Origin of the sequence: Pseudomonas sp. TMW 2.1634 (genome assembly GCF_001703595.1) — a bacterium.
GTDB classification, from domain to species: domain Bacteria; phylum Pseudomonadota; class Gammaproteobacteria; order Pseudomonadales; family Pseudomonadaceae; genus Aquipseudomonas; species Aquipseudomonas fragi.
Genome location: NZ_CP016849.1, coordinates 5,414,131 through 5,471,801, shown reverse-complemented (window position 1 = coordinate 5,471,801; position 57,671 = coordinate 5,414,131). Strand labels below are relative to the sequence as shown.

Below are 57,671 nucleotides of genomic sequence, written 5' to 3'. Positions count from 1 at the left end.
ACGGCACCGCCGCCGTGACCTCGGGGTTTTTCATCGCGGCCTCGGCCACCGGGCGCCAGTCATCGATGGGCTTGACGCCAACGATGGTCGCGTGGGGCACCATGCCGAGGATGCGGTTACTCATTTCACGCTGGAAACCGTTCATCACCGACAACACCACGATCATTGCCAGTACGCCCAGGGCGAGGCCGATCATCGAGGTCATGGAGATAAACGAAACAAAGCGATTGCGGCGCTTGGCGCGGGTATAGCGCGTGCCGATAAAAATCGATAACGGTCTGAACATTCGCGGGCACCGTATAAAAATTGAAGACCCGACGCCCGCTTGCAGGCGTCGGGTTGCGGCCGGTCAGATCGCGGTCAGGCGACCTTCCTGAAGGTGCAATACACGATCCATCTGGCGGGCCAGGCTCATGTCATGGGTCACCACCAGGAACGCCGTGCGCATCGAGGTGCTGAGTTCCAGCATCAAATCCTGGATGCCTTGTGCGGTGTGGGAATCGAGGTTGCCCGTAGGCTCGTCGAGCATCACCAGCCCCGGCTTGTTGACCAGCGCCCGGGCAATGGCCACGCGCTGGCGCTCGCCACCCGACAGCTCCGCCGGTTTGTGCTCCAGGCGATGGCCCAGGCCGACACGGGTCAACAGCGCCGTGGCCCGCTCACGGGCCTCGGGGATCGCGGTCTTGCCGATCAGCAGCGGCATGCAGACGTTTTCCAGGGCAGTGAACTCGGGCAGCAAGTGGTGAAACTGGTAGACGAAGCCCAGCGAGCGATTACGCAACAGGCCACGGGCCTTTTCGCCCAGGGCCGACAACTCTTCACCCGCCAGCCACACACTGCCGCTGGTCGGGGTATCGAGGCCGCCGAGCAGGTTGAGCAAGGTACTTTTGCCCGACCCCGAAGTGCCGACGATCGCTACCCGCTCACCGGGGTGTAATTCAAGCTGCAGGCCCGACAGCACCACCACCGATTCCGGGCCTTCCTCGTAGGATTTGCCCAGGTCGCGGCAACTCAACACTGCTTGTTCTTTCATGCCCAACTCACTCATAACGAAGCGCCTGCGCAGGCTGGGTGCGCGCAGCACGCCAGGCCGGGTACAAGGTCGCGAGGAAACTCAGAACCAATGCCGCACCGCACACCATCAACACGTCCTGGGCCTGCAGTTGCGAGGGCAGGTAGTCGATGAAATACACGTCGGCATTGAGAAACTTGTGCCCGATCAGGCCTTCGAGGGCCGAGATCGCGGCGCTGACATTGAGCGCGGCCAGCATCCCGACCACCGCGCCGATGGCGGTACCCACCACACCGATAACGGTGCCCTGCACCATAAAGGTGGCCATGATGGTGCCTGGCGTCGCGCCCAGGGTGCGCAGGATCGCGATATCGCCCTTCTTGTCATTGACCACCATCACCAGCGTGGAAATGATGTTGAATGCGGCCACGGCCACAATCAGCAAGAGCAGCAGGCCGATCATGGCTTTTTCCATGCGGATGGCCTGGTACAGGTTGCCGTGGGTACGGGTCCAGTCGCGGGCGTAATACTGGCTTTCACCCAGCTGCTGGGCGATTTCCCACGCGGTGCGCGGCGCGGCGAACAGGTCGTCGAACTTCAGCCGCAGGCCCTGCACCTGATCAGGCTTCCAGCGCTGCAAGCGCGCCAGGTCCTGCAGGTTGGTGATCCCCAGGTAACCGTCGATTTCACCGGCGCCAACATGGAAAATGCCCTGCACGGTAAAGCGCTTCATGCGCGGGAACATCCCCGCCGGGGTCACGGTGACTTCCGGTGCAACGAAGGTCAGCTTGTCGCCGACGCTTACGCCGAGCTTTTTCGCCGCCTTGTCGCCGATGATGATGCCGAAGCTGCCAGGGGTCAGCGAGTCGAGCTGGCCCTGCTGCATAAACCGGTCAATGATCGAGACATTGCGCTCCTGCGCCGGGTCGATGGCATTGAGCAGGACTTTCTGCACATTGCCATCATTGGTCAGCAAACCCTGCATCTGGGTAAACGGCGCAACCGCCTCCACCTTGGGGTTCTGCTTGACCTTCGCAGCCAGGCTTTGCCAGTCGCTGATCGGTTGATCGCCGACGATGGTCGCGTGGGGCACCATGCCCAGCACGCGGGTGCGCATTTCATGATCGAAGCCGTTCATCACCGACAGCACCACAATCATCACGACCACGCCAAGGGCGAGCCCGATCATCGAGGTCAGGGAAATAAACGACACAAAATGATTGCGACGCTTTGCACGGGTATAACGCGTGCCAATAAATAACGAGAGAGGTCTGAACATGTCGGGGCTTGTTCGAGGGAAAAGAAGACGTCCTTGTGGCGGGGCCTGATAAGCAGCTTTACACTCAGACCACAGCCGCCATCATGGGTTCGCCATGTCGACATTAGATGAAGCAGATCGCCGCGAATACTACCGTATCGAGGATATGATCGCACTGGAAATAACCCCGCTGGCAGCCACCGAAGCCGCGAGCGGCGAAGTGTTGCAGGATGCGTCGCCGCTGTTCAATTTGCTCAGTGAACTGCACCTGAGTGAATTCGAGTCCCAGCACCTGCTGCGCCAGATCAGCGAACGCGACCGCACCCTTTCCAGCTACCTCAAGACCCTGAACAAACGGGTCGAACTGTTGAGCCAGATCGTTGCCCAGACCGTATTGGGCAAGATCGGCGAATTGCAGCCGGTGCAGCTTTCCGAAGGCGGCATCGAGTTTGAGCACCCGCAGCCCTGCGCGACAGGCAGCCATCTGTCGATCAAACTGGTACTGATGCCCCAGGCCCTGGGCTTGCTGCTGCGCGCCCGCGTCGTCGATTGCCAGGCACAGGCTGGCGGTTACCGGATCAACACTGAATTCGAGTCCCTCACCGATACCCAGCGTCAGCTTCTGGCGCGCTACATTCTGCAAAAGCAGGCCCAGGCACGCCGCCTGGCCCGCGAGCAACAAGAGTCCGCGGGCGAGTAACCCGGAACCGGCGACCACTAGGTACAAGGAGCAAATGTGACCCTGATTTATGGCCATCGCGGCGCCAAAGGCGAAGCACCGGAAAACACCCTTGCCAGCTTTGAGCAATGCCTCAAGCATGGCGTGCGTCGCTGTGAACTCGACCTGCACCTGTCAAAGGACGGTGAGTTGATGGTCATCCACGACCCGACCCTCAAGCGCACCACGGACCGGCGCGGCAAGGTCATCGAGCACACCGCCGCCGACCTGGTGACCTATGACGCACGCAAGGGCGGCCCGGGCTGGCTGCAGCCGTGCCCGATCCCGCGCCTGGAAGAGCTGTTTGAAAAGTGCGACTTCGAGCACTGGCAGCTGGAAGTCAAAAGCGCCTCGCGCACCCGCGCGGCAACCACCGTACTGGCAATTCGTGAGATGGCAGTGCGCCACGGCCTGATGGACAAGGTCACGGTGACGTCAAGTTCGCGGGAAGTGCTCAAGGCCGCCGTGGAATTGACCCCCGACCTGTCGCGCGGGCTGGTGGCCGAATACGCCTGGCTCGACCCGATCAAGGTCGCCCAGAGCTATGGCTGTGACATGCTGGCGTTGAACTGGACACTGTGTACCCCCGAGCGCCTGGAGAAGGCCCAGCGTCAGGGTTTGCATGTGTCGGTATGGACAGTCAACGAACCTGCGCTGATGCGCAGGCTCGCCGACTTCGGCGTAGATAGCCTGATTACAGACTTTCCCGGTTTGGCCACTGCCACCCTTGGGAATGGCTGAAATCGGTCTCCCCGGCCGGCTCAGGCCACCGGCCGGAGCCGCTCAAAAAAGCCGGTTGAGACCATCGTAAGCAGCTACCCGATAGGCTTCGGCCATGGTCGGGTAGTTGAACGTGGTGTTGACGAAGTATTTCAGGGTATTGAGTTCGCCCGGCTGGTTCATGATCGCCTGGCCGATGTGAACGATCTCCGACGCCTGATAACCGAAGCAGTGAACGCCCAGCACTTCCAGGGTTTCACGGTGGAACAGGATTTTCAGCATGCCCTGGGGCTCGCCGGCAATCTGCGCACGCGCCATGCTCTTGAAGAACGCCTTGCCCACTTCATACGGCACCTTGGCCTGGGTCAGCTCCTGCTCGTTCTTGCCGATCGAGCTGATCTCGGGAATGGTGTAGATGCCGGTCGGCACGTCATTGACGAAGCGCCAGCTGCCGTTATCCACAATGCTGCCCGCTGCCGAGCGACCCTGGTCGTGGGCGGCACTGGCCAGGCTTGGCCAGCCGATCACATCGCCGGCGGCGTAGATGTTCGGCACCGTGGTGCGATAGTTCTCGTCAACCGTGATCTGGCCACGGCCATTGGCCTTGATGCCGATGTTTTCCAGGCCCAGCAGGTCGGTGTTGCCGGTACGGCCATTGCACCAGAGCAAGGCGTCGGCCTTGATCTTCTTGCCCGATTTCAGATGCAGGATCACGCCATTTTCGACGCCTTCAACCCGCTCGTACTCTTCGTTGTGGCGCACGGTGATGTTGTTGTTGCTGAAGTGGTAGCTCAGCGCCTGGGAGATCTCGGAATCGAGGAAGCTCAGCAGTTGCTCGCGGTTGTCCACCAGCTCGACCAGCACACCCAGGCCACTGAAGATCGATGCATATTCGCAACCGATCACGCCAGCGCCGTACACGATCAGCTTGCGCGGGGTGTGACCCAGGCTGAGGATGGTGTCGCTATCGTAGATGCGCGAGTGGGTGAAATCGATATCGGCCGGGCGATAAGGGCGCGAGCCGGTGGCCACGATGATTTGCTTGGCCATCAGGGTTTCAACCACGCCATTGGCGCAGACCACTTCGATGGTTTGCTCGTCGGTGAAGCTGCCGGTGCCGAAGAACAGGTCTACGCGGTTGCGGGCGTAGTAGCCGGTACGCGAAGCGACCTGCTTGGAGATGACTTTTTCAGCGCTCTTGAGCACGTCCGGGAACGAGAACCAGCGTGGCTCACCAATGGCCCGGAACATCGGGTTGGTGTTGAACTGCATGATCTGGCGAACCGAGTGACGCAGGGCTTTGGACGGGATGGTGCCCAAGTGCGTGCAGTTGCCACCGACCTGGCGCCGGCTGTCGACCATCGCGACCTTGCGCCCTGCTTTTGCGGCGTTCATTGCCGCACCTTCTCCTGCCGGGCCGGAACCCAGTACCACTACGTCGTAGTTGTAGACAGCCATGCGTACTCCTCAGAACAGGCCGTGGCACCGCTTTGGGCACCTACGGCTAAATCATGTCGCGGCCAGCGCCATGAAGGATCAAAACGTGGGGCACAGTCTATAGAAGCCTGAACGCCGCGAACATTAACCCTTGGTCTGGTCGTTGGCTATTTTTGTGTTCACTACATCTACATAGAGCGCAAAAGCCTGCGTAGCAGCTGCCGCAGGCTGCGTTCGGCGGCGAAGCCGTCGTAAATACGGGCACCGCGAGAAGTCAGCTAAGATTGGTTCTCTGGTTTTACGATCGCTGCGCAATCGAACGCAGCCTGCGGCAGCTGCTACGGTATGGCCAAGCCGCATACTTGGCAAACCTCTAACAACCCATCGATCAGAGCCCATCCACCATGCGCCAGTTGTTGATCGTATTGTTGCTGCTCTACTCCACCACCAGCCTGGCCGACGAGTCAGCGCGATTAAAAGAAGCCAACTTCCCGCCCCAATGGCGCGACGGTAATCAGGTCATGGAGCGCAAAGGCCAGATCGTACTGACCTACCTGTGGGCCGATATCTATGCCGCAGCCCTGTTCACCCCGCCCGGCATCAGCGCGCAACAGGCGTTCAACGATCAGAGCGACCTGCGCCTTGAGCTGTTCTATCTGCGCGATCTGGATCACAGCGATATCACCCAGGCATCTGCCACCATCCTGAAACGCCAACACCCCGCCACCACCCTGGCCAGACTCGACGCCCCGTTAAAAAAACTGCAAGCCAGCTTCGGCAACATCAAGCGCGGCGATCGCTATGCCCTGGACTACACCCCCCAACGCGGGCTGAACGTCGAGCGTAATGGCGCCGTTATTTTCAATAGCCAGAATCAGGAACTGGCCAAGGTCTATCTGGGAATCTGGCTCGCACCTCAAGGCCTGCCCGACACACTGCGCCTTAACCTGCTTGCACAAAGGCCCTAGCCCGCCTGTGTAGCGCCAACAAATGTTGCCTACATACTTTGTTACACATATGGTTACAAAACTGTTTTGCACGATGGCGCAGGCCAATGCCTTGCAGTGTGGACGAGTAAAAACACGGATTACGCATAAAAACAGATAATAGCGGGTGATTTCTGATGGCCTCCAGTACGGGCAAAGGCAAGGCGATTTTTCGCGTTGTCAGCGGTAACTTCCTAGAGATGTTCGACTTTATGGTCTTTGGCTTCTACGCCACGGCCATTGCCAAAACCTTCTTTCCAAGCGATAGCGCTTTTGCCTCACTGATGCTCGCCCTGGCCACCTTCGGTGCCGGCTTTCTTGCGCGCCCGCTGGGTGCGATTTTTCTCGGTGCCTATATCGACCGGCATGGCCGCCGCAAAGGCCTGATCATTACCCTGGCCCTGATGGCAATGGGCACCGTGCTGATTGCCTGCGTGCCGGGCTACGCCACCCTGGGCGTGGCCGCCCCCCTGCTGGTACTGCTCGGCCGTTTACTGCAAGGCTTCTCGGCGGGCGTGGAGCTGGGCGGCGTATCGGTGTACCTGGCGGAAATCGCCACACCGGGGCGCAAGGGTTTCTTCGTCAGCTGGCAATCGGCTAGCCAGCAGGCTGCCGTGGTGTTTGCCGGCTTGCTGGGGGTTGGCCTCAACCACTGGCTAAGCCCTGAAGAAATGGGTGAATGGGGCTGGCGCATTCCGTTTCTGCTGGGCTGCATGATCGTGCCGGTCATCTTTGTGATCCGCCGCTCGATGGAAGAAACCCCTGAATTCGAAGCGCGTAAACATCACCCTACCCTGCGCGAAATTGTGCGCTCCATCGGCCAGAACTTTGGCCTGGTACTGGGTGGCATGGCGCTGGTGGTAATGACCACCGTGTCGTTCTACCTGATCACCGCCTATACCCCGACCTTCGGCAAGGCCGAGCTGCACCTGTCGGATTTCGATGCGCTGCTGGTCACCGTGTGCATTGGCCTGTCGAACTTTTTCTGGCTGCCGGTCATGGGCTCGCTGTCGGACAAGATCGGGCGCAAACCGCTGCTGCTGGGGGCGACCATCCTGGCGATCCTGACCGCTTACCCGGCGCTGTCATGGCTGGTGGCCAACCCGAGCTTCAGCCATCTGCTGATTGTCGAGCTGTGGCTGTCGTTCCTGTACGGTTCGTACAACGGCGCGATGGTGGTTGCCCTGACCGAAATCATGCCGGTTGAAGTGCGTACTACCGGTTTCTCCCTGGCCTACAGCCTGGCGACCGCGACCTTTGGTGGCTTTACCCCGGCGGCCTGCACCTACCTGATCCATGCCCTGGACAACAAGGCCGCTCCCGGCTTGTGGCTGACCGGCGCGGCGGTACTGGGCCTGATCGCCACCGTGGTGTTGTTCCGCGGCAACAAACACCAGTTGCGCACAGCGCAATCGGCGGTGGCGGGTAACGCCTGACACCTGTGGGAGCGGGCTTGCTCGCGATGCCAGCGACGCGGTCTGACTGAACAACCGCGCTGATCCCATCGCGAGCAAGCCCGCTCCCACAGGTTTCCCGCACACACAAAAACGCCCCGACAAGTCGGGGCGTTTTCAGTTGCAGCGGTTGCTTAGCGCGGGAACGCTGGCGGGTTAACCCCGGCCATGTCTTCCATCACGCGTACGACCTGGCAGCTGTAACCGAATTCGTTGTCGTACCACACGTACAGAACAACGCGGTTGTCATTGCAGATAGTCGCTTCAGCATCCACCACACCAGCGTGACGCGAACCCACGAAGTCAGTGGACACCACTTCCTGGGAGCTCACGAAGTCGATTTGCTTGTGCAGATCGGAGTGCAGCGCCATGTGACGCAGGTACTCGTTCATTTCTTCACGGGTAGCCGGCTTCTCAAGGTTCAGGTTGAGGATGGCCATCGACACGTTTGGCGTCGGAACGCGGATCGCGTTACCGGTCAGCTTGCCGGCCAGCTCAGGCAATGCCTTGGCAGCAGCGGTAGCAGCACCGGTCTCGGTGATCACCATGTTCAGCGCGGCGCTGCGGCCACGGCGGTCGCCCTTGTGGAAGTTGTCGATCAGGTTCTGGTCGTTGGTGTACGAGTGAACCGTTTCAACGTGACCGTTGACGATGCCGAACTTGTCGTTGACAGCCTTGAGCACCGGCACGATGGCGTTGGTGGTGCAGGATGCCGCCGATACGATCTTGTCGTCTGCGGTGATTTCGCCGTGGTTGATGCCGTGAACGATGTTCTTCAGCTTGCCCTTGCCCGGAGCGGTCAGGACCACGCGGTCGATACCAGGGCACTGCAAGTGCTGGCCCAGGCCGTCGGCGTCACGCCATACACCGGTGTTGTCCACCAGCAGGGCGTTCTGGATACCGTACTGGGTGTAATCCACCTCGGTCGGGTTCTTCGCGTAGATCACCTGGATCAGGTTGCCGTTGGCGGTGATGGTGTTGTTGGCTTCATCGACCACGATGGTGCCATCGAACGGACCGTGTACCGAGTCACGACGCAGCAGGCTGGCACGCTTGACCAGATCGTTGTCGGCGCCTTTGCGCACAACGATGGCACGCAGGCGCAGGCCGTCGCCACCACCGGTTTTTTCGATCAGGATGCGCGCCAGCAGGCGGCCGATACGACCGAAGCCGTACAGCACGACATCGGTGCCTTTACGTGCAGAAGCGTTTTGCTGACCCACGACATCGGCCAGTTCTTCGCGCACGAACTGCTCAGCCGTACGGCCGTTGCCTTCAGCCTTGAACTTTACGGCCAGCTTGCCTAGGTCTACCGAAGCAGCGCCGAGCTTGAGCTCGCTCATTGCCTTGAGCAGCGGGAAAGTTTCGTGCACGGACAATTCGATGTCATCGGACTGGCGATGGCGAGCAAAGCGGTGAGCCTTGAGAATCGCAATGACTGAACGGTTGATCAGGCTGCGGCCATAGATCGAGCTAACCACATTGTTATTGCGGTAAAGCTGACCGATAAGCGGAATCATCGCTTCTGCGAGTGCTTCACGGTCGATCCATTCACCAAGACACTGGTCGGGCTTCTGAGTCACGGGAACCTTCCACATGTAGGGGCTGAAAAAAGGGGCTACATTATGCCGCTGCGCCCATGCAGGGGCAATGCACGCCTGTCACACGCCATTACTGAAACGATTAAGCATCAATAAATATAGGCGAATATTTTTTTAACACTGGCCTTTTTACCGGCCTGCAAGCCTTGCACAGCGCCTCTGGCACCTCCATGTTGAGTACCACGCGATGTTTTGCGCAGCGGTTACAGACTGCAACTGACAGCCAACCCCTTGGCCCGTTACAATTGCCGACTTTGTCGCAACGCTTGGAGCTCAACCTTCCGTGCCCGTCCTGCGTCTACCGAAACTCCCTGCCACGGCAGGTAAACAGCACTGGAGCAATTTGCCCGGTGCCGCCCTGAGCCTCGCGATTGCCGAGGCCGCCAGCGCCGCCAGGCGCTTCACCCTGCTCCTGACCGCCGACAGCCAAAGTGCCGAACGCCTTGAGCAAGAGCTGAGGTTCTTTGCGCCCGAGTTGCCGGTGCTGCATTTCCCCGACTGGGAAACCCTGCCCTACGACCTGTTCTCGCCGCACCAGGACATCATCTCCCAGCGTATCGCCAGCCTTTACCGGTTGCCGGAGCTGAGTCATGGCGTTTTGGTAGTGCCGGTGACCACCGCCCTACATCGCCTGGCCCCGACCAAGTTCCTGCTCGGCAGCAGCCTGGTGCTGGATATCGGCCAGAAGCTGGACGTGGAGCAAATGCGCACCCGGCTTGAGGCCAGTGGCTATCGATGCGTCGATACGGTGTATGAACATGGCGAGTTCGCCGTGCGCGGCGCGCTGATCGACCTGTTCCCGATGGGCAGCAAACTGCCTTACCGGATCGACCTGTTCGACGACGAAATCGAGACCCTGCGCACCTTCGACCCCGAGACCCAGCGCTCGATCGACAAGGTTGAATCGGTGCGCCTGCTGCCGGCGCGTGAGTTCCCGCTGCAAAAAGACGCGGTAACCCGCTTCAAGGCGCGCTTTCGCGAGCGTTTTGATGTCGACTTCCGCCGCTGCCCGATCTTTCAGGACTTGAGCAGCGGTATTACTCCCGCAGGTATCGAGTACTACCTGCCGCTGTTTTTCGATGAAACCTCGACCCTGTTCGACTATTTGCCGGCTGACACGCAAGTGTTCTCGCTGCCAGGCATTGAACAGGCCGCCGAGAACTTCTGGTCTGACGTGCGCAACCGCTACGAAGAGCGCCGCATCGATCCGTCACGGCCACTGCTACCCCCTGCCGAGTTGTTCCTGCCGGTTGAAGACTGCTTCGCCCGCCTCAAAAACTGGCCGCGGGTAGTTGCCAGCCAGGATGACGTGGACACCGGCAGCAGCCGTGAACGCTTCCCGGCGCAACCGCTGCCCAACCTGGCCATCGAAGCCAAGGCCAACCAGCCATTGGCGGCCTTGTCCGGTTTCCTCGAACAGTTTGATGGCCGCGTGCTGTTTACCGCCGAATCGGCCGGGCGCCGCGAAGTGCTGCTCGAACTGCTGGAACGCTTGAAGCTGCGGCCTAAAACAGTCGACAGCTGGCCCGACTTCGTGGCCAGCAAACATCGCCTGGCGATCACCATCGCCCCGCTGGATGAAGGCCTGCTGCTGGACGACCCGGCGCTGGCACTGATTGCCGAAAGCCCGCTGTTCGGTCAGCGCGTGATGCAGCGCCGGCGCCGGGAAAAACGCGCCGACGCCAATAACGATGCGGTGATCAAGAACCTCACCGAGCTGCGCGAAGGCGCCCCCGTGGTGCATATCGACCACGGCGTGGGCCGTTATCAGGGCCTGGCGACCCTGGAAGTGGACAATCAGGTGGCCGAGTTCCTGACCCTGGAATACGCCGAAGGCGCCAAGCTCTATGTGCCCGTAGCCAACCTGCACCTGATCGCCCGCTACACCGGCAGCGATGATGAGCTGGCGCCGCTGCACCGCCTGGGCTCGGAAACCTGGCAAAAAGCCAAGCGCAAGGCCGCCGAGCAAGTGCGCGACGTGGCTGCCGAGCTGCTGGACATCTACGCCCGCCGTGCCGCCCGCGAAGGCTATGCCTTTGCCGACCCGAAAGCCGATTACGCCACGTTCAGCGCCGGCTTCCCGTTCGAAGAAACCCCGGACCAGCAGACCACCATCGAGGCCGTGCGCGCCGACATGCTGTCGCCCAAGCCGATGGACCGCCTGGTGTGCGGTGACGTCGGCTTCGGCAAGACCGAAGTGGCCATGCGCGCGGCCTTTATCGCCGTCCACGGTGGCCGTCAGGTGGCCATTCTGGTGCCCACCACCCTGCTCGCCCAACAGCACTACAACAGCTTCCGCGATCGCTTTGCCGACTGGCCGGTACGGGTTGAAGTGATGAGCCGCTTCAAGTCGGCCAAAGAGATCAACCAGGCGGTGGCCGACCTGGCCGAAGGCAAGATCGATATCGTCATCGGCACCCACAAGCTGCTGCAGGACGACGTCAAGATCAAAAACCTGGGCCTGGTGATCATCGACGAGGAACACCGCTTCGGCGTGCGCCAGAAAGAACAGCTCAAGGCCTTGCGCAGTGAAGTCGACATCCTGACCCTCACCGCCACGCCTATCCCGCGCACGCTGAACATGGCCGTGTCGGGCATGCGCGACCTGTCGATCATTGCCACGCCACCGGCCCGCCGGCTGTCGGTGCGCACGTTCGTCATGGAACAGAACAAAAGTACCGTCAAAGAGGCGCTGCTGCGTGAGTTGCTGCGCGGCGGGCAGGTGTACTACCTGCACAACGACGTTAAAACTATCGAGAAATGCGCCGCCGAACTGGCCGAGCTGGTACCTGAAGCACGGATCGGCATCGGCCACGGGCAAATGCGCGAACGCGAACTCGAACAGGTGATGAGCGACTTCTATCACAAGCGCTTCAACGTGCTGATCGCCTCGACCATCATCGAGACCGGGATCGACGTGCCCAGCGCCAACACCATCATCATCGAGCGCGCCGACAAGTTCGGCCTGGCGCAACTGCACCAGTTGCGCGGCCGCGTCGGGCGCAGCCACCACCAGGCCTATGCTTACCTGCTGACGCCGCCGCGCCAGCAGATTACCGGCGACGCGCAAAAGCGCCTGGAGGCCATCGCCAATACCCAGGACCTGGGTGCCGGTTTTGTCCTGGCCACCAATGACCTGGAAATCCGTGGTGCTGGCGAATTGCTGGGGGATGGTCAAAGCGGCCAGATCCAGGCGGTCGGCTTTACCCTGTACATGGAAATGCTCGAACGTGCGGTCAAGTCGATCCGCAAGGGCGAGCAGCCCAACCTCGACCAGCCGCTGGGCGGTGGCCCGGAAATCAACCTGCGCGTACCTGCGCTGATTCCCGAGTCGTACCTGCCAGATGTGCATGCGCGGCTGATCCTCTACAAGCGCATCGCGTCGGCCACCGATGAAGAGGGCCTCAAGGACTTGCAGGTGGAGATGATCGACCGCTTTGGCCTGCTCCCCGAGCCGACCAAGAACCTGGTGCGCATCACTCTGCTCAAGCTGCAGGCCGAGCAACTGGGCATCAAGAAAGTCGACGCCGGCCCGCAAGGCGGACGCATCGAGTTTGCCGCCGATACCCCGGTCGACCCGATGGTGCTGATCAAATTGATCCAGGGCCAGCCCAACCGCTACAAGTTCGAGGGCGCAACCCTGTTCAAGTTCATGGTGCCGATGGAGCGCCCGGAAGAACGCTTCAATACCATTGAGGCGCTGTTCGAGCGTCTGACGCCGAAGTCTTCCTGAATGAAAAACCCATGCCCCTGAGCCCCACTGCCCGACTGACCAAGCCGCTTGCCGCGACTTGGGTCAGTCGCTTCAAGGAACAAAGCCTTGAGCGTGGCCGACGCTACGCCAAGGAAAATCGGGTCAGGATCGTCCAGATCGGCGACAGACTGATTACTGCCAGCTGCCAGGGCTCGGGTGAAAACACCTACCGCCAAACCATTGAACTGCGCGAATCGGCCAAAGGCACCTTGCTGCTGGTCAGCGCTCACTGCACCTGCCCTGTGCGGGTCAATTGCAAGCACACCGCTGCTGTCTTACTGAAGATTGAAGAAACCTTGAACTACCCCGCCGCTGCTCAGGATGCCGAGCTTCTGGAAAAGCTCCAGGCCGTACTCGACTCACGTCGCCCCAACAACCTGCCCGAGCAACTGGTCGACGACGTGCAACCCGTGCCGCGGCTGTGGCTGGCCAGTGCCGAATTCAGCGCCTTCGAGCCGCGCAACGGCAGGATGCAGCGCTATATCCAGCACCGTGCCGCCCTGTCGTTCAACTACCTGGACCAGTACGTCAGCGGGCAAAAGAACGCTGACATCCTGCTGCGCCAGGAACAGCAAACCCTGCGCATCAAGCGCAAGCCCGAGGTCGAAAACCGCTACCGCGAGCAACTGCGCAGCCTGGGTTTCAAAATCGCCACGCGCCAGAGCAAGGCCCTGCCCGAAAGCGCTGGCGAACTGTTTGAGCTGGTCAATGACAGCGCCTGGCTGAATTTCACCCTCAACCAGCTGCAAAGCCTGAGCGATCAGGGTTGGGAGTTACAGATCGATGAAGATTTCGGCTTTGACCTGACCCCGGTCGAAGACTGGTATGCCACTGTCGATGAAGCCCCGGAACGCGACTGGTTCGACCTGGAGCTGGGCATCATCGTCAATGGCCAGCACCTGAGCCTGCTGCCGATCCTGCTCAACCTGATGCGCTCCCACAGCGACCTGCTCAACCGCGAAAAACTGGCCCGGCGCAAGGATGACGAACTGATCCTGGTCAATATCCCGGCCAACCCGGCCAGCGGCCTTGGTCCGCTGCAGGTTGCGCTGCCGTATGGGCGACTCAAACCAGTACTGGCCACTCTGGACGAGTTTTATCTGGGCGAGCCGGACGCCACTTCGCTGCGGATCAAAAGTGCCGATGCACCGCGCCTCAACGCGCTGGATGCCCTGCCCTTGCGTTGGGAAGGCGGCGAGCAGATTCGCGGCTTCGCCCAGCGCCTGCGTGACATCAAGGATTTCAGCGTCGAAGCCCCCGAAGGGCTGAATGCCAATTTGCGCCCCTATCAGCTCGAAGGCCTGAGCTGGATGCAGTCCTTGCGCCAGTTGGAGGTGGGCGGCGTGCTGGCCGATGACATGGGCCTGGGCAAGACCCTGCAAACATTGGCGCATATTCTGTGCGAAAAGAACGCTGGCCGCCTGGATCGCCCGGCGATGGTGGTGATGCCCACCAGCCTGATCCCCAACTGGCTCGACGAAGCCGCGCATTTCACCCCGCAACTCAAGGTGCTGGCGCTGTATGGCGCCACGCGCAAAAAGCACTTTGCGCACCTCAACGACTACGACGTGATCCTGACCACCTACGCTTTGCTGCCCAAGGACATTGAGCACCTGGCAAAACTGCCGCTGCACCTGCTGGTGCTGGACGAGGCGCAGTACATCAAGAACCCCGGCAGCAAGGCCACCGAGGCGGCCTGCGAGCTGGTTGCACGCCAGCGCCTGTGCCTGAGCGGCACCCCGCTGGAAAACCACCTCGGCGAGCTGTGGTCGCTGTTCCACTTCCTGCTGCCGGGCTGGCTGGGCGACGTCAAGACCTTCAACCGCGACTACCGGGTACCTATTGAACGCCAGGGCAGCGACGAGCGCCTGCAGCACCTGAATGCGCGGATCAAGCCGTTCTTGCTGCGCCGCACCAAGGAGCAGGTCGCCACCGAACTGCCGCCCAAGACCGAAATCATCCACTGGGTCGACCTCAACGAGGCCCAGCGTGACGTATACGAAACCATGCGCCTGGCGATGGATAAAAAAGTACGCGACGAAATCACCCGCAAGGGCGTGGGGCGCAGCCAGATCATCATTCTTGAAGCACTGCTCAAGCTGCGCCAGGTGTGTTGCGACCTGCGCCTGGTCAGCGACACCCCGCCGAAAAAAGGCAGCACCTCAGGCAAGCTCGACAGCCTGATGCTGATGCTCGAAGAACTGTTTGCCGAAGACCGACGCATCCTGCTGTTTTCGCAATTCACCTCGATGCTGGGGCTGATCGAGGCCGAGCTGAAAAAACGCAAGGTGCCCTACGCCATCCTCACCGGGCAAACCCGCGACCGGCGCACGCCGGTCAAGGACTTCCAGAGCGGCAAGCTGCAGATCTTCCTGATCAGCCTCAAGGCGGGTGGCGTTGGCTTGAACCTGACCAAAGCCGACACAGTGATTCACTACGACCCGTGGTGGAACCCGGCGGCAGAAAACCAGGCCACCGACCGTGCCTACCGCATTGGCCAGGAAAAACCGGTGTTTGTGTACAAGATGATTGCCCGCGGCACCGTTGAAGAGAAAATCCAGCACTTGCAGCAGGAAAAATCGGATTTGGCGGCAGGAGTACTGGACGGGCGAATAGCCGGGGACTGGAAACTGCAGGATGACGACATCGACGCACTGTTTGCGCCGCTGCCGCCTAAAACTGAAAAGCGCTGAAATTTGTCCAACCCACTTGTGGGAGCGGGCTTGCTCGCGATCCAGGCGCCTCGGCCTGTCTGAAACACCGAGGCGATACCATCGCGAGCAAGCCCGCTCCCACAATTCATCGGCAAGTCTTAGCCCGCCAGCACCCGCGCCAAGGTCGCTTTTACCTTGCCCATGCCGTCATGCAGCGCCTGCTCGATTTCAGCCATGGTGATAATCGCCGTCGACTTGCCCGCCGCCGGGTTGACCACCAGCGCCAGGCACGCGTAATCCAGTTCCAGCTCACGGGCCAGGGCCGCTTCCGGCATGCCGGTCATGCCCACAATGTCGCAACCGTCACGCTCAAGACGAGCAATCTCGGCAACCGTCTCAAGACGCGGCCCCTGGGTCGCGGCATAAACGCCGTGGCTGCTGTAGGAGCAACCCTCGGCTGCCAGCGCGCCAATCAACTGTTCACGCAACGACTCGGTGTAGGGGTAGCTGAAGTCGATATGGGTCACATGCTCCAGATCACCCGCGAAATAGGTATGTTCGCGACCGCTGGTGTAGTCGATCAACTGGTGCGGCACGCAAAAATGCCCGGTGCCCATCGCCATGTGGATACCACCCACCGCATTGACCGCCAGAATCGCCTCGGCGCCGGCCTGCTTCAACGCCCACAGGTTGGCGCGGTAGTTGACCTGATGCGGCGGCACCCGGTGCGGGTGGCCGTGACGGGCCAGGAACAACACTTCGCGCCCGCCAAACTCACCGATCTGGATATCGGCCGAGGTCGGCCCGTAAGGCGTGTCCAGCGCCAGGGAGCGGCTGATGGTCAGCCCTTCCAGCTGGGTAAGCCCCGTGCCGCCGATAATTGCATAAACCGTCATTGAGGCAGATCCCTTAATCAATTAATTGAGCATCTTTGAGTGCGCCCATCGCTACCCGCCAGCGCGGGCTCTGGCGATAATCGGTGCTGGCCCAGGCCTGACCGCGCATGCGCGCAATACGCGGCGACGGCGTGACCTTCAGGCGCTGGGCCGCAGTGAGCGCCAGCTCTGCCGCTGCACGGTCGTTGCACACCAGCCCCATGTCGCAACCGGCCGTCAGGGCCGCCTCGATACGGCTGGCAGCATCACCGACAACATGGGCACCTGCCATCGACAGGTCGTCACTGAAAATCACCCCGTCAAACTGCAGCTCGCCGCGCAAGATATCCTGCAGCCAGCGGCGGGAGAAGCCTGCTGGCTGGCTGTCGACTTGCGGATAGATCACATGGGCCGGCATGACGGCTGCCAGTTGTTTGCTCAAGCGGGCAAAGGGCACCAGGTCATGGGCACGGATCTGCTCCAGGCTGCGCTCATCTGTAGGGATGGCTACATGAGAATCAGCTTCAGCCCACCCGTGCCCCGGAAAATGCTTACCGGTGGCAGCCATGCCCGCGTCGTTCATCCCGCGAATAAATGCCCCGGCCAAAACAGCGGCGCGCTCGGGGTCGCCCTCGAACGAACGGCTGCCCACCACCGCACTGCGCTGGTAGTCCAGGTCCAGGACCGGGGCAAAGCTCAAGTCCAGCCCCACGGCCAGTACTTCAGTGGCCATGATCCAGCCACATTGCTCGGCCAGGTATTCGGCATTGGGGTTGTCGGCAATCGCGCGCATGGCGGGCAGGCGCACAAAGCCCTGGCGCAGGCGCTGCACCCGGCCGCCTTCCTGATCCACCGCCAGCAGCAGGTCCGGGCGCACGGCGCGAATGGAGGCGCTCAACTCACGCACCTGGCGCGGGTGTTCGATATTGCGTGCAAAGATAATCAACCCGCCCACTTCAGGCTGGCGCAGCAATTGCCGGTCTTCAGCCGTCAGCCAGGTACCGGCGACGTCCACCATCAAGGAGCCTTGCAAGGCAGAACTCATGGGAAATCCTTAAGAAAGAGAGCGCTTGTTGCCCGGTCCGGATGCGCGGGCACAGGCCTGCGCGCCGCACTCCAGAGAGGCAGCGTCGAATCGACAGACGGGAACAAGACAGGGCTGGGCATGGCAGCTAGCTTAGCGGAACAAAGCTGCCGCGCCCACCCGCAGCAGGTCAAACCTTGGCGCTGACCGGTGCGGTTTTACTGCGCGGGCGAAGCTGGGCACTGGCCATTGCCGGATCCGTGACGCCGCTCTCGGCGCGCATGCCGGCCGCCAGGAACGGCACCATCAGGCGCATCACCTGCTCGATCGAGGTGTTGACGCCAAAATCGGTCTCGGCAATGGCACGCAACGCCTTGATCCCCGACATGCTGAAGGCCGCGGCGCCGAGCATGAAATGCACGCGCCAGAACAGCTCGATGGGCGGGATCTGCGGGGCCGCTTCGTTGACCAGCAACATGTAGCGACGGAACACCTTGCCGTACATGTCTTCAAGGTAGCGGCGCAAGTGGCCCTGGCTCTGGCTGAAGGCCAGCCCCAGCAAACGCATGAAGATCGACAGGTCGTTGCCGCTGCGTGGCTGGATCACCAGCGCCTGCTCGACCAGCATCTCCAGCAACTCCTCAAGCGTCGGACGATTCTCCGGCTTGCCCTGACGGCGCTCCAGCTCACGGTCCAGGTTGGCACAGAAAGGCCCTAGGAAGCGTGAGAACACCGCCTGGATCAGCGCTTTCTTTGAACCAAAATGGTAATTGACCGCCGCCAGATTGACCCCGGCCTTGCTGGTAATCAGCCGCAATGAGGTTTCAGCAAACCCTTTTTCCGCGAACAGCTGCTCGGCAGCATCAAGGATACGTTCAACGGTTTCCGACTGGGCCATGACTACTCCGCCTGACAAACATTTAAACACTTGTTTGAAACATACGTTTCAGCTTGTGAAAAGTCAAGATGACGTATTCGTTTTGCGACCGGGCGGTTTCGCATTTAACCACAGCCTCGGCCAGCCAGGCCCCACCTGATAAAGTGCGGGCCACGCGACCTGGCAATGACCGTCCAGCGGACTGCCGGAAATGGATGATTGCCAATACGCCTTCACTGTATATAATCCCAGTCACTGTATAAAAAGACAGAGCGATCATCATGTTAAAACTGACGCCACGCCAAGCTGAGATCCTGGCTTTCATCAAGCGATGCCTGGATGACAACGGATACCCGCCCACCCGTGCCGAGATCGCACAGGAACTGGGTTTCAAGTCCCCCAACGCTGCCGAAGAACATCTCAAGGCCCTGGCCCGCAAGGGCGCCATCGAGATGACTCCAGGCGCCTCACGGGGCATTCGCATCCCCGGCTTTGAAGCCAAGGCTGACGAATCCACCCTGCCCATCATCGGACGTGTCGCTGCCGGCGCGCCGATCCTGGCGCAGGAACATGTCGAAGAGTCCTGCAACATCAACCCGACCTTCTTCCATCCGCGGGCCGATTACCTGCTGCGCGTACAAGGCATGAGCATGAAGGACGTCGGCATCTTCGACGGTGACCTGCTGGCTGTACACACCTGCCGCGAAGCGCGCAACGGCCAGATTGTGGTAGCCCGCATCGACGACGAAGTGACCGTAAAACGCTTCAAGCGTGAAGGCAGCAAAGTCTGGCTTATCGCTGAAAACCCGGATTTTGCCCCTATTGAAGTCAATCTCAAGGAGCAGGAACTGGTTATTGAAGGCCTGAGCGTCGGCGTTATTCGCCGCTAATAGGAGGCGTCATGCAGTTTCCCCACACACCGCTGCCAGCACAACTCACCCTGTTCGAGGCGTTTATGGCACAACCCATGACACCGGCGATCCAGGGCGTGCTCGACTCACCCTGGAGCGCCGAACCTGAAGTCTTCAGTGAACTGTCGCTACGCGGTGCCGCCGGAAACTGCCTGAACCTGCTTGCTCCCATGCTGCGCGAACTGAGCGAGCAACAAAATGCCCGCTGGCTGACCCTGATCGCACCGCCTGCAAGCCTGACCCAAAGCTGGCTGCGCGACGCCGGGCTGAACCGCGAGCGTATCCTGCTGCTGCAGCCCAACGGCAATAAAAGCGCCTTGCAGCTCACCTGCGAAGCACTGCGCCTGGGCCGCAGCCACACAGTGGTCAGCTGGATCAACCCGCTGGCCAGTGCTGCGCGCCAACAGTTGATCAGCGCTGCGCGTACCGGCAACGGGCAAAGCCTGAATATTCGTTTGGGCTAAACAACCGACGCCGCCACAGGGCCAGTGCAGAACGCACTTGCCTGACTGTGGCACCGGATCCGGGAGCGCTTAATGAAGAATGCGCGGCCCATCGTCTTTTTCAAGCTCGCCTTCGGCCAGCCGACCCGCCATTTGTACACCGACGCTCAGCATGGCTTTAGCCACCTCAACGTGCTGCCCCTGAAGAAAAGCCTTGGCATCTTCAGAAAAATTCAGCGTGACCAAAGACCCTTCGTCTTCAGCACGGCGCAACTCGATGCGGCCGTCTGGCAACTCGACAATTTCTAGAAAGGACGTTGGCATATAAATCTGTTCTCCACGAAAGCGTGGGAGTATATCAGCCATCCTGCTGAAAATTCCCAGGATCTGTAGTGCTTAGGCCTACAGACTGATGAATGACTGTACCGTTTCGCTTTTGACCCTCAGCACTCGTTGAGTCCGTCACGGAACCGAATGGCCAGCGCCTTGAGGTTCTGGCGCCACTCTTCCAGGGTTTCTCGGCTTAGCCCCAGCGGTGCCTCGTCCTCCAGGTTGACCGTATCGATCAAAGGCTGAAACACATCCACCTTGACCTTTTTCGGCGCCTGCAGGGGCTGATAGAGCTCGGCATGGGTGGCCACCAGCTGCGCCAGCCAGGTGTGCGGCGCGCAAGCCAGCTCGACCAGCTCTGCCAGCTCAGGGATGGCCTTCTCCTCCAGCACCTGGCGGGTGAGCAGCAACTCGACCCGTGGCGCGCTGGCTTGAGACAGGCGATAAAACCCCGCTATCTCATGGCACAAGCCAAGCAATGCGCCATACAGGTGAAAAATCGCCGATTCGCGTTCAGCCTGAACCAGCGCCTGAGCATTCATGGCCCGCCCTTCACTCGCCTTGTTCATGGCCTCCAGGGCCAGGCCAGCGAAATAGATCTTCTGATTGGTACGGGTATAGAGTTCGTGAGCCATGCGGGCGCTCCACAACGAATGGATAAAGGCAGGGGGTGCAGTCTCAGGGATCAGGCCTTGCTGGCGCAAGGCCCACGTTCCCCACCGCTACTTGTGGGAGCGGGCTTGCCCGCGATGCAGGCGCGGCGGTGTATCAGCCAAATCGTGTCGATGCCATCGCGGGCAAGCCCGCTCCCACAACAGCGTTTCAGCGGCGACAACCACGCCCGGGACTGGCAAGCAAAAAAAACCGCGCAAGGCATGCAGCCCTTGCGCGGTTTTTTATTCAGCGATCAGCTCGGATCAAGCGTCTTTTTCTTTACGCTTGTCTTCAACCTTCCAGGCCTTGCCGTCGTAGAACGCACGCCAGCCAGTCGGTTTGCCATCCACTTCAGTCTGCACGTACTGCTCTTTGGTTTTGCGACTGTAGCGGATCACTGCCGGGCGGCCATCCGGGTCTTTCTTCGGTGCTTCACACAAGAAGTGGTACTTGGGATCGATTTCGTCCTTGTGAGGAAGAATCTCGATCACCAGCGGTGCGCGGGTCTCGCGGTTTTTCGGGAACTGGCTGGCCGCCAGGAACAACCCCGAAGCACCATCACGCAAGATATACGTGTCGTTGACCTTCTCGCACTTAAGCTCCGGCATTTTCACCGGGTCCATTTTCGGCGGCGCCGCTTCACCGCTTTTCAGCAGTTTGCGGGTGTTTTTGCATTCGGCATTGGTACAGCCGAAGAACTTGCCGAAACGCCCGGTTTTAAGCTGCATCTCGCTGCCGCACTTGTCGCACTCCAGGCTCGGCCCTTCGTAGCCCTTGATGCGGTAGTTGCCTTCTTCGATCTCATAGCCAACACAATCCGGGTTGTTACCGCAGATGTGCAGCTTGTGCTTCTCGTCCAGCAGGTAGGCATCCATCGCGGTGCTGCAGATCGGGCAACGGTGCTTGCCCAACAGTACCAGCGACTCGGACTCGCCTTCGTCGTCGGCAGCGATTTCGTCGCCCGGCACCAGGTTGACCGTGGCCTTGCAGCGTTCTTTAGGCGGCAGGCTATAGCCCGAGCAACCCAGGAAAACGCCGGTCGATGCTGTACGAATCTGCATCGGACGACCGCATTCCTTACACGGGATATCAGTCATTACCGGCTGGTTGGCACGCATGCCGCCTTCCGGCGCCGCTGCTACTTCGAGCTTCTTCTTGAAGTCGCCGTAGAACTCGTCCAGCACGTTTTTCCAGTCGCGCTCACCCTGCGCCACGTCATCGAGGTTCTCTTCCATGCCGGCGGTGAAGCCGTAGTCCATCAGGTCGGAGAAGCTCTCGGACAGGCGCTCGGTAACGATGTCGCCCATTTTTTCGGAGTAGAAACGGCGGTTATGCAGCGCCACGTAACCACGGTCCTGAATGGTCGAGATAATCGCCGCATAGGTCGAAGGACGACCGATACCACGTTTTTCCATCTCTTTTACCAGGCTGGCTTCGGAGTAACGCGCAGGCGGCTTGGTAAAGTGCTGGCTCGGGTCGAGCTCGATCAGCTTCAGGGCATCGCCCTGGGCCATGTCCGGCAGCACATCGTCGTCGCCCGGCTTGGCAATTTGCGGCATGACACGGGTGTAACCGTCGAATTTGAGGATGCGGCCCTTGGCACGCAGCTCAAAGTCACCGGCTGCCACCGTGACAGTGGTCGACAGGTATTTGGCCGGCAGCATCTGGCACGCCACGAATTGGCGCCAGATCAGCTCGTAGAGGCGCTCAGCGTCGCGCTCCATGCCCGTCAGCTTGCTCGGGTGCATGTTTACGTCAGAAGGACGAATCGCTTCGTGAGCCTCTTGTGCGCCCTCCTTGCTGCTGTACACGTTCGGCGCCGGCGGCAGGTAGTCCGCGCCAAACTCGCCTTCAATGTAGGTGCGTGCCATTTCGACCGCATCGGCCGACAGGTTGGTGGAGTCGGTACGCATATACGTGATGTAGCCCGCTTCATACAAACGCTGGGCCATCATCATGGTTTTCTTCACCCCGTAGCCCAGGCGATTGCTCGCGGCCTGTTGCAGGGTGGAGGTAATGAAAGGTGCCGACGGCTTGCTGCTGGTCGGTTTGTCTTCACGCTTGACGATGCTGTAGTTCGAAGCCTTGAGCTTCTCCAGCGCAGCCATTGCCTGCGCTTCGTTCAGCGGCTTGAACGCCTCGCCTTTTTCGCGGGCCACGTCGAAACGCACCTTCGCACCCTTGGCGGTGCCAAGGTCGGCGTGGATTTCCCAGTATTCTTCAGGGTTGAACGCACGGATCTCGCGCTCACGCTCCACCACCAGCTTCACGGCCACCGATTGCACGCGACCTGCCGACAAGCCACGGGCAACCTTAGCCCACAGCAGTGGCGAAACCATGTAGCCCACTACGCGATCGAGAAAGCGACGAGCCTGCTGGGCGTTGACGCGGTTGATATCCAGCTCGCCCGGCTTGGAGAAGGCTTCCTGAATCGCTTTCTTGGTGATTTCGTTGAACACCACGCGCTTGTAGCGGGTGTCATCACCACCGATGGCTTCGCGCAGGTGCCAGGCAATGGCTTCCCCCTCGCGATCCAAGTCGGTTGCGAGATAGATGGTGTCAGCATCCTTGGCGAGCCGGCGCAGCTCTTCGATAACCTTTTCCTTGCCAGGCAGGATCTCGTACTTGGCTTTCCAGCCGTGTTCGGGATCAACGCCCATGCGCGAGATCAGCTGCTTTTGAGCCTTCTCTTTCGGCGACAGGGCCGGCGCTTCGCCCGCCGCTGCCTTGCCACGCTTGGCAGCCGGTTCTTTGCTGGCGCTAGCCGAACCGCTGGTGGGCAGGTCTCGGATATGGCCGATACTCGACTTCACCACGTACTCGTTGCCCAAGTACTTGTTGATGGTCTTGGCCTTAGCCGGGGATTCCACAATGACCAGCGATTTGCCCATGGATCAGAAAATTCCTGAATTCTAGAAGTGAAAGGCGGTTCGCGCCTGACGCGGCACCGCTATATATAGTGGCTACAAGGTGAGGTCAAGCACAGGGTGCTGCGCGACCTTGCCTTATGGCCGTGAAAAAACGCTGGGTTCGGCCTGAATCAGGGCAAAGCGCGGGACCTGTTCGCCCTCCACCACCACCGACTCCAGGAACATGCTCAGCGGGCGCACCCAAAAGCCGTAATCGCCATACAGGGCTTGGTAAAACACTACGTCCTCTTCGGTTTCGGAGTGGCGTGCCACACTGAATACCCGATATTGCGGACCTTTGTAATGTTGATAGAGCCCAGGTTGTAGCGGCATGTTGCGGCCCCTCTGCAAAATAAAAAAATAAATCCGCTTAAAAACAAAAACCGGGGCACAAGGCCCCGGCTTCCATCATCGCAACGCTTAGACGCGTTCGAAGACGGTGGCAATGCCCTGGCCAAGACCAATGCACATGGTGGACAACCCGAAGGTGCCGCCATTTTGCTTCATTACATTGAGCAAAGTGCCAGAGATACGAGCGCCCGAGCATCCAAACGGGTGACCCAGTGCGATGGCACCGCCGTGCAGGTTAACCTTCTCATTCATCTTGTCGAGCACTTTCAAATCTTTCAGCACTGGCAGGGCCTGTGCAGCGAAAGCTTCGTTGAGCTCAATGAAGTCGATATCGGCCATATTCAAGCCTGCACGCTTCAACGCTTTTTGCGTAGCCGGTACTGGACCATAGCCCATGATCGCAGGATCCACACCGGCAACTGCCATCGAGCGGATCACGGCCAGTGGCTCAAGACCCAGGTCTTTTGCACGCTGGGCCGACATCACGATCATGCACGAAGCACCGTCGGTGATTTGCGACGAAGTGCCGGCAGTCACGGTACCGCCTTTAGGGTTGAACGCAGGTTTCAACGCCGCCAGGCTTTCCAGGGTGGTATCTGGACGAATGGTTTCATCGTAGTCGAAAATTTTCAGGAAGCCGTTTTCGTCATACCCCTGCATCGGGATGATTTCGTCCTTGAACTTGCCTTCTACCGTCGCCTTGTGGGCGAGCTGGTGCGAACGCACGGCAAATGCATCCTGCTGCTCACGGCTGATGCCGTGCATCTTGCCCAGCATTTCTGCGGTCAAGCCCATCATGCCCGAGGCTTTCGCCGCGTACAGCGACATGTGCGGGTTAGGGTCGACACCGTGCATCATGCTCACGTGGCCCATATGCTCGACGCCGCCCACCACGAAAACGTCACCGTTGCCGGTCATGATCGCTTGTGCAGCCGTGTGCAGGGCGCTCATCGACGAACCGCACAGGCGGCTCACGGTCTGTGCGGCCGAGGTATGCGGGATCTGGGTCATCAGCGACGCCATGCGCGCGATGTTCCAGCCCTGTTCCAGGGTCTGGTTCACACAGCCCCAGATCACGTCTTCCACTTCGCTCGGGTCAACCTTGCTGTTGCGCTCCAGCACTTTGCTGATCAGGTGCGCAGACATGTCTTCAGCACGGGTGTTGCGGTGCATGCCACCCTTGGAGCGGCCCATCGGGGTGCGACCGAAGTCTACAATCACCACGTCTCTAGGATTCAAGCTCATAATTTCACTCTCACTCTAATGGGGCGCTTAACCGAAGAAGCTCTGGCCGTTCTTGGCCATCTCACGCAGCTTCGCAGTCGGGTGGTACAGCGCGCCCAGTTCAGCGTACTGATCGGCCAGGGCGACGAACTCTGCAACACCGATCGAATCGATGTAGCGCAGCGCGCCACCACGGAACAGCGGGAAGCCAATGCCGTAGACCAGGCCCATATCGGCCTCGGCTGCGGTTTCAACGATGCCGTCTTCCAGGCAGCGCACGGTTTCCAGGCACAGCGGGATCATCATCCAGTTGATGATGTCTTCGTCGGTCACGTCGCGCTGCTCGTAAACGATTGGCTTGAGTACTTCAAGCACGCTCGAATCAACCAGTTTCTTCTGCTTGCCCTTTTTGTCAGCCTCGTAGGCGTAGAAGCCCTTGCCGTTCTTCTGACCCAGGCGCTTGGCCTCGTACAGCGCATCGATCGCCGAGCGGCGGTCGTCTTTCATGCGGTCCGGGAAGCCTTCAGCCATCACGTCGCGACCGTGGTGGCCAGTGTCGATGCCGACCACGTCCATCAGGTACGCCGGGCCCATTGGCCAGCCGAATTTTTCCATCACTTTGTCGATACGCACAAAGTCGACACCGGCGCTGACTAGCTTGGCGAAACCGCCGAAGTACGGGAACAGTACGCGGTTGACCAGGAAGCCCGGGCAGTCGTTGACCACGATCGGGTTCTTGCCCATTTTCTTGGCGTAGGCAACGGTGGTGGCCACGGCCAGGTCGCTGGACTTCTCGCCACGGATCACTTCAACCAGCGGCATCATGTGTACCGGGTTGAAGAAGTGCATGCCGACGAAATTTTCCGGACGCTTGAGGGCCTTGGCCAGCAGGCTGATGGAAATGGTCGAGGTGTTGGAAGCGAGGATGGCGTCTTCGCGAACGTGGTTTTCCACTTCCGCCAATACGGCCTGCTTGACCTTCGGGTTCTCGACAACCGCTTCGACCACCAGGTCGACGTTGCCGAAATCGCCGTAGGACAGAGTTGGACGAATGCCGTTCAGCACTTCAGCCATTTTTGCCGGGGTCATGCGACCTTTATCAACGCGACCTACCAGCAGCTTGGCGGCTTCAGCCAGGCCCTGCTCGATACCGTGCTCGTTGATGTCTTTCATCAGGATCGGCGTGCCTTTGGACGCCGACTGATAGGCAATACCGCCGCCCATGATGCCTGCGCCCAGAACGGCCGCCTGCTTCACGTCCTTGGCGATCTTGTCGTAGACCTTGGCCTTTTTCTTCAGCTCCTGATCGTTCAGGAACAGGCCGATCAGGCAGTTCGAGGCGGAGGTTTTGGCCAGCTTGGCGAAACCTGCAGCTTCCACTTCCAGGGCCTTGTCACGACCGAAGTTCGCGGCTTTCTGGATGGTCTTGATTGCTTCAACCGGGGCCGGGTAGTTCGGGCCGGCCTGGCCAGCCACGAAACCTTTGGCGGTTTCGAAAGCCATCATTTGTTCGATGGCGTTGAGCTTGAGCTTTTCCAGCTTCGGCTGACGCTTGGCCTTGTAGTCCAGTTCGCCACTGATGGCGCGCTTGATCAGGTCCAGGGCAGCTGCGCCCAGCTTGTCAGCGGTTACCACAGCATCGACGGCGCTGACTTTCAGGGCGTCTTCTGCGCGGTTTTCCTTGCCGGAGGCAATCCACTCAACCGCGTTATCAACACCGATCAGGCGTGGCAGACGCACGGTGCCGCCAAAGCCCGGGTAGATGCCCAGCTTGACTTCCGGCAGGCCGATCTTGGCGCTGTCGGCCATGACCCGGAAGTCGGCTGCCAGGCACATTTCCAGGCCACCACCCAACGCGATGCCATTGATGGCTGCGACGGTGGGTACATTGAGGTCTTCAAAATCGCTGAAGATCTTGTTGGCTTCGAGGTTGCCAGCAATCAGCTCGGCATCCGGCAACTTGAAGTTTTCGACGAATTCGGTGATGTCGGCGCCGACGATGAACACGTCTTTACCGCTGGAAACGATGACACCCTTGACCGAAGCGTCGGCCTTGATCGCATCTACCGCCTGACGCAATTCGTTCAGGGTTAGACGGTTGAACTTGTTGACGGACTCACCCTTGAGGTCGAACTTCAGTTCGACGATGCCACTTTCAAGAGCCGTAACCGTGATGGCTTTACCTTCGTAAATCATCAACTGATCTCCAGGATATGGAAGCTGAACAGTACACGTCAGAAGCTAGCGTCTGGCTGTCACTGACCTTTGCGTCAATGCTGTTGCCAATCCGCCAGGCACACCCGCCAACGCGATAATCGGGATTGAACAAGCATCGTCTTAGATGACAAACACTCAATTCATACGCCCGTTTGATTTGGGTGTCGACACCTTCACGGAAAAGCGATCGATTGTCAATTGTCCAAAACAATGATGATAAAACGACCCGGCAGTCAGTTTAGAAGCAATCCCCGCACTTTGTGGGAGCGGGCTTGCTCGCGATTCAGGCAACGCGGTTTGTCTGCCGTTGTACACCGGCTCCATCGCGGGCAAGCCCGCTCCCACAAGGGTCAAGCCAGCGCCTTGAGTACCTCGTCGATCGCCTTGAGCACCTGGGCCTCGCCCTTCTCGCCCCACACCAGCACGATCATTTGTTTATCCGCCTCAACCTTGTAGACATTGGCCGGCAGCTTGCGAAACTGCGCCAGCAGGCGCTCGTCCTCGCATTCTTCCTGCCAGCGATTGAGCCATTTTCCAGGTGCCGATTGCCAATAGCACCAAACATCAGGCTTAGTACTGCGGCGCGGGCGGTGGTACTGCGCGCAGGAACCGGGGGGTTGCGGCTCAAGCCAGTGCGGCCACTCCTGGGGCGCCAGCTGCATGGACAAACCCATGCGCCGCGCCTCCATGCGCAGGTCCATGCGACCACTTTGCCCCCGGGACGGGCGCAACCACGCCAGGGGGCTCAGAACCAGTGCCAGGATTGACACCACTATCCATACCGTCATATCTGTACTCTCATTACTTGATAAACGTGTGACCCAGACTTGAACCAAGGCTCTGGAAAAGGGCCATACTCATAATTAATCGCCATCTACAGGAGCACCCCACATGCCCTACGAACATATCCTGGTCGCCGTAGACCTGACCGACGAATGCGACCCCGTGATCAACCGCGCCAGTGAAAGCGCCAAGGCCAACGGCGCCAAATTGTCGCTGATACACATCGTCGAACCGATGGCGATGGCGTTCGGCGGCGACGTGCCGATGGATCTTTCGCAATTGCAGCAGCAACAGTTCGACCAGGCCAAAGAGCGCCTTGAGCGGCTGATCGCCAAGTACCCGCAACTGCACAAGGACTACTGCCACCTCAACTACGGCCAGCCGCGCCAGGAAATCCATGCCCTGGCCAAGGCGCAAAACTGCGACCTGATCGTGGTTGGCAGCCACGGCCGCCACGGCCTCGCCCTGCTGCTGGGTTCGACCGCCAACGACGTACTGCATGGCGCACCGTGCGACGTGCTGGCCGTCAGCCTGAAAAAACCTGATTAAGTTTATCTGCATGTAACAACAAAAAAGCCCGGCACCTAGTTAAAGGGCCGGGCTTTTCAGTTCAGCACGCGATCAATCAGGCATCCAGCTCAGCCCAACGCTCGACCAGCTGCTCAAGCTCGGCTTGCAATGTTTCAAGCTTGGCAATCACTTCTGCAGTTTTGGCCGCAGGCAGTTGATAGAAACCAGCGTCAGCCATTTCTGCTTCAACTGCAGCAATGGCCTGTTCCTTGGCGTCGATATCGGCCGGCAGGGCTTCCAGTTCACGCTGCAGCTTGTAGCTGAGTTTCTTTTTCGCTGCAGGAGCAGGCTGTGCAGCCACAGGCGCCGGGGCAGCCTCGACCACCGCAGAGTTCAGGTCGGCTTTGCCGGACTTGCTCTCGGTCACGCCCAGCAGGCGCGGCGAGCCGCCCTGACGCAGCCAGTCCTGATAACCGCCCACGTACTCGCGAACCTTGCCTTCGCCCTGGAACACCAGAGTGCTGGTCACCACGTTGTCGAGGAATGCCCGGTCGTGACTGACCATCAGCACGGTGCCCTTGAAGGTCAGCAACACCTCTTCAAGCAGCTCCAGGGTTTCAACGTCCAGGTCGTTGGTTGGCTCATCGAGCACCAGCAGGTTGGCCGGTTTGCTGAACAGCTTGGCCAGCAACAGACGCGCACGCTCACCACCCGACAGTGCCTTGACTGGCGTACGAGCACGCTGAGGGCTGAACAGGAAGTCGCCCAGATAGCTGAGCACGTGGCGGCTCTGGCCGTCGATATCGATAAAGTCGCGGCCTTCGGCCACGTTGTCGATCACGGTTTTTTCCAGGTCCAGCTGGTGACGCAGCTGGTCAAAGTAAGCCACGTCAATGCGCGTGCCCTCTTCAACCGTACCTTCGGTTGGCACCAGGCCGCCCAGCATCAGCTTGAGCAGCGTGGTTTTACCGGTACCGTTGGCACCCAGCAGGCCGATACGGTCGCCGCGCTGCAGGACCATCGAGAAGTCCTTGAGCAGGAACGGACCACCCGGGTGAGCAAAGCTGACGTTTTCCAGCACCATCACTTGCTTGCCCGACTTGTCTGCCGTGTCCAGCTGGATATTGGCCTTGCCGGTACGTTCGCGACGCTCGCTGCGCTCTACGCGCAGTTCTTTCAAGGCGCGTACACGGCCTTCGTTACGGGTACGACGGGCCTTGATGCCCTGGCGGATCCACACTTCTTCCTGGGCCAGACGCTTGTCAAACAGCGCGTTGGCGGTTTCTTCCGCGGCCAGGGTGGCTTCCTTGTGGACCAGGAAGCTGGCGTAGTCGCCGTTCCAGTCGATCAGGCCGCCACGGTCCAGCTCCAGAATCCGGGTGGCCAGGTTCTGCAGGAATGAACGGTCGTGGGTGATGAACAGAACCGCGCCCTGGAAGTCCTTGAGGGCCTCTTCCAGCCACGCGATTGCGCCGATGTCCAGGTGGTTGGTCGGTTCGTCGAGCAGCAGCAAGTCCGGTTCGGAAACCAGTGCTTGGGCCAGCAGGACGCGTCGACGCCAGCCGCCGGACAATTCGGCGAGAGTTTTGTCGGCCGGCAACTGCAGACGGCTCAGAGTGCTGTCTACCAGTTGCTGCAAGCGCCAGCCATCACGGGCTTCGAGGTCTTGCTGGACGTGCATCAGCTTGTCCAGGTCAGCATCGGTGACGATGTTCTGGCTCAGGTGATGGTACTGGGCCAGCAACTCGCCAACACCGTCCAGGCCTTCGGCCACAACGTCGAATACGGTCCGCTCGTCGGCTACCGGCAACTCTTGCGGCAATTCGCCAATCTTGAGGCCGGGCGCGCGCCAAACAGAGCCGTCATCGGGTTTTTGATCACCTTTGACCAGCTTCATCATGCTGGACTTGCCGGTACCGTTGCGGCCGATGATGCACACCCGCTCTCCACGGGCGATCTGCCAGGACACCTTGTCCAACAACGGCATAGAGCCGAAAGCAAGGGACACATCGCTGAATTTGAGCAGGGTCATGAGCTTCTCCAAAAACTGGGCGCGCATTCTACCTGATTTAACCCCTCGGGCGGCCGGGTATTTCGTGTACGGTGCCGACTTGCCTTCATTTAGTGCCAAGTTGCTGCGCTTGGCCGGCAAGACGTTCACGCGTCGCTGGCAAAAGGCTAAGCTACGAAATAATCAGCGCAGGCCCGGCCTGCGCTCGTCGCGTTTTTCATCAGTACGGAAGCCTCATGCGCAGTCGTCTCTTCAACTTTTTATCCTGCCTGCTTCTCACCAGTTGCGCCGTGCAAGCCGCCCACGGCGCAGACCTGACTCAACAACGCCAACTGTACGACCAGGCCAAGCGCGCCCTGGCCAAAGGCGATTCCGGCCCATACTTCCAGAATGCTGCAGCCCTGCGCAGCTACCCGCTCACGCCGTACCTGGCCTACGACGAGCTGACCGCTCGCCTGAAGTCGGCCAGCAACACTGAAATTGAACAGTTCTTGGCCGAGCACGGTGACCTGCCCCAAGCCAACTGGATGAAACTGCGCTGGTTGCGTTGGCTGGCAGACCGTGGCGACTGGGCCACTTTCGAAAAATACTACGACCCCAAGCTCAAGTTCACCGAGCTGGACTGCCTCAATGGCCAATATGAGCTGCAACACAACCTCAAGGCCGAGGGCTATGCCAACGCAGAAAAACTGTGGATGGTCGGCAAAGCGCAACCTGCCGCCTGCGACGCCCTGTTCAGCCAGTGGGCCGCCGCCGGCCAGTTGACCGAGCAAAAGCGCTGGCAGCGGGTCAAACTGGCCGCTGAAGCACGCAATTACGCCCTGGCCACGCAACTGGCCAACGGCCTCAATACCCTTGGCCCGCAAGCCCGGCTGATGATCGAGGTGGCGCAAAAGCCCGATATGCTCAGCCAGCCGTCGCGCTTTGCCCCGGCCAGCGAGGCCATGTCTGACGCCGTAGGCCTGGGCCTGCGCCGCCTGGCGCGCCAGGACCCGGAAAAAGCCGCATCCCTGCTCGACACCTACGCCACCAACATGCACTTTTCCCGCGATGAAAAAGTTGCCATCGCCCGGGAAATCGGCCTGACGTTCGCCCGCCGCTACGACAGCCGCGGCCTGGCCATCATGACCCAGTACGATCCCGAGCTGCGCGACAACACCGTCACCGAATGGCGCCTGCGCCTGCTGCTGCGCCTGGGCCGCTGGGAAGACGCTTATCAGCTGACGCGCAAGCTGCCCCAGGACCTGGCAACCACCAGCCGCTGGCGCTACTGGCAGGCGCGCAGCCTGGAACTGGCCGAGCCGAAAAACCCGCAAGCCCAGGTACTGTTCAAAAAAGTCGCCAATGAGCGTGATTTCTATGGCTTCCTCGCCGCCGACCGGGCTCAGACGCCTTACCAACTGAATAACCGGCCGCTGGTGCTGAGCCCGCAACTGATCAAGAAAGTACGCAATACGCCGGGGGTGCAGCGCGCCCTGGAGTTCCATGATCGCGGGCAGGTGGTCGATGGACGCCGCGAGTGGTACTACGTCAGCCGCTTGTTCAGCCGTGATGAAATGGTCGCCCAGGCCAGACTGGCCTACGACCTGAAGTGGTATTTCCCGGCTATTCGCACCATCAGTCAGGCCCAGTACTGGGATGACCTGGACATTCGCTTCCCGATGGCCCACCGCGACACCCTGGTGCGTGAAGCCAAACTGCGCGGCCTGCACTCCAGCTGGGTATTCGCGATTACCCGCCAGGAAAGCGCCTTTATGGATGATGCCCGCTCCGGCGTTGGCGCCAGTGGCTTGATGCAGTTGATGCCAGCCACGGCCAAAGAGACCGCACGAAAATTCAGCATTCCGCTGGCCTCACCGCAGCAAGTGTTGAACCCCGACAAAAACATTCAGCTGGGCGCGGCGTATCTGAGCCAGGTGCATGGCCAGTTCAATGGCAACCGGGTGCTGGCTTCGGCGGCTTACAACGCCGGGCCGGGGCGCGTACGCCAATGGCTCAAGGGCGCCAACCACCTGGGGTTCGACGTATGGATCGAGAGCATCCCGTTCGACGAAACCCGCCAATACGTGCAGAACGTGCTGTCTTATTCGGTGATCTACGGGCAGAAGCTCAATGCACCACAGCCTGTGGTGGATTGGCATGAACGCTATTTTGATGATCAGTGACAGCTGAAGATGCCTGCTCCCTGTGGGAGCTGGCTTGCCTGCGATAGCATTGACGCGGTTTGCCTGCCAGACCCCGTTGCCCACATCGCGAGCAAGCCCGCTCCCACAGAGACGGTATTACTCCAGGATAGTTACCGGCATACCGACTTCCAGGACGCCGTTACCATCATTGACCAGGTTCTGACCGAACATGGTGCCGCTTTCCTGCTTGCGGTAGGTCATCAAGGTTGCCAGCGGCTCACGCTGCTCATCGCGTATGCCGGTATGCGGATCGACTGTGGTGAGGATGCAGCGCGAGCAGGACTTGACCACACGAAACTCCACGTCGCCAATGCGGATACGCTTCCAGCCGTCTTCGGCAAAGGCTTCGCTGCCTTCGATCACCAGGTTGGGACGAAAACGCAGCATATCCAGAGGTCGCCCGACCTTGTGCGAAATGTCATCCAGCGATGCCTGACCAATCAGCAAAAGCGGGTAACCATCTGCGAACGCCACCTGATCATCATCCCGGCCATAACCCGATTCAGTGGTGCGCGCCCTTTGTAGTGGTACATGCACCAGACGCACCGGCTTTTCGACAAAGCGGCTCAGCCAGTCGGCAGCGGCATCGCCAGCATCCGGCACGCGCAGGGTGTCACGCCAGATCGTTACGCCACGCAGGTCTGTGTCGGCATCAGGCACTGCCACATCCAGCGCTTCAAAGCCCTGGGCGCTCAAGGTCAAGCCACCGGTGGCATTCCACAAGGCCGACAACTGGCTCATTTTGGGGTCGGCACGCTGGGTCAGAAAACGCCCACTGGCTTCGTCCACCAACATCCAGCGTCGATCCCCCGCCAGCCCCAGCTTGTCCAGCCGGGCCTGGGGCAGGCTTTCACCCTTGCCGGACTTGAGTGGAAAACGATAAAGCGCGCTTAGACGCAGCATGACTCTGGCTCCCTGCGAGGTAAAAAAGCCACAGTATACGAGCCGATCACGGATGCAAAGATGCGAGACCTCAGGCAGGTACCTGGTCCAGCATCAGGCGCTGACGCACGACATCCACCAGTTTGTCCGGCTGGAATTTGGACAGGAAGTTGTCGCAGCCGACCTTTTTCACCATTGATTCGTTGAAGCTGCCGGACAACGAGGTGTGCAGCACCACATACAGGCTGCGCAGGCGCGGGTCGTTGCGGATTTCCGTGGTCAGGCGGTAACCGTCCATTTCCGGCATTTCGGCATCAGTGAAGATCATCAGCAGCTTGTCGGTCATGACCTGACCGGTATCGGCCCAGGCCTTGAGCATGTTCAGTGCCTTGAGGCCATCACTGGCGATATGCATCTTGATCCCCAACTGCGAAAGCGTTTCGCGCAGTTGTGCCAGGGCCACGCTGGAGTCGTCGACCAGCAGCACTTCCCGCCCGCGCACTTGCTCAAAGATCGGGTCGGCCAGCTTCTCGCGCGAGACCTTGGCGTTATACGGCACAATTTCGGCCAGGACTTTTTCCACGTCGATGATCTCGACCAGTTGTTCCTCGACCTTGCTGATGGCAGTCAGGTAATGGCTGCGCCCGGCACTGGCAGGCGGCGGCAGGATGGCCTCCCAGTTCATGTTGACGATGCGGTCGACCCCGCCCACCAGAAAGGCCTGCACCGAGCGGTTGTACTCGGTGACGATAATGGTGCTGTCAGGGCCAGGCACCAGCGCACGCATGCCAATGGCCTGGGACAGGTCGATCACCGGCAGGGTCTTGCCGCGCAGGTTGACCACGCCACACACATGGGGATGGCGGTGTGGCATAAGGGTCAGTTTTGGCAGCTGCAGGACTTCTTGCACCTTGAACACGTTGATCGCGAACAATTGCCGACCGGCCAGGCGAAACATAAGAAGTTCCAGTCGGTTTTCACCGACCAGCTGGGTGCGCTGGTCTACCGTGTCGAGAATGCCGGCCATAAGTAACTCCTGAGCGTAGGTGCTTGATGCCTGACCTTATCGGCCGGTTTCCCCGGAGCTTGATATCGGTTAGCCATCAATTAACCTGCCCGCGGTTACTGGCCCAGCAAAGGCGAGCCTGGCGGCAAGTGAACCTTTAGCGCGCCCTTGCGCACGGCAAAACGCATGGCATCGCCGGCAAGGGGTTCGCCATCGAGGTTGATTGCCAACCCTTCGGCAGTCTTGATTTCAACCCAGGGCAACCGCGCGCGGACAAACAGGTTATCCAGCCCCCAGCCTTCGGCCATCAGGCTTTTGAGGGTGCCGACGATTTCCTGGGGCGCAGGTAAAATACTGATATCCAGCAAGCCATCATCCACCAGCGCCTCGGGGCACAGCACTTGCCCGCCCCCGGCCTGACGACCGTTGCCGATGCCCAGCGCCAGCAGCTCGCCTTTCCAGTGGAAGTCCGGCCCCTGCAATTCGGCGTAGGCGGCGTGCAGCTCACTGAAGCGGGACAATCCGGTAAACAGGTAAGCCGCGCCACCCAGTACCTTTTTCAGGTCTTCGGAGGTATTGGCCGTGACCTGGCTGCCAAAACCGCCGGTGGCCATATTCAAAAACAACTTGCCGTCAGCTTCACCCAGGTCGATGGCCCGGGCTGGCGCATCCAGCAGGGCCAGGGCCGGGCCGGGCTCAAGGGGAACCCCCGCGGCCCGCGCAAAGTCATTGGCGGTGCCCAGCGGCAACAAGACTAGGCTGGCCTCGGTATCGGCCAGGGCCATCGCCTCGCAAATATCGCGCAAGGTGCCATCGCCACCGCCGGCAATCAGCTGGCTATAACCGCCCTCCAGGGCCTCGCGCACCAGGCGCTGGGCATCACCGGCCTCCCAGGTCAGGCGCACCGCCAGTTCCCGGCCCGCCGCACGCTGTTGCTCGACGGCGGCGCGCACGTCTTCGTTAAGCGCCTGCTTGCCGTGCAAAATCAAAAACGCCTTGCCTGCACTCATGTTCCATCCCTCAACATAATCGGTCTGACTGCTTGGACAACAGCCAGGCCAGAAAGACCCATGCACGGATGATTTAACCTTCACGGGTCGATCAAAACCGCAGAACCCGTCAGACTTCAGCCCCTGACAGCAGTCCCATGATTCTAGAGGCGTTTTCCATGAGCACACTGGTCCCCTGCATCATCGCCGGTGGCGCGGGTACCCGGCTGTGGCCCGTGTCGCGCGAGGCCATGCCCAAGCCCTTTATGTGCCTGCCCGACGGCCAGAGCCTGCTGCAAAAGACCTTTACCCGCGCCGCGAGCCTGCCTGATGTGGCGCACTTGCTGACCGTGACCAACCGGGACGTGTTTTTCCGCACGCTCGACGATTACCGCCCGCTGAATACCCCTGTCATCGAGCTGGACTTTATCCTCGAGCCCTTTGGCCGCAACACCGCCCCGGCGATTGCCGCAGCTGCCTTGCAGGTGGCGCAGCGCTACGGCGGCGATGCGCAGTTGCTGGTGCTGCCCGCCGACCACCTGATCACAGACATTGCGGCCTTCACTCAGGCCGTCGACAGCGCCCGGCAACTGGCCGAACAGGGTTGGCTGGTGACCTTCGGTATCCTGCCAACCCGGGCCGAAACCGGTTTTGGCTACATCGAAAAAGGCCCGACACTTAACGCTGACAGCTTTAAAGTGTCGCAATTTGTAGAAAAGCCTGACGCCCTGACGGCCCAAGGCTACCTGGACGGCGGCCTGCATCTGTGGAACAGCGGCATGTTCTGCATGCGCGCCGACAGTGTGCTGCGAGAATTCAAGACCCATGCGCCCCAGGTACTGGATGCGGTGAATCACTGCCTGGCGCACAGTCAGATTTTTGAGGGCCAGCAGCAACGTCATCTCGAACTGGATAGCGCAAGCTTCGCCCGGGTGCCTGATATCTCCATCGACTACGCCGTGATGGAGCGCTCGCAACACGTGGCCGTGGTGCCTTGCCAGCTGGGCTGGAGTGATATCGGCTCATGGCAGGCGGTGCGCGAACTGACCCGGGCTGATGACAATGGCAACCAGTGTACGGGCGAAAACGTACTGCACGATGTGCATAACTGCTACATCGATTCGCCGAAACGTCTGGTGGGCGGGGTCGGACTCAACGACCTGATCATTATCGACACGCCGGATGCGCTGCTTGTAGCGGACGCCCGGCGCAGCCAGGACGTCAGGCACATCGCCCAAGCGCTCAAGCGCCAGGGCCACGATGCCTACCGCCTGCACCGCACCGTCACCCGCCCGTGGGGCACTTACACCGTGCTGGAGGAAGGCCCCGGGTTCAAGATCAAGCGCATCGTGGTCAAGCCCGGGGCCGCGCTGTCCTTGCAGGTACACCAGCGGCGCAGCGAGCACTGGATCGTGGTCAGCGGCGCCGCACAGGTCACCAATGGCGACCGTGATTTTAGGCTCGACACCAACGAATCGACCTTTATCCAGCCCGGCACTCCCCACCGGCTGGGCAACACCGGGGAGGCCGAGCTGGTCATGATCGAAGTGCAAAGCGGCGAGTATGTGGGCGAAGACGACATCGTGCGCCTGACTGATATCTATGGGCGCGTGCCGGTTTGAGTTCATTGGGGTGGGAGCGGGCTTGCTCGCGATGGGATCACCGCGATTGACCTGAAAGAGCGGGTCGCCTGCATCGCAGGCAAGCCAGCTCCCACAGATGGAGCAACAGTGCTAACCCAGCACTTCACTCAAGGGAATAAACCCCACCAGGTCGCCTTCAACCAGGGTGCGCTCTTCCAGCACTTCCACCAGCCCTTCGGCCCAGGCCGCGCTGCGCAGCACGCCCGAACTCTGGTTTTTGTAGATCACCGCCCGCCCCTGCTCCAGGCGCCCGCGCAAGTACTCGCGGCGATTGCCCGGCTTGGGCCAGACAAAACCGGCAGGCACCTGGAATTTCAGCGGCGCCACCGCCTGCACGCCCTGACGGCGCAGCAGGTAAGGCCGTGCCAGCAACGCGAACGTCACCAGGGTCGACGCCGGATTGCCCGGCAAGCCGATCACCGGCACACCGCGAAAATGCCCGCAGGTCAGGGGCTTGCCCGGTTTGATGGCGAGTTTCCACAGCGCCAGCTCGCCTTCCTCACGCAGCGCGATACCCAAAAAGTCCGCCTCGCCCACCGACACCCCGCCCGTGGACAAAATCAGGTCAACCGCCCCCAACGCCCCCAGCCGTTGACGGGTCGCGGGCAAGTCATCAGGCAAGATTCCCCCGTCGACCACCTCACACCCCATGCGCGCCAACCAGCTGCACAGCAACACCCGGTTGCTGTTGTAGATTTGCCCCGGCCCCAGCGGTTGTCCGGGCTCGATCAACTCATCGCCGGTCGACAATACCGCCACCTTGACCCGCCGAATCACCTGCAGTTCGGCACAGCCCAAGGACGCCGCCAGGCCCTGCTCAATCGGCCCCAGGCGCGTGCCCGCAGGCAAGACGACCTCACCAACGGTAGTTTCCTGCCCTTGGGGACGAATGTTCTGACCTGCGTGTAGGGGGTGGGTAAACACCACACGCCCGTCGGCCTGCACCTCGGCGTTTTCCTGCATTTCAACGCAGTCCGCCCCGGCAGGGACGGGGGCGCCGGTAAAAATCCTGGCACAGGTACCCGGTGCCAGCGGCTCGGGGGCCGTGCCAGCGAAAATACGCTGGCTGACCGTTAACGGCTCCCCCGACCAATCGGCCAGATTTAGGGCGTAACCGTCCATTGCACTGTTGGGCCAGGGCGGCAGATCAAGGCTGGACACCAGATCATGGGCCAGTACACGGCCATCACTTGCCCCCACTGGCACCGTTTCAATGGCACGGATCGGCGCCGCTTCAGCAAGAGCCAGCAGACGCTCCAGGGCCTCTTCAACCGGCATCAGCGCGCCACTGCGGCCCGGCTTACCCACGGCTGTCACAGGCCGCTGCCTGCTTCAAATGAGCGACGAAGTTACACGGGCGATGGCGGGAGTCGAGTTGCTCGGCCAATATCCCGTCCCAACCGGTGCGTACCGCGTTGGTCGAACCCGGCAGGCAGCACACCAGCGTACCGTTGGCCAGGCCGGCCAGGGCACGGGACTGCACGGTCGAGGTGCCAATATCAGCCACTGATATCTGCCGGAACAGTTCGCCAAAGCCATCCACCTGCTTGTCCAGCAGGCAGCTCACCGCTTCAGGTGTGCTGTCGCGTGCGGTAAAGCCGGTGCCGCCGGTGATCAGCACCACTTGCACCGTATCGTCGGCGATCCAGGTAGCGACCTGGGCGCGGATTTTATACAGGTCATCCTTGAGCAACACCCGTGCCGCCAGGGTGTGCCCGGCATCACGCAGACGGTCGACAAAGACCTGGCCCGAGGTATCGGTTTCCAGGGTTCGGGTGTCACTGACGGTCAGAACGGCGATATTCAGAGGTACGAAAGGTGCGTCAACCTTGGCTTTCATAGACGAGGTCCAGTTGTAGGAGAAACAGCCCGGTGTTATATCACAGCCCTTCTTTTGCCTGGTTGCACGGAGTGCCTCATGAGCCTGATTCAATGCTCCATCTTGTTGCTGGCGGGCGGCCGCGGCCAGCGCATGGGCGGGCAGGACAAGGGCCTGGTGACCTGGCAGGGCCAGCCGCTGATTGCGTACGCCCAGCGCGCCGCCCGCCCGCTGACCGATGACCTGATCATTTCGTGCAACCGCAATCACGATCAGTACGCCCGCTTCGCCGACCAACTGGTCAGTGATGGCAATGATGACTTCGCCGGGCCGCTGGCAGGGATCCGTGCGGGGCTGGCCGCAGCCCGCCATCCGCACCTGCTGGTGTTGCCCTGTGATGTGCCCAACATTGACCGTGATTTGCTCGCTGCCCTGCTGGCCGCGACCAACGAACACCCCGATCAGCCGTTAATGGTGCGCCACGGCGAGCACTGGGAACCGTTGCTGTGCGTGATCCCCACAGCCCTGAAAGACGCGTTCGACACCGCCTGGCAGGCCGGCGAACGCAGCCCGCGCAAAATCATGCTCCAGCTCAATGCACGGGCCTGGCAATGCGCCGAAAATGACCCTCGGCTAACCAATTTCAATACCCCGGACTTGCTGAAATAATCCGCGCCAGTGTCTGCCCGGGACTAGCAATGGAACTTGCAGACGATGTATACGTCTCAAGGACAGTAATCATTAACAGCACATTCACTTGTTGGAGATACACCATGACTCACCGGACTCTCGCCGCCCTGATGCTCGCTGCTGGCATGGCCGCCCTTGCCGGCTGCTCCTCGCCTTCGGTGATCACACTCAACGACGGTCGCGAAATCCAGACAGTTGACGCGCCAAAATACGATGACAATTCTGGCTTCTACCAGTTCAAGCAACTGGACGGTAAAGAAACCCGCATCAACAAAGACCAGATTCGTACCGTTAAAGAGCTGTAATCCCGCTCTCTGGTCTTAAAACAAAACCCGCCTTGTGCGGGTTTTGTTTTTACCAGCCCAAAGAAAGCCGGCTCTCGAAAAAACGCTCCTGCCCCGTCACCGGATCCACAAAACGCAAGCTCTGGGCCAACAGCTTCAGCGGGTTGGCATAGTCATCCACGGCGTCCCTGATCACCTCAGGGTAGAACGGGTCATTGCAAATCCCTGCCCCCAACGCCGCCATGTGTACCCGTAGCTGATGCTTTTTCCCGGTGACGGGGTACAGCGCATAACGCCACAACTCACCGTTTTTCTCGCACACGTCGACCCGCGTTTCGGTATTGCTGGCGCCTGACCCTTCTTTCATGCGGAAAAACGGCTCGCCTTCCACCAGCCGGCTTTTATGCACCCGCGGCAGCTCAAGCTCAGGCAGGGCACGAGCGATAGCCTCGTAGCGCTTTTCGATCTTGCGCGTGGGAAACAGCGACTGGTACGCCGAACGAGTGTCCGGATTGGCAGAAAACAGCACCAGGCCCGCCGTATGCCGGTCGATACGATGCAGGGGCACCAGATGGGGGTTGCCCAGGGTGCGGATCAGGCGGCGCAACAGTGTTTGCTCGACATATTCGCCGCCGGGGGTCACTGGCAGAAAATGCGGCTTGTCAGCCACCACCAGATGCTCATCGGCATACAGGATGGTTTCCTGCACCGGGATGGGCGTTTCATTGGGCACTTCGCGAAAGTAATGAATGCGCAGGCCTTCCCTGTACGCCAGCTGCGCGCTGATCGGCGCGCCGTCGGCGTCCAGCACCCGGCCACGGGCGATACGGTCGAGCCACTGCTCGCGGCTGATGGCACTGAAGTGTTCACTCAGACAGTCGAGCACCGTCGGCCACTTGCCTGGCGGCAGGTGCAAGGTACTGGCTTGGTGCTCGGCGGCGATGAAAGGCTGGGACGACATAAAGGAACTCGAGCGGAATATGCAGCCGGTGATTATGCAGGTTTATCCGAGGAAATTGACCACCTGAGCAGTATCAAACGGCCAGCCCAGTTCCTGGCCTGTGTCGACCCTGCGCAGTACCGGAATAAGCAAACCGTAGCGCTCAAACAACCCATCGCTGTCGGCAATATCGACCAGCTCGACCATCAGCCCGTGTTCCACCAAAGGCATCAGCATCGCCTCGGCCAACTCACACAGGTGACACCCCAGGGTGCCGAACAATTGGCATTCGGGAGGCATAAATAACGACCTGAGAACTAAAGCCTTTATTTTAAGAGCCTGGCCCGCTGACGTCGACCCGCAGCCGGACGAATGATTTGCCATTACCATCGCTCTATTGCGCTGCTTGCGACTACGCTTGACCCACATCAGCGACAGCCTTTCGCTATTGCTGGATGCTCGCGACTTTTTTCTCGACCTGCCAAGGAAGCCTTTTGTGTTTGCCAACCTGTTAATCATCCTTGCCTCGTCACTGGTGGTCATCGCCCTGTTCCGGCGCCTGAAACTGCCGCCGGTGCTGGGTTATCTGTGTGTCGGCCTGTTCGTTGGCCCCACCGCCCTGGACTGGATCAACGACAGCCCCGACCTGCCGGACCTGGCCGAGCTTGGGGTGGTATTTTTGCTGTTTTCCCTGGGGCTGGAGTTCTCACTGCCAAAAATGCTCAAGCTGCGCCGGGTGGTGTTTGGCCTGGGCAGCCTGCAAGTGCTGTGTTCAGCCCTGGCCCTGGGCGGCCTGTTGTACGCCTTTGGCATGAGCCTTAACGGCGCCTTCCTGCTGGGTGCCGGGCTCGCCCTGTCATCCACGGCGATCGTGAGTAAAGAGCTGACCAGCCTGGGGGAAATCTTCAGTCGTCACGGTCAGAATGCTATCGGCGTACTGCTGTTTCAGGACGTGGTTGCGGTACTACTGCTGACCCTGGTGCCGGTGTTCGCCGGCAGCAGCGACCAGGCCTGGTATTGGGCCTTGCCGGTGACCTTGGGCAAGACTGTGATCCTGTTTTTGGGGCTGCTGTTTGCCAGCCGCTTCCTGCTGCCGCGCCTGTTTCACGAAGTGGCCGCGTCGCGTTCGGCCGAGCTGTTCGTGTTGCTGGCGCTGGTGATCGTACTGCTCACCGCCTGGCTCACCCACCTGCTGGGCCTGTCCCCCGCGCTGGGGGCCTTCCTGGCTGGCATGCTGCTGGGTGAAAGCCACTATCGGCATCAGATTGAAGCCGATATCCGCCCCTTCCGGGACATCCTGCTGGGGCTGTTTTTTGTCAGCATCGGCATGTTGATCGACCTGCAGCTTTTCGTTCACCACGGCTTCCTGATCCTGGGGCTGACCCTGGCCCTGATGCTGATCAAGGGCGCCGTGGTCGCACTACTGGTCAAGTTGCGTGGCAGCGACGGAGAAACCGCCTGGCGCAGCGGCCTGGCCCTGGCCCAGGGCGGTGAGTTCTGCTTTGCCCTGATGGCACAAATGCAGAGCAATTCGCTGATCCCGGCGGATATGGCGGCCTACCTGCTGGCCGCCACGTTCTGCTCGATGCTGCTGACCCCCCTGCTGCTGCGCGCCGCGCCACTGATCGCCGCCAGCCTGCACCGTCAATCCTATGAAGAGGCAGAGCTGGAAGAGATCGCCACTCAAAACGCGGAACTCCAGGGGCATGTGGTGATGTGCGGCTATGGCCGCGTGGGCCAGTCCATCGGCCGTTTCCTGCGCAGCGAACACAAGGACTTTGTCGCGCTGGACTACGACCCCGACCGCATTGAGGAAGCCGCAAAAGCGGATAGCTGCGTACACTACGGCGACGCCCGTCGCGGCGACCTGCTGCGCGCTGTAGGCCTGGATCGTGCGCAACTGCTGGTAATTGCCGTGGACAACACCGAGGTGGCCATGAGCGTGCTCAAGGAAGCCCGCCTGATTACCCTCGAAGTGCCCATTCTGGTCAGGACCCGCGATGACAGCCAACTCACCGAGCTCAAGGCCGCAGGCGCCACCGAGGTGGTGCCGGAATTACTCGAGTCGAGCCTTATGCTCGCCTCCCATGCCCTGATCTTGCTGGGCCTGTCAGAAAAAACCGTGCAGCGCCGGGTTGATCAGGTGCGCCATGACCGCTATCACTTGCTCGAAGGCTGTTTTGAAAGCGAAGACGCACTGGACGCTGCAATCCCCCGCGAAAACGACTGATTTAAGGTAAGGTTTTGCCTTGGCAAACCTAAAACAGCCCTGGCATTGCCTGACTAAAAGCGTGAGCAATGCCAGGGAAACGAGTGAACCTTCGCCGAAGGCCTACACTCGAACGATTATCAAGCCACTAATGGAGTGAATCATGGCCCGTAAAACAGCAAAGAATGCTCAAGAAATTCTGATGGCCGATTTCCAGACGCTGGTACTCGACGCCGAAAGACTGCTGGAACACACCGCGTCCCTGGCCGGCGACCAGGCTGAAGAACTGCGCGCCCAGATCAAGGACAGCCTGTTCAAAGCCCGCGCAACCCTGGAAGACACCAAGGAATCGTTGAAGGACCGCAGCCAGGCCGCCGTGGTGGCCACCGAAGATTATGTGCAGGCAAACCCCTGGCAGTCCGTGGGCATCGCGGCGGGTGTCGGCTTTGTTCTGGGCCTGCTGGCAACACGGCGCTGATATGACAGACGAATCCGGCTCCCCCCGTTCCTCACCGCGGCGCCTGGGTGCCGCGTTCCTGGGTCTGTTGCACAGCCATGTCGAATTGCTGGGCATTGAACTGCAAGAGCAGAAGGCACGCACCGTCAGCCTGTTGTTGTTTGCCGGGCTGGCACTGGTGTTCGCCCTGTTGCTGCTGATCGGCCTATCGGCGCTGGTGATGATCCTGCTCTGGGACAGCTACCGCATCCCGGGCCTTATCGGGCTGTGTGTGTTTTATACGCTGGCCGCCGTGTTCTGCGGGCTGCGTCTCAAGGCCGCGATCTTCGATGAGTCCTCACCTTTCAACGCCACGCTTGAAGAGCTGGCCAAAGACCGCGAGCGTTTGTTGCCATGAGCCTGCCTGAACTGCCGCAAAACGCATCACGCCAGGAGTTGCGCAAAACCCTGATTCGCCTGCGCATGGAAATGCACCGCCAGGAGATTCGTCATGAATCGCAACAGTTGCTGCAACCCCTGCAAAAAATGCGCGGGATGACCAGCAACTGGCAAGAAACCCTGGGGATCAAGCACGCGCCGTTGTGGGGCGTGGGGATTGTCACCCTGCTCGGATTCCTCACGGGCAGAGGCGCCAAAAGCAGGAATACCGAGGGTACGTCCCGCTGGATCGGACTGACCACCGGGCTGATACCGCTGATCAAGATGGTCATCCAGGCCACGCGCAAGCCCTGAGCAGGCCCCCATCTGTGGGAGCGGGCTTGCTCGCGATGGCATCGACGCGGTTTGACTGAAACACCGCGCCGCCTGCATCGCGAGCAAGCCCGCTCCCACAATATGGCGCTCCTGATCATGCCGCCACTTGCGTCATCCGCCATGAAGCGAGAAGCTGGGTAATCAGTCACTAACGGAGCATTGCGCCTTGGATTGGCAAACCCTGCTTAACCGCGAACGCCTCGGCAAACCTCACCACAGCCCGGAAGAACTCGGGCGCAGCCCTTTTCACAAAGACCACGACCGCATCATTTTCTCGGGCGCCTTTCGCCGCCTGGGGCGCAAGACCCAGGTCCACCCGGTCAACAGCAACGATCATATCCATACCCGCCTCACCCACTCGCTCGAAGTCAGTTGCGTCGGCCGCTCCCTGGGCATGCGCGTGGGCGAAACGATCCGCAGTGCCCTGCCCGAATGGTGCGACCCCGCCGACCTGGGCATGGTGGTGCAATCGGCCTGCCTGGCCCATGACATTGGCAACCCGCCCTTTGGCCACTCCGGCGAGGACGCCATTCGCAACTGGTTCGAGCAGGCCGCCAAGCGCGGCTGGTTGGATGACATGAGCGATGTCGAGCGTAACGACTTCTTGAGCTTTGAAGGCAATGCACAGGGTTTTCGGGTGCTGACGCAGCTGGAGTACCACCAGTTCGACGGTGGCACGCGCCTGACCCACGCCACCCTGGGCACCTTCCTCAAATACCCGTGGACCGCGCGGCATGCCGACTCGCTGGGTTACAAGAAGCACAAGTTCGGCTGCTACCAGAGCGAGTTGCACCTGCTTGAAGGCATCGCCCACAAGCTGGGCCTGCCGCAGCTGGAAGAGCAGCGCTGGGCGCGTCACCCGCTGGTCTACCTGATGGAGGCAGCCGATGACATTTGCTACGCGCTGATCGACCTGGAAGACGGCCTGGAAATGGACCTGCTGCAGTACAGCGAGGTCGAGTCGCTGCTGTTGAACCTGGTGGGCGATGATTTGCCCGAGACTTATCGCCTGCTGGGCCCCAATGACTCCCGGCGGCGCAAACTGGCCATACTGCGTGGCAAGGCCATCGAGCACCTAACCAATGCGGCGGCCAGGGCCTTTGTGGAGCAACAGGAAGCGCTGCTGGCAGGCACCTTGCCGGGTGATCTGGTCGAACATATGCACGGCCCGGCCAAACGCTGCGTGCTGGACGCCAAAGACATGGCACGCCAGAGGATCTTTCAGGACAAGCGCAAAACCCTGCATGAAATCGGTGCCTATACGTCCCTGGAAATCCTCCTCAATGCCTTTTGTGGCGCAGCGCTGGAGCAACACGGCGGGCGCACCCCATCGTTCAAGAACCGCCGCATCCTCGACTTGCTGGGCAACAATGCCCCGGATCCGGACTGGCCATTGCATCGCTCGTTTATGCGCATTATCGACTTTATCGCCGGCATGACCGACAGCTATGCCACGGAAATGGCAAAAGCCATGACCGGGCACTCCACCCCCATTTGATGGCCCCGCCCCGCCCTTGCACAAAAGGGCGGGCACAGGCCCGGGTGCCCTGTTTGGCATTGCACCCCAAGCCGCTTTTTCAAGCATACCTGTCGAGCAACATACACACCGTAAAAAGCCACACGCAAAGTAGAAAAAAAGAACAAAACTGTAGGACCATTCTCAATATAATTGACAACAACAAACCAAAACGACTCTTTGCATTAAACATCCGTTCAATTACCCGACAACTCCGGACACACCACTCAAATAATTCGTAAGTTCACGCCTTATTTAACGTAGGAATATTCCCATACTACGTTTGTAGGCGACCTGATTCGTGCCCCCGCACTTACATCTGAGCTAAGGTGCGCTCTTTCTATACAGCACATTATGGGGAGCCAATATGAACAGCGTTTTTATTGTCGACGATCACCCGGTTATCCGCCTGGCCATTCGCATGTTGTTAGAACATGAAGGCTATGAAATAGTCGGGGAAACTGACAACGGCGTCGATGCCATGCAAATGATCCGTGAATGCGTGCCCGATTTGATCATTCTCGATATCAGCATTCCAAAACTCGATGGCCTGGAAGTCCTGTCGCGCTTCAATTCGATGAATTCAACCCTCAAAACCCTGGTCCTAACCGCCCAGTCGCCCAAGCTCTTCGCCATGCGCTGCATGCAGTCAGGTGCTGCCGGCTATGTGTGCAAACAGGAAGAGCTCAGCGAACTTGTGAGTGCAATAAAAGCTGTATTTTCTGGCTACAATTACTTTCCCAGCCAGGCATTGACGCCTGAAAAAAATGAAAGCGACAACTTTTCCGAAATCGAGCTATTCAAACAAGTTAATGACCGCGAGCTCATGGTCCTCAAGCTCTTCGCGCAAGGCAAAACAAACAAGGAAATCGCTGCCGGCATGTTTTTGAGCAACAAGACCGTGAGCACTTACAAAAAACGGCTCATGCAAAAACTAAAAGCCCACTCATTGGTTGAACTTATCGAAATGGCCAAACGTAACGGCCTGGTGTGAGAAACAGAATGCCCACGCGGTTAAACAAGTATTTATCACTGCTCAGCGCTTTAGTGCTGTGCACTTGCGTGTCCGCCGAGCCCGCCCGCACTGAAACCCTTTCATTGCTCAGCCGCTCGGCCAGCTCTGGCGTGGAAGTGGCGCTGGATAACGCGCAGCGTTACTGGCTGGAGCACAAGCGCGAGCTTCGGGTGGGTACTTCAACTGCCGATTACCCGCCCTTCGACATGACCGACAGCGGTCAGGACTACGAAGGGCTCACCGCCGATTACGTCGGCATTCTGGCCAAAAGCCTCGGCGTATCAATAAAAGTCGAGCGCTTTGCATCCAGAGACGCTGCCATCAAGGCACTTGAAGAGGGCCAGATCGACCTGCTCGGTACGTCCAATGGGTTTGAAGCCGCCAACCGCAACCTGCTGCTGTCTGCGCCATACGCCATCGACCAGCCCGTACTGGTGACCCGCGAGGGCGAAACCCGGTCACTCTCACAAGGCCTTGAAGGCTTGCGCCTGAGCATGGTTTACCACTACCTGCCCCTGGATGAGATCAAGGCGCTCTACCCCAAGGCCATTATTCAGTCATATCCGTCCTATCAAAACGCACTCAATGCCGTGGCTTTCGATCAGGCGGATGTATTCCTGGGGGACACGGTCTCAACCCATTACATGATCAACAAGGGCTATCTGAAAAACATCAAGATGGCCAACTTTGGCAGACACGAAGCCCACGGCTTCAGCTTTGCCGTACGCCATGACAACGCGCAACTGCTCGCTATCATCAACGCCACGCTCAACGCCGTACCCGACAGCGAGCAGGAACGCATCGCCAAGCGCTGGAGCGCGGGCAGTGACATGTTGCTCTCCGATAACAAGCTGCAATTGACCGCGCGCGAAGAACAATGGCTGGCCCAGCACCCGGTGGTCAGAGTCGTGGTCAGCGAAACCCTGGCACCGCTAACCTTCTTTGACGCCCACGGCAACTTCAGAGGCATCACCGCAGACCTGCTGGAAATGATCCGCCTGCGCACCGGCCTGCGCTTCGAGATACAGCGCGCGCACGGCCTCAATACCATGATACAGAGGGTCAAGCAGGGCGAAGCCGACATTATCTCGGCCATCAGCCCGACCGCTTCGCGAGAGACCACCTTGCAGTTCACTCGCCCTTACCTGGTCAACTCGTTTGTCCTGCTCACGGCCAAGGGGCACCAGGCACCTGCAAGCCTCGAACAACTGGCGGGCAAGAAACTGGCCTTGAGCCAGGGCAACCCCCTGACCGACTACCTGCGCAGCCACTACCCCCGGATAACACTGGTCGAAACAGAGAGTATTTACCGCGCAACAGAGTTACTGGCAGAGGGTGAAGTACAAGGCGCCGTCAATACCCTGGTGATTGCCAACTACTTGCTCGCCTCGCAAATGTTTCGGGACCGTTTGCAAATCAGCGCCACCCTCGGCACCCAGCCTGCAACCTTTGCCCTCGCCACTGCCCGGGATGCCACCGAGTTGAACTCAATCCTCAACAAGGCCCTGCTGAGCATTGCGCCGGATGAACTGGGCATCATCAACAGCCGCTGGCGCGGCTATGCCCCGGCATCCGACAGCTACTGGCGCAACTACCATCGCCTGATTTACCAGATCATCATCGGTACCGGCCTGTTGCTGTTGCTGTCCCTGGTGTGGAATGCCTACATGCGCCGCCAGATCCGCCATCGAAAAATGGCCGAGCGGGCCCTCAGCGATCAATTTGAATTCATGCGGGCAATGGTCAATGGCACGCCTCATCCCATTTATGTCCGTGATCGCGAAGGTATTCTGAAAACCTGCAATGACAGCTACCTGCAAGCCTTTTCAGCCCGGCGTGAAGACGTCATTGGCAAAACGGTGATGCAGGCCTGCGGCTTGCTGAGCAATGAGTGCGAAGCACACGATTATCAGGCCGACTACTTGCGCGTCATGGCTGAGGGCACCCCGCTGGTCCTGGATCGCCCGCTCAATATCGGCGGTAAAACCTTCACCATCTATCACTGGATCCTGCCCTTCCGCGACTCTCTGGGCGAGGTCCAGGGCATTATCGGAGGCTGGATTGACATCAGTGAACGGCGCCACCTTATGGACGAACTGCGCGCCGCCAAAGAACTGGCCGACGACGCCAACCGCGCCAAAAGCACCTTTCTGGCCACCATGAGCCATGAAATCCGTACACCGATGAATGCCGTGATCGGTTTGCTGGAACTCACCCTCAAGCGCGCCGACCAGGGGCACCTCGACCGCCCCTCCATTGAGGTGGCCTACCACTCGGCCAAGGACCTGCTGGAATTGATCGGCGATATTCTCGATATTGCCCGGATCGAATCAGGCCGCCTTAACCTGTCTCCGGAGCGCGTCAACCTGCGCAACCTGGCCCATTCGGTGATCAGGGTGTTTGACGGCCTGGCCAGGCAAAAAAACCTCACGCTCTCCCTGCGCTTCCATGCCCGGGGCGATGCGCCCGATGTGCTGATCGACCCGCTGCGTTTCAAGCAAATCCTGACCAACCTGGTGAGCAATGCGATCAAGTTCACCCGCCAGGGCCAGGTCACCCTGGCGATCAACCTTTTGCCTGCCAGCACCCCCGACCACACCGAGCTGCAACTGAGTGTCCAGGACACAGGCATCGGTATCAGTGATCGCGATCAGGCCCGTCTGTTTGAGCCCTTCGCCCAGGCCGAAAACAGCGGGCAACTGGCCCTCAGCGGTGCAGGTCTTGGCCTGCTGATCTGCCGCAGCCTGTGCGAAATGATGGGGGGCACGCTGGAACTGAGCAGCCAGGTAAACGTGGGCACCCTGGTTGAGATAAAGCTCAGGCTGCCCACCTTGCCGCCCTGCCTGAGCAGCGCCGCGCATGAACCGGTAATCAACCCTGCGGCGCACCGCTTGAACGTGCTGGTGGTAGACGATCATCCCGCCAATCGATTGCTGATGTGCCAGCAACTGGGGTATCTGGGGCATCGTTTCACCACGGAACACGATGGCGCTGTCGGCTTCAAAACCTGGAAAGAAGGCACATTCGACCTGGTCATTGCCGACTGCAACATGCCCGTCATGAACGGTTATGACCTCACCAGGGCCATACGCCAGTACGAGCAGGCGTCGCAGCAACGGCCATGCACCGTGCTGGGCTTTACTGCCAACGCCCAGCCTGAGGAGCGCCAGCGCTGCGCAATGGCCGGGATGGACGACTGCCTGTTCAAACCCATCAGCCTGACCCTGCTCAGCCAGCACCTGGCAGCCCTGGTACCGCTCGACACTGGCAACGAGGCCTTCAACCTGGAATCCCTCAACGCGCTTTCAGGCGGTGATAACGAACGCAAGCAACGCTTGCTGGAAGAGCTGCTGCGCAGCAATGGCCAGGATCTCAAGGCCCTGATGCACCTGCCCGACAACGGCGACCTGAAGCCATTTGCCGATATTGCTCACCGGATCAAAGGCGCGGCCCGCATCGTCGGTGCCGCGCATCTGATCAAGCACTGCGAAATACTGGAGCACGCCAGCCCGTCCAACCTCATCCAGGCGCGCAATGACGTACAAGCCGCCATGCAGGCCCTGGAGCAGGTATTGGCCCGCCAACTTCAAAAGTTGGCCAGCGGCACCTGAGCGCCAACCGCAAAACCGGCCAATGGCTGAGCAGGTTGGCCCGGTTTCACTATGCTTAAAGGCATCGGCAGGTGAACCAATCGCGGAGTAACTGCTCATGCGCAATGTTGCGCAATCCCGGAAGCGCCAACTGCCGCTGCATGTTCACATTAGTGCGATGTTTACATGTTTGTTGCTCCTGCTGGGCCTGGTGCTGGGTGTGTTCAACTACCAGCAAACCACCCAGGTCATTCTCACCAGCAGCCAGAAACTGTTCGGTTACCTGGAGCAGGATGTTCAACGCGACCTGCTCGACGCCTACCAACCCATCAGGCATGCCCTGAACCTGTTGACCCTCAGCCCTGCCGCCGTGACCGACCAGCCCGAGCGGCGAAGGGGGCTGCTGCTGCCTTTCGTGCAAACACTTGAAGACAACCACAGTTTGTCAGCCCTGTATCTGGGGGATGACAACGGCAACCTCTTTCTCGTCAGGCCGTTGCGCAACGAGGCCATCAGGCTCCAGCTCCAGGCCCCAGACCAAGCCCGCTACGAAGTCTGGTCGATAACCCGCTCGGCACGACAAGGTGGCGTTGAGTCAAAAAAAGTGTACCTGGATGCGGCCCTGACCGAGCTGGCACAGCGAACTATTGCCAATGAAACCTATGACCCCCGCAGCCGAAAATGGTTTATCCCGGCACATGCCGAGCACGATCAAACCACCACTAACCCTTATCTGTTTTTTTCCACCCACGAAGTTGGCACAACACTGGCCAAACGCAGCGCTGGCAACACGGTGCTAGGTGCCGACGTGACCCTGTCGCAACTGTCCGCCACCCTGGCTGCGCATCAGATAACACCCAGCACGCAAGTCGTGTTGTACGGCGCCGATGACCGCGCCATCGCTTACCCGGACTTCAGCAAGCTGCTCACCGCGCAAGACCCGGAAAACCTGCCAAAAATCGCGGAATTGAACCCGGCCCTGGGCTACCTGGTCAGCCAGGGCCCAGACGTCCAGCAGCGTCTGTACGATGGCCAGCGCCAATGGGTCGTGACACGGTTCAACGTCGAGGATGGCGGGACCAATGCCTTGCAATTGGCCATGATGGTGCCGGAAGACGAATTGCTGGCCGATGCCTATCGGCTCAGATGGCAGGGTGCCCTGGTGACACTGGCGGCCCTGCTGCTGTGCCTGCCGATGGGCTGGGTGACCTCGCGCTTGCTGGTCAAGCCCTTGCAGGCGCTGGTCCGCGAAGCCGATGCCATTCGGCGGTTCGATTTCAACTACCCCCTGAAGCAGAAATCGATCGTGCTTGAAATCGACCAGTTGGAGGGGTCGATGTCACGCATGAAAGAAACCCTCGCCAGTTTTTTTGAAATCACCTCCAGCCTCTCGGCCCACACCCGTTTTGAGCCATTGCTGCAGTCGGTTTTGCTGGAAACGATCAAGATTGCCCAGGCACAGGCCGGCCTGATCTACCTGACACAAAACGACAGCCGCCAACTGGAGTTGAAGGGACTGATCATCAATGGCCAGCCCCAGGACCTGACCCCCCAACTGCAGCCGGATATAGACCCAGACAGCAGCGACAATCCGTCGTGGCTACAAGGCTTGTTCCAGGGCCATGACAGCGTCGCCCATTCGCTCAGCCTTGAGCAGGCGGGGGATTTGCAGCCAATCATGGCGCAACTGGGCAGCCAGAGTATCCACCTGATCGGTATTCGCCTGCACAACCGCCACGGCGAAACCGTGGGCATTTTGCTGCTGGTGTTGAACGACAGCGGTTCCAGTGACGACCAGGACCACTTGCGGGCTGATCGCATCGCCTTTATCCAGGCCGTCTCCGGCACCGCGGCTGTATCGATCGAAAGCCAGCGCCTGCAAGCACGTCAGAAGCATCTGCTGGATGCCCTGATTCAACTGCTGGCGGGCGCCATCGACGCCAAAAGCCCCTATACCGCCAGCCATTGCCAACGGGTGCCGACCCTCACCCTGATGCTGGCCCAGGCAGCGGCCGCCAGCCAGCAGCCCGAATTCGAGCAGTACAACCCCTCGCAAGAACAGTGGGAAGCCCTGCGCATCGCGGCCTGGCTACATGACTGCGGCAAAGTCACAACGCCCGAATATGTGGTCGACAAAGCCACCAAGCTTGAAACCCTGTACGACCGCATCCACGAAATCCGCACCCGCTTTGAAGTGCTCAAGCGCGATACCTGGGTCGACTACTGGCAAGCTCGCGCCCGGGGTGGCGATGATGCGCAATTGAGTGAACGGCGCGAAGCCAGCCTGGCGGCGCTGGACCAGGACTTCGCCTTTGTCGCGCAATGCAACCTGGGCGGCGAGGCCATGCAGGAGGCCGACCTTGAGCGTTTGAACACCATTGCCCGGCGTACCTGGAAGCGAACGCTGGATGATCGGCTGGGGGTGTCCTGGGAAGAGAACAAGCGCCAGTCAACCCGTGAGGAGCACGACCTGCCGGTGACCGAACAGCTGCTGGCCGACAAGCCCGAGCACCTGTTCCTTCGCCCTGAAGCCGACCTGATTGACCCTGAAAACCCCTGGGGCTTCAAGCTCGAGGTGCCACCGTACAAGTTCAACCGGGGTGAACTGTATAACCTGAGCACCCGGCGCGGCACCTTGACCAACGAGGAACGCTACATCATCAACAACCACATCGTGCAGACCATCCTGATGCTCAGCAGCCTGCCCCTGCCCGCCTACTTGAGCAACATTGCCGAAATCGCCGGCGGGCATCACGAAAAAATGGACGGGACCGGCTATCCGAAACGCCTGAAACGCGAAGAGATGAGCCTGGAGTCACGGATGATGGCGATTGCCGATATTTTCGAGGCATTAACCGCCTCGGACCGCCCCTATAAACGCAGCAAGACGTTAAGCGAAGCCCTGAGCATCATGGCCACCATGTGCCACGATGCACATATTGACCCACAACTGTTCGCGCTATTTATGCGCGAACAGGTGTTTATGCAGTATGCCCGGCAGTTTCTCGACCCGGAACAAATCGACCCGGTCGATATCGACGCCCTGATGCTCAAGGCCGGGCTAAGCGGCTAGCGGCCTCAGCACTCGCTCAAACGCAAGAAGATCGCAGCCAGGGCTTCAATGCCCTGCTGGTCCTGCTCGCTGAAGCGCCCGATGCTCGGGCTGTCCAGATCCAGCACGCCAATCAGGCGGCCATCCTTGATCAAGGGCACCACCAACTCGCTGTTGGAAGCACTGTCACACGCAATATGCCCGGCAAATGCATGCACATCTTCAACCCGCTGGGTCTGCCGGCTCGCCGCCGCAGCCCCGCACACGCCCCGCCCGAACGGGATACGAACACAGGCAATCTGCCCCTGAAACGGGCCCAGTACCAGTTCTTCATTGCGGTTGAGGTAGAAACCGGCCCAGTTCAGATCATCAAGCTGGTGATACAAAAACGCCGAGAACTGTGCAGCATTGGCAATAAAGTCACGCTCATCTGCCAACAACGACTCCAGCTGAGCCTGCAACAGGGTGTAGCCGTTCAGGCCTGCACCTGTGGCGTTCAAATCAATCATTCACTTGCTCCAACAATTTCAAACCCACCCAATAACGCGCGAACTGATAGGCGCAACGGCCGTTGCGGTTGCCACGCCCGGTCGCCCAGCGCACGGCCAGAATATCCAGTGCCTCGTCGCGTTGCCACTGCAAACCGGCTTTGCGGGCCAATACCTCGATCCAGTGCTCGACCACACTCAAAAAATGATCCTGGGTAAAGGGATAGAATGACAGCCACAGGCCAAAACGGTCAGACAAGGCGATCTTGTCTTCCACGGCCTCATTGGGGTGCAACTCACCGTCAACGTTCTTCCAGTTCTCGTTGTCGCTTTCCTTTTCCGGCACCAGGTGCCGACGGTTCGAGGTGGCGTAGAGCAGCACGTTATCCGGCGCTTGCTCCAGCGAGCCATCCAGCACACTTTTCAGCACCCGGTAATCACTCTCGCCAGCTTCAAACGACAGGTCATCGCAAAACAGCACAAAGCGCTGGGGCAAGCCCTGCAACTGCTCAACCACGCGCGGCAGGTCGGCCAGGTGATCGCGTTCGATCTCGATCAGACGCAGCCCCGCATGGCCATACTCGGCCAGCAAGGCACGAATGATTGAAGACTTGCCGGTGCCTCGCGAGCCCCAGAGCAGGGCGTGGTTAGCAGGCAATCCATCGAGAAACTGTTTGGTGTTGCGCCCCAACTGGTCACGCTGGTTATCCACCCCGATCAAGTCCGAAAGGCGCATTTCAAGGCTGACGTGCAACGGCATCAGATAGCCTGAGCGACCTTCACGCTGCCACCTGGCTGCCAGGCACTGGTCCCACTCGATCGATTCGCGCTGCGCCGGCAGCAAAGGTTCAAGACGTGCAAGGACCGCTTCGGCCCGTTCCAGAAAGGCATCCAGTTTAGAATTCACAACATTTCCTCGGACTGATACACAATGATGGCACATTGCCATTGCCAGAATTCGACAGCCATCCGCAAAATGACTCACTCGGCTAACCGCAGGCAGCTCAATCAGGCTGCCGATTGACCTACTAATCGACTACTCTTGCACCCCGCAAGAAATGGAAACAGGTGCTGCACCCCAATGGATACAAAACTCACCCATCGCCTGTCTTTCAAACAAGCCAAGCTGACTGTGCTGGTTGGGCTGGTGCTCGGGGCCATGCTGAGCCTGCTGCAAATCGGCATCGATTATGCCAGTGAAAACGCCGCCATCAATCGTGAAATCCAGTCACTGCTTGAGATCAGCCACAACCCGGCATCGCGCATTGCCTACAACCTTGACGCCGAGCTGGCCCAGGAACTGTTGCAGGGCCTGTTGCGCTCACCGGCGATCATCAGTGCGCAACTGGTCGATAGCGACGGCGTAGTCCTTTCGGCGGTGCAGGATCAACCCGAAAGCGGGCGCTACCGGGCCTTGAGCGACTTTCTGTTTGGTGCCAACCGCTCATTTGATGAGCGCCTGTACTTCAACCACCTGCCTGAAATGAGCATGGGCATGCTGCACCTGGAAGTGGACACCTACCCTTTCGGCAAACGATTTTTGCAGCGTGCAGAAGTCACCTTGCTCAGCGGCTTTATCCGCAGCTTCATCCTGACCTTTATCTTGATGGGGCTGTTTTATGTGATGCTGACCAAGCCGCTGGTGCGGGTGATTCGCGAACTCAGCCAGCGCAAGCCCGGCCACCCCGGTCAATCACGGATGCACTGCCCCCCCGGTCACGAAGACGACGAAATTGGCGTATTGGTCAACGCTGCCAACCAGCAGTTCGAAGCCATGACCCTGGAGATGGAACACCGGCGCCGTGCCGAAAACAGCCTCACTGACTACCTGGCCCGGCTGGAAACCATCGTTTCACAGCGCACCCAAGAGCTGGAAACAATCAACGAGCAACTGCGTCACTCCAATGAAGAGCTGGAAGCTGCGCGCAGCACGGCACTGGAAATGGCCCAGGCCCGCGCCGCGTTCCTGGCCAATATGAGCCACGAAATCCGCACCCCGCTCAATGGCCTGCTGGGCATGCTGGCGCTGTGCCTGGACAGCCCGCTGAATGCCGAGCAACACCAGCAACTGTCCATTGCCCACGACTCGGGCAAGGTTCTGGTCGAACTGCTCAACGACATTCTCGACCTGTCCAAATTCGATGCTGGCCAACTGGAGCTGGAGCATATTGCTTTCGACCTGGGTACGTTGATCGAAGACACCGCCAACCTGTTGTCACAAAACGCCGCGCCCAGCGTGGAGCTGACGTGCCTGATCGACCCGGATTTCCCGGCATTGGTACTCGGCGACCCGACCCGGGTCCGCCAGATTGTCAGCAACCTGCTGTCCAATGCCCTGAAATTTACCCGCTTCGGCCGGGTGGATGTGCGCCTCAGCGCGCAAAACGATCAAGTGCGTATCGAAGTGTGCGACACCGGTATCGGCATCGCCCAGGAAGCACAAGCGAGAATTTTCCGCCCCTTTACCCAGGCAGGGGCAGCCATCACCCGCCAGTTTGGCGGCACCGGGTTAGGCCTGGCGCTGACCAACAGCCTGTGTGAAGTGATGCACGGGCGGCTGACCATCAGCTCGGAAGTCGGCTTTGGCAGCCAGTTTTGCGCCGAACTCCCGCTGCCCTGCCATACCCCGGCGATCAAGCAAAAACCGCTGTGCGGGCGGGTGATTGGCGTCAGCGCGGCGAGCAGTGGCTTGAGCGAACTGCTCAGCAGCTATTTGCCACTCTGGGGGCTGGACTACAAGCGTTATTCCCTGAACGACTCCTTGGCGGGCACCGATCCTGACCTGCTGATCACCGACTGCCCCGAGTGCCTGTTTGGCCTGCGGCCTGCCATCAACGCGCCCATTCTGCTGGTGACCGCCTATGGCAACTTCATGCCCGGCGATCAAGTCAATGCATTGGCCCCCCTGCAACAAAAAGCCCGACCGCTGTCGCGTTACGCGCTGTATAAAACCTTGCAGCACCTGCTGCTCAAAGATGACGACGTAACCCCTGGCGCGCGCCGCGACAGCGCCCCTGCCCAGCGCCGGGCACGGATTCTTCTGGTTGAAGACAACCCGGTCAACCAGTTGGTGGCCAAGGGCATGCTGAGCAAACTGGGCTGTGATGTGAGGGTGGCGGCGCATGGTGGCGAAGCCCTGAGCCTGCTGGAGCAGAAGACCTTTGATCTGGTGTTGATGGACTGCAACATGCCGGTGATGGATGGCTACGAGGCTACCCGGCAAATTCGCCAGCGCGGGCGCTGGCCGAAACTGCCCATCGTGGCCCTGACGGCCAATGCCATGCCCGAAGAACGCGAACGCTGTCGCTCGGCGGGCATGAACGACTACCTGGCCAAACCGTTTCGACGTGAAGAGCTGGCGACGCTGATTGACGTGTGGGTGCCGCAAAAAGCCTGAAAGAGACAGTTTTGTGTGGCCGCTGACGAGTGGAGCGAGGCT

47 protein-coding genes (1 of these 47 running past the window's edge) are annotated in these 57,671 nt (G+C 60.0%); 22 read left to right on the top strand and 25 right to left on the bottom strand.

Annotation, left to right across the window (positions count from 1 at the left end; all coding sequences use genetic code 11):
• The 3 genes from BFC21_RS26095 to BFC21_RS26085 all read right to left on the bottom strand — a co-directional run.
• Positions 1 to 286 carry the 5' end (the start) of a lipoprotein-releasing ABC transporter permease subunit gene (locus BFC21_RS26095; RefSeq protein ID WP_086796115.1) on the bottom strand. The gene continues 959 nt to the left of window position 1, outside the view, so only the first 286 of its 1,245 coding nucleotides appear in the window; its start codon is at positions 284 to 286; the stop codon falls past the left edge of the window.
• Positions 287 to 349: 63 nt separating this feature from the next.
• Positions 350 to 1,033 (bottom strand): lipoprotein-releasing ABC transporter ATP-binding protein LolD, encoded by a 684-nt coding sequence (gene lolD / locus BFC21_RS26090; RefSeq protein ID WP_162939374.1) that lies wholly within the window; start codon positions 1,031 to 1,033, stop codon positions 350 to 352.
• A 7-nt stretch (positions 1,034 to 1,040) separates the two neighbouring features.
• Positions 1,041 to 2,291: a lipoprotein-releasing ABC transporter permease subunit gene (locus BFC21_RS26085; RefSeq protein ID WP_095004218.1), complete on the bottom strand. Its 1,251-nt coding sequence runs from the start codon at positions 2,289 to 2,291 to the stop codon at positions 1,041 to 1,043.
• 94 nt (positions 2,292 to 2,385) lie between these two features.
• Here BFC21_RS26085 and BFC21_RS26080 point away from each other — a divergent pair, with 94 nt between their 5' ends.
• Both BFC21_RS26080 and BFC21_RS26075 read left to right on the top strand, forming a co-directional pair.
• Positions 2,386 to 2,970, top strand: coding sequence for a PilZ domain-containing protein (locus BFC21_RS26080; RefSeq protein ID WP_088379323.1), 585 nt, complete (start codon positions 2,386 to 2,388; stop codon positions 2,968 to 2,970).
• 36 nt (positions 2,971 to 3,006) lie between these two features.
• Complete coding sequence (locus tag BFC21_RS26075; protein ID WP_088379322.1) at positions 3,007 to 3,729, top strand: glycerophosphodiester phosphodiesterase; 723 nt, start codon at positions 3,007 to 3,009, stop codon at positions 3,727 to 3,729.
• Positions 3,730 to 3,771: 42 nt separating this feature from the next.
• On the opposite strand, the gene sthA is transcribed toward BFC21_RS26075, so the two are convergent.
• Positions 3,772 to 5,166, bottom strand: coding sequence for a Si-specific NAD(P)(+) transhydrogenase (gene sthA / locus BFC21_RS26070; RefSeq protein ID WP_016780061.1), 1,395 nt, complete (start codon positions 5,164 to 5,166; stop codon positions 3,772 to 3,774).
• A 383-nt stretch (positions 5,167 to 5,549) separates the two neighbouring features.
• Between sthA and BFC21_RS26065 the strand changes: the two genes are divergently transcribed.
• Both BFC21_RS26065 and BFC21_RS26060 read left to right on the top strand, forming a co-directional pair.
• Positions 5,550 to 6,113 carry a chalcone isomerase family protein gene (locus tag BFC21_RS26065; RefSeq protein WP_088379321.1) on the top strand — a complete coding sequence of 188 codons (564 nt, stop codon included), beginning with the start codon at positions 5,550 to 5,552 and terminating at the stop codon, positions 6,111 to 6,113.
• Positions 6,114 to 6,268: 155 nt separating this feature from the next.
• Entirely contained in the window at positions 6,269 to 7,567 is a 1,299-nt protein-coding gene (locus tag BFC21_RS26060; RefSeq protein WP_095004219.1) for an MFS transporter, read from the top strand.
• A 152-nt stretch (positions 7,568 to 7,719) separates the two neighbouring features.
• On the opposite strand, the gene BFC21_RS26055 is transcribed toward BFC21_RS26060, so the two are convergent.
• Positions 7,720 to 9,183 carry a glyceraldehyde-3-phosphate dehydrogenase gene (locus BFC21_RS26055; protein WP_083369829.1) on the bottom strand — a complete coding sequence of 488 codons (1,464 nt, stop codon included), beginning with the start codon at positions 9,181 to 9,183 and terminating at the stop codon, positions 7,720 to 7,722.
• Between the two features lie 286 nt (positions 9,184 to 9,469).
• Here BFC21_RS26055 and mfd point away from each other — a divergent pair, with 286 nt between their 5' ends.
• Positions 9,470 to 12,919 (top strand): transcription-repair coupling factor, encoded by a 3,450-nt coding sequence (mfd, locus tag BFC21_RS26050; protein ID WP_095004220.1) that lies wholly within the window; start codon positions 9,470 to 9,472, stop codon positions 12,917 to 12,919.
• Positions 12,920 to 12,930: 11 nt separating this feature from the next.
• Positions 12,931 to 15,633, top strand: a complete 2,703-nt coding sequence (locus tag BFC21_RS26045; RefSeq protein WP_088379318.1) for a DEAD/DEAH box helicase — start codon at positions 12,931 to 12,933, stop codon at positions 15,631 to 15,633.
• A 119-nt stretch (positions 15,634 to 15,752) separates the two neighbouring features.
• Here the strand turns inward: BFC21_RS26045 and BFC21_RS26035 are convergent, their stop codons facing one another.
• From BFC21_RS26035 to BFC21_RS26025, 3 genes are all read right to left on the bottom strand, one after another.
• Entirely contained in the window at positions 15,753 to 16,490 is a 738-nt protein-coding gene (locus BFC21_RS26035) for an S-methyl-5'-thioinosine phosphorylase (protein WP_088379317.1), read from the bottom strand.
• A 13-nt stretch (positions 16,491 to 16,503) separates the two neighbouring features.
• Positions 16,504 to 17,502 carry a beta-N-acetylhexosaminidase gene (gene nagZ, locus BFC21_RS26030; RefSeq protein ID WP_169844879.1) on the bottom strand — a complete coding sequence of 333 codons (999 nt, stop codon included), beginning with the start codon at positions 17,500 to 17,502 and terminating at the stop codon, positions 16,504 to 16,506.
• 181 nt (positions 17,503 to 17,683) lie between these two features.
• Positions 17,684 to 18,391, bottom strand: coding sequence for a TetR/AcrR family transcriptional regulator (locus tag BFC21_RS26025; protein ID WP_016780054.1), 708 nt, complete (start codon positions 18,389 to 18,391; stop codon positions 17,684 to 17,686).
• Between the two features lie 260 nt (positions 18,392 to 18,651).
• Here BFC21_RS26025 and lexA point away from each other — a divergent pair, with 260 nt between their 5' ends.
• Positions 18,652 to 19,260: a transcriptional repressor LexA gene (lexA, locus tag BFC21_RS26015; protein WP_029611310.1), complete on the top strand. Its 609-nt coding sequence runs from the start codon at positions 18,652 to 18,654 to the stop codon at positions 19,258 to 19,260.
• An 11-nt stretch (positions 19,261 to 19,271) separates the two neighbouring features.
• A complete protein-coding gene (sulA, locus tag BFC21_RS26010; protein WP_088379316.1) occupies positions 19,272 to 19,745 on the top strand; it encodes an SOS-induced cell division inhibitor SulA in 474 nt (157 codons plus the stop codon).
• Between the two features lie 69 nt (positions 19,746 to 19,814).
• On the opposite strand, the gene BFC21_RS26005 is transcribed toward sulA, so the two are convergent.
• The 7 genes from BFC21_RS26005 to BFC21_RS25970 all read right to left on the bottom strand — a co-directional run bounded on the left by BFC21_RS26005 (position 19,815) and on the right by BFC21_RS25970 (position 28,197).
• The gene (locus tag BFC21_RS26005) at positions 19,815 to 20,048 is read right to left on the bottom strand and encodes a hypothetical protein (RefSeq protein ID WP_003446620.1); all 234 of its coding nucleotides are present in this window, start codon (positions 20,046 to 20,048) and stop codon (positions 19,815 to 19,817) included.
• 119 nt (positions 20,049 to 20,167) lie between these two features.
• Positions 20,168 to 20,689, bottom strand: coding sequence for a DUF6586 family protein (locus BFC21_RS26000; RefSeq protein ID WP_088379315.1), 522 nt, complete (start codon positions 20,687 to 20,689; stop codon positions 20,168 to 20,170).
• A gap of 282 nt (positions 20,690 to 20,971) precedes the next feature.
• Entirely contained in the window at positions 20,972 to 23,599 is a 2,628-nt protein-coding gene (gene topA / locus BFC21_RS25995) for a type I DNA topoisomerase (protein WP_016780049.1), read from the bottom strand.
• A 114-nt stretch (positions 23,600 to 23,713) separates the two neighbouring features.
• A complete protein-coding gene (locus BFC21_RS25990; RefSeq protein ID WP_016780048.1) occupies positions 23,714 to 23,950 on the bottom strand; it encodes a DUF1653 domain-containing protein in 237 nt (78 codons plus the stop codon).
• Positions 23,951 to 24,037: 87 nt separating this feature from the next.
• Positions 24,038 to 25,213: an acetyl-CoA C-acyltransferase FadA gene (gene fadA / locus BFC21_RS25985; protein ID WP_088379314.1), complete on the bottom strand. Its 1,176-nt coding sequence runs from the start codon at positions 25,211 to 25,213 to the stop codon at positions 24,038 to 24,040.
• A gap of 27 nt (positions 25,214 to 25,240) precedes the next feature.
• Positions 25,241 to 27,388, bottom strand: coding sequence for a fatty acid oxidation complex subunit alpha FadB (gene fadB, locus BFC21_RS25980; RefSeq protein WP_016780046.1), 2,148 nt, complete (start codon positions 27,386 to 27,388; stop codon positions 25,241 to 25,243).
• 371 nt (positions 27,389 to 27,759) lie between these two features.
• Positions 27,760 to 28,197, bottom strand: coding sequence for a hypothetical protein (locus tag BFC21_RS25970; RefSeq protein ID WP_088379313.1), 438 nt, complete (start codon positions 28,195 to 28,197; stop codon positions 27,760 to 27,762).
• A 103-nt stretch (positions 28,198 to 28,300) separates the two neighbouring features.
• On the opposite strand from BFC21_RS25970, the gene BFC21_RS25965 reads away from it, so the two are divergent.
• Positions 28,301 to 28,741 carry a universal stress protein gene (locus BFC21_RS25965; protein WP_016780044.1) on the top strand — a complete coding sequence of 147 codons (441 nt, stop codon included), beginning with the start codon at positions 28,301 to 28,303 and terminating at the stop codon, positions 28,739 to 28,741.
• A gap of 76 nt (positions 28,742 to 28,817) precedes the next feature.
• On the opposite strand, the gene BFC21_RS25960 is transcribed toward BFC21_RS25965, so the two are convergent.
• Positions 28,818 to 30,734 (bottom strand): ATP-binding cassette domain-containing protein, encoded by a 1,917-nt coding sequence (locus tag BFC21_RS25960; RefSeq protein ID WP_016780043.1) that lies wholly within the window; start codon positions 30,732 to 30,734, stop codon positions 28,818 to 28,820.
• Positions 30,735 to 30,949: 215 nt separating this feature from the next.
• On the opposite strand from BFC21_RS25960, the gene BFC21_RS25955 reads away from it, so the two are divergent.
• Positions 30,950 to 32,878, top strand: a complete 1,929-nt coding sequence (locus tag BFC21_RS25955; protein ID WP_088379312.1) for a transglycosylase SLT domain-containing protein — start codon at positions 30,950 to 30,952, stop codon at positions 32,876 to 32,878.
• 117 nt (positions 32,879 to 32,995) lie between these two features.
• Here BFC21_RS25955 and BFC21_RS25945 read toward each other — a convergent pair whose 3' ends face one another.
• From BFC21_RS25945 to yegS, 3 genes are all read right to left on the bottom strand, one after another.
• On the bottom strand, positions 32,996 to 33,802 hold the full coding sequence (locus BFC21_RS25945) for an MOSC domain-containing protein (RefSeq protein ID WP_088379311.1): 807 nt from the start codon (positions 33,800 to 33,802) through the stop codon (positions 32,996 to 32,998).
• A 70-nt stretch (positions 33,803 to 33,872) separates the two neighbouring features.
• Positions 33,873 to 34,808: a chemotaxis protein CheV gene (locus BFC21_RS25940; RefSeq protein WP_088379310.1), complete on the bottom strand. Its 936-nt coding sequence runs from the start codon at positions 34,806 to 34,808 to the stop codon at positions 33,873 to 33,875.
• A 95-nt stretch (positions 34,809 to 34,903) separates the two neighbouring features.
• The gene (gene yegS / locus BFC21_RS25935; RefSeq protein ID WP_088379309.1) at positions 34,904 to 35,797 is read right to left on the bottom strand and encodes a lipid kinase YegS; all 894 of its coding nucleotides are present in this window, start codon (positions 35,795 to 35,797) and stop codon (positions 34,904 to 34,906) included.
• 158 nt (positions 35,798 to 35,955) lie between these two features.
• Between yegS and BFC21_RS25930 the strand changes: the two genes are divergently transcribed.
• Entirely contained in the window at positions 35,956 to 37,398 is a 1,443-nt protein-coding gene (locus BFC21_RS25930; protein ID WP_120266659.1) for a mannose-1-phosphate guanylyltransferase/mannose-6-phosphate isomerase, read from the top strand.
• Positions 37,399 to 37,509: 111 nt separating this feature from the next.
• Here the strand turns inward: BFC21_RS25930 and glp are convergent, their stop codons facing one another.
• Together glp and moaB are read right to left on the bottom strand one after the other, a co-directional pair.
• Positions 37,510 to 38,736: a gephyrin-like molybdotransferase Glp gene (gene glp / locus BFC21_RS25925; protein ID WP_120266658.1), complete on the bottom strand. Its 1,227-nt coding sequence runs from the start codon at positions 38,734 to 38,736 to the stop codon at positions 37,510 to 37,512.
• The gene (gene moaB / locus BFC21_RS25920) at positions 38,720 to 39,259 is read right to left on the bottom strand and encodes a molybdenum cofactor biosynthesis protein B (protein ID WP_088379306.1); all 540 of its coding nucleotides are present in this window, start codon (positions 39,257 to 39,259) and stop codon (positions 38,720 to 38,722) included. Before moaB ends, glp begins: the two co-directional genes overlap by 17 nt.
• A 78-nt stretch (positions 39,260 to 39,337) precedes the next feature.
• Here moaB and mobA point away from each other — a divergent pair, with 78 nt between their 5' ends.
• Entirely contained in the window at positions 39,338 to 39,907 is a 570-nt protein-coding gene (gene mobA / locus BFC21_RS25915; RefSeq protein WP_120266657.1) for a molybdenum cofactor guanylyltransferase MobA, read from the top strand.
• A 104-nt stretch (positions 39,908 to 40,011) separates the two neighbouring features.
• On the top strand, positions 40,012 to 40,233 hold the full coding sequence (locus tag BFC21_RS25910; protein WP_016780035.1) for a YgdI/YgdR family lipoprotein: 222 nt from the start codon (positions 40,012 to 40,014) through the stop codon (positions 40,231 to 40,233).
• Between the two features lie 49 nt (positions 40,234 to 40,282).
• On the opposite strand, the gene BFC21_RS25905 is transcribed toward BFC21_RS25910, so the two are convergent.
• Positions 40,283 to 41,173 carry a pseudouridine synthase gene (locus tag BFC21_RS25905; protein WP_120266656.1) on the bottom strand — a complete coding sequence of 297 codons (891 nt, stop codon included), beginning with the start codon at positions 41,171 to 41,173 and terminating at the stop codon, positions 40,283 to 40,285.
• Positions 41,174 to 41,215: 42 nt separating this feature from the next.
• Positions 41,216 to 41,452, bottom strand: a complete 237-nt coding sequence (locus BFC21_RS25900; protein ID WP_016780032.1) for a glutaredoxin family protein — start codon at positions 41,450 to 41,452, stop codon at positions 41,216 to 41,218.
• A 196-nt stretch (positions 41,453 to 41,648) separates the two neighbouring features.
• Between BFC21_RS25900 and BFC21_RS25895 the strand changes: the two genes are divergently transcribed.
• The 8 genes from BFC21_RS25895 (at position 41,649) to BFC21_RS25860 (ending at position 53,765) form a co-directional block, all read left to right on the top strand.
• Complete coding sequence (locus tag BFC21_RS25895) at positions 41,649 to 43,382, top strand: monovalent cation:proton antiporter-2 (CPA2) family protein (protein WP_088379591.1); 1,734 nt, start codon at positions 41,649 to 41,651, stop codon at positions 43,380 to 43,382.
• Between the two features lie 142 nt (positions 43,383 to 43,524).
• A complete protein-coding gene (locus BFC21_RS25890; protein ID WP_088379304.1) occupies positions 43,525 to 43,839 on the top strand; it encodes a YqjD family protein in 315 nt (104 codons plus the stop codon).
• A 1-nt stretch (position 43,840) separates the two neighbouring features.
• A complete protein-coding gene (locus BFC21_RS25885; protein WP_016780029.1) occupies positions 43,841 to 44,215 on the top strand; it encodes a phage holin family protein in 375 nt (124 codons plus the stop codon).
• On the top strand, positions 44,212 to 44,550 hold the full coding sequence (locus tag BFC21_RS25880; protein ID WP_088379303.1) for a hypothetical protein: 339 nt from the start codon (positions 44,212 to 44,214) through the stop codon (positions 44,548 to 44,550). Before BFC21_RS25885 ends, BFC21_RS25880 begins: the two co-directional genes overlap by 4 nt.
• 187 nt (positions 44,551 to 44,737) lie before the next feature.
• On the top strand, positions 44,738 to 46,069 hold the full coding sequence (locus BFC21_RS25875) for a deoxyguanosinetriphosphate triphosphohydrolase (protein ID WP_088379302.1): 1,332 nt from the start codon (positions 44,738 to 44,740) through the stop codon (positions 46,067 to 46,069).
• A gap of 385 nt (positions 46,070 to 46,454) precedes the next feature.
• A complete protein-coding gene (locus tag BFC21_RS25870) occupies positions 46,455 to 47,081 on the top strand; it encodes a response regulator transcription factor (protein ID WP_095004232.1) in 627 nt (208 codons plus the stop codon).
• An 8-nt stretch (positions 47,082 to 47,089) separates the two neighbouring features.
• Positions 47,090 to 50,713 (top strand): transporter substrate-binding domain-containing protein, encoded by a 3,624-nt coding sequence (locus tag BFC21_RS25865; RefSeq protein ID WP_120266655.1) that lies wholly within the window; start codon positions 47,090 to 47,092, stop codon positions 50,711 to 50,713.
• Between the two features lie 97 nt (positions 50,714 to 50,810).
• Positions 50,811 to 53,765, top strand: coding sequence for an HD domain-containing phosphohydrolase (locus tag BFC21_RS25860; protein WP_120266654.1), 2,955 nt, complete (start codon positions 50,811 to 50,813; stop codon positions 53,763 to 53,765).
• A 5-nt stretch (positions 53,766 to 53,770) separates the two neighbouring features.
• On the opposite strand, the gene BFC21_RS25855 is transcribed toward BFC21_RS25860, so the two are convergent.
• Together BFC21_RS25855 and BFC21_RS25850 are read right to left on the bottom strand one after the other, a co-directional pair.
• On the bottom strand, positions 53,771 to 54,253 hold the full coding sequence (locus BFC21_RS25855; protein WP_086796095.1) for a GAF domain-containing protein: 483 nt from the start codon (positions 54,251 to 54,253) through the stop codon (positions 53,771 to 53,773).
• Positions 54,246 to 55,175 (bottom strand): ATP-binding protein, encoded by a 930-nt coding sequence (locus BFC21_RS25850; protein ID WP_371914966.1) that lies wholly within the window; start codon positions 55,173 to 55,175, stop codon positions 54,246 to 54,248. The genes BFC21_RS25855 and BFC21_RS25850 overlap by 8 nt, the downstream gene beginning before the upstream one ends.
• A 138-nt stretch (positions 55,176 to 55,313) precedes the next feature.
• Between BFC21_RS25850 and BFC21_RS25845 the strand changes: the two genes are divergently transcribed.
• Complete coding sequence (locus BFC21_RS25845; protein WP_088379297.1) at positions 55,314 to 57,629, top strand: response regulator; 2,316 nt, start codon at positions 55,314 to 55,316, stop codon at positions 57,627 to 57,629.
• Positions 57,630 to 57,671: the final 42 nt, after the last annotated feature.

Bases quoted from the DNA above. Each gene is read 5' to 3' on its own strand.
- BFC21_RS25880 (WP_088379303.1), top strand. From the start codon at position 44,212: ATGAGCCTGCCTGAACTGCCGCAAAACGCATCACGCCAGGAGTTGCGC.
- yegS (WP_088379309.1), bottom strand. From the start codon at position 35,797: ATGAGTGCAGGCAAGGCGTTTTTGATTTTGCACGGCAAGCAGGCGCTT.
- BFC21_RS26035 (WP_088379317.1), bottom strand. From the start codon at position 16,490: ATGACGGTTTATGCAATTATCGGCGGCACGGGGCTTACCCAGCTGGAA.
- BFC21_RS25865 (WP_120266655.1), top strand. From the start codon at position 47,090: ATGCCCACGCGGTTAAACAAGTATTTATCACTGCTCAGCGCTTTAGTG.
- BFC21_RS26005 (WP_003446620.1), bottom strand. From the start codon at position 20,048: ATGCCAACGTCCTTTCTAGAAATTGTCGAGTTGCCAGACGGCCGCATC.
- BFC21_RS25910 (WP_016780035.1), top strand. From the start codon at position 40,012: ATGACTCACCGGACTCTCGCCGCCCTGATGCTCGCTGCTGGCATGGCC.
- BFC21_RS26045 (WP_088379318.1), top strand. From the start codon at position 12,931: ATGCCCCTGAGCCCCACTGCCCGACTGACCAAGCCGCTTGCCGCGACT.
- moaB (WP_088379306.1), bottom strand. From the start codon at position 39,259: ATGAAAGCCAAGGTTGACGCACCTTTCGTACCTCTGAATATCGCCGTT.
- BFC21_RS25905 (WP_120266656.1), bottom strand. From the start codon at position 41,173: ATGTCGTCCCAGCCTTTCATCGCCGCCGAGCACCAAGCCAGTACCTTG.
- BFC21_RS25860 (WP_120266654.1), top strand. From the start codon at position 50,811: ATGCGCAATGTTGCGCAATCCCGGAAGCGCCAACTGCCGCTGCATGTT.
- BFC21_RS25930 (WP_120266659.1), top strand. From the start codon at position 35,956: ATGAGCACACTGGTCCCCTGCATCATCGCCGGTGGCGCGGGTACCCGG.
- BFC21_RS26000 (WP_088379315.1), bottom strand. From the start codon at position 20,689: ATGGCTCACGAACTCTATACCCGTACCAATCAGAAGATCTATTTCGCT.
- BFC21_RS25845 (WP_088379297.1), top strand. From the start codon at position 55,314: ATGGATACAAAACTCACCCATCGCCTGTCTTTCAAACAAGCCAAGCTG.
- BFC21_RS25870 (WP_095004232.1), top strand. From the start codon at position 46,455: ATGAACAGCGTTTTTATTGTCGACGATCACCCGGTTATCCGCCTGGCC.
- BFC21_RS25955 (WP_088379312.1), top strand. From the start codon at position 30,950: ATGCGCAGTCGTCTCTTCAACTTTTTATCCTGCCTGCTTCTCACCAGT.
- BFC21_RS26055 (WP_083369829.1), bottom strand. From the start codon at position 9,183: ATGTGGAAGGTTCCCGTGACTCAGAAGCCCGACCAGTGTCTTGGTGAA.
- lexA (WP_029611310.1), top strand. From the start codon at position 18,652: ATGTTAAAACTGACGCCACGCCAAGCTGAGATCCTGGCTTTCATCAAG.
- sthA (WP_016780061.1), bottom strand. From the start codon at position 5,166: ATGGCTGTCTACAACTACGACGTAGTGGTACTGGGTTCCGGCCCGGCA.
- sulA (WP_088379316.1), top strand. From the start codon at position 19,272: ATGCAGTTTCCCCACACACCGCTGCCAGCACAACTCACCCTGTTCGAG.
- BFC21_RS26065 (WP_088379321.1), top strand. From the start codon at position 5,550: ATGCGCCAGTTGTTGATCGTATTGTTGCTGCTCTACTCCACCACCAGC.
- BFC21_RS25990 (WP_016780048.1), bottom strand. From the start codon at position 23,950: ATGCCGCTACAACCTGGGCTCTATCAACATTACAAAGGTCCGCAATAT.
- topA (WP_016780049.1), bottom strand. From the start codon at position 23,599: ATGGGCAAATCGCTGGTCATTGTGGAATCCCCGGCTAAGGCCAAGACC.
- lolD (WP_162939374.1), bottom strand. From the start codon at position 1,033: ATGAAAGAACAAGCAGTGTTGAGTTGCCGCGACCTGGGCAAATCCTAC.
- mobA (WP_120266657.1), top strand. From the start codon at position 39,338: ATGAGCCTGATTCAATGCTCCATCTTGTTGCTGGCGGGCGGCCGCGGC.
- BFC21_RS26025 (WP_016780054.1), bottom strand. From the start codon at position 18,391: ATGGCCCAGTCGGAAACCGTTGAACGTATCCTTGATGCTGCCGAGCAG.
- BFC21_RS25890 (WP_088379304.1), top strand. From the start codon at position 43,525: ATGGCCCGTAAAACAGCAAAGAATGCTCAAGAAATTCTGATGGCCGAT.
- BFC21_RS25940 (WP_088379310.1), bottom strand. From the start codon at position 34,808: ATGGCCGGCATTCTCGACACGGTAGACCAGCGCACCCAGCTGGTCGGT.
- BFC21_RS26085 (WP_095004218.1), bottom strand. From the start codon at position 2,291: ATGTTCAGACCTCTCTCGTTATTTATTGGCACGCGTTATACCCGTGCA.
- BFC21_RS25960 (WP_016780043.1), bottom strand. From the start codon at position 30,734: ATGACCCTGCTCAAATTCAGCGATGTGTCCCTTGCTTTCGGCTCTATG.
- BFC21_RS25970 (WP_088379313.1), bottom strand. From the start codon at position 28,197: ATGACGGTATGGATAGTGGTGTCAATCCTGGCACTGGTTCTGAGCCCC.
- BFC21_RS25855 (WP_086796095.1), bottom strand. From the start codon at position 54,253: ATGATTGATTTGAACGCCACAGGTGCAGGCCTGAACGGCTACACCCTG.
- fadA (WP_088379314.1), bottom strand. From the start codon at position 25,213: ATGAGCTTGAATCCTAGAGACGTGGTGATTGTAGACTTCGGTCGCACC.
- BFC21_RS26060 (WP_095004219.1), top strand. From the start codon at position 6,269: ATGGCCTCCAGTACGGGCAAAGGCAAGGCGATTTTTCGCGTTGTCAGC.
- BFC21_RS25850 (WP_371914966.1), bottom strand. From the start codon at position 55,175: ATGTGCCATCATTGTGTATCAGTCCGAGGAAATGTTGTGAATTCTAAA.
- BFC21_RS25885 (WP_016780029.1), top strand. From the start codon at position 43,841: ATGACAGACGAATCCGGCTCCCCCCGTTCCTCACCGCGGCGCCTGGGT.
- BFC21_RS25945 (WP_088379311.1), bottom strand. From the start codon at position 33,802: ATGCTGCGTCTAAGCGCGCTTTATCGTTTTCCACTCAAGTCCGGCAAG.
- BFC21_RS25900 (WP_016780032.1), bottom strand. From the start codon at position 41,452: ATGCCTCCCGAATGCCAATTGTTCGGCACCCTGGGGTGTCACCTGTGT.
- BFC21_RS25965 (WP_016780044.1), top strand. From the start codon at position 28,301: ATGCCCTACGAACATATCCTGGTCGCCGTAGACCTGACCGACGAATGC.
- BFC21_RS26080 (WP_088379323.1), top strand. From the start codon at position 2,386: ATGTCGACATTAGATGAAGCAGATCGCCGCGAATACTACCGTATCGAG.
- fadB (WP_016780046.1), bottom strand. From the start codon at position 27,388: ATGATTTACGAAGGTAAAGCCATCACGGTTACGGCTCTTGAAAGTGGC.